This is a genomic window from Oceanicola sp. 502str15, from assembly GCF_024105635.1.
In the GTDB taxonomy this organism is placed as follows: Bacteria; Pseudomonadota; Alphaproteobacteria; order Rhodobacterales; family Rhodobacteraceae; genus Vannielia.
This window is the reverse complement of record NZ_WYDQ01000001.1, coordinates 3,740,105-3,795,721: the sequence shown is the minus strand read 5'-3', so window position 1 is coordinate 3,795,721 and position 55,617 is coordinate 3,740,105. Positions and strand designations below refer to the sequence as shown.

The window sequence follows — 55,617 nt, the reverse complement described above, 5'->3', positions numbered from 1 at the left end:
TCGGCTTGTCGCCGTCAATCTGCTGCCCGGCGGCGTCGAACCGCGCCAGCCGCGCCGGATCGAGCCGCCCGAAGCTGGTGCCGGTGGGTGAAACCAACAGCCCGCCATCCTCGGTGCGGGCCGAGATATTTCCGGTCGAGCCATGCGTCAGCCCCCGGTCGAACAGCGACTTCGCCAGCAGGCAAATCTGGTCGCGCAGCGCGGTCTCGGTCATGGCAGCATTCCCAACGCATCGGCGAAGAAGGTCTCGGCGCCGAAATTGCCCGACTTCAGCGCAAGGGCTATCTCCTGCCCGCCGCTGACGCAGCCACACCATGGCACGCCCGGGGCAATCTCGCGGCCCACGTCGAGCCGGGTAACGCCCAGCGCCTTGGTCACCGCGCCCGAGGTTTCGCCCCCGGCCACCACGATCCGCCGCGCGCCCTGCTCCCGCGCCTGCACCGCCAATGCAGCCAGCGCCTCTTCCACCACGGCTCCGGCCCGGGCTGTGCCCAGCTCGCCCTGCGCCCGGCGCACCTCATCGGGCTCCGCCGTGGCATAAAGGATCGGCGCGGCGCCCATGTCCTGCCCGGCAAGCCACTCTGCCGCCGCGCCATTTCCCTCTTTCGCCAGACCGAGCGGATCGAGCTTGAAGGCCGGACCGCCATAGGCCGCCACCTGCGCCCGCGTCATCGCCGAGCAGCTGCCCGAGAGCACAATGGCCCCCGGCCCCACCTGCGGCACCCGCGCCTCGCGGGCGCTGTCATCCAGCAGGCCCGCCTCGCGGTAGAGCGCCGGGAGCGGCATGGCCAGCGCCGAGCCGCCCGTCATCAGCGCCATGTCGCGGCCCGCGCTTGCGATGACCTGCAAATCGGCGTCCGCCACCGCATCGACCACCACATGGGGCGGCGCCTTGGCCAATGCTTCCGCCAGAGCGGCAGCGCCCCGCGCCACGGTGAGCCTGTCGACCAACCCGACCTCGCGCGTGACCTGCGGGGCAAGCAGGCGCATGAGGTTGGAATCCCGCATCGGGGTGAGCGGGTGATCCTTCATCGGGCTTTCCGCCAAGGGCTGTTGTCCGACGAAGAGGTTGCCCATGAAGACCGAGCGCCCGTTTTCCGGGAAGGCCGGGCAGTACACCGTCTGCTCCGCCCCGAGCGCCACCATCAGCGCCTCTGCCACCGGGCCGATGTTGCCCTGCGGCGTGGAGTCGAACGTGCTGCAATACTTCCAGAAAAACCGCTCCGCCCCGGTGCCCTTCAGCCAGTCCAATGCCGATAGCGCCTCGCGCACGGCGTCGGCCACCGGCTCCGTGCGGATCTTCAGGGCGATCACCTCGAAGGGCGCATCGCTCTCCCCGCTCTCCGGCACCCCGATGCGCAGCGACACCTTCGCCCCGCTGCGCGCCAGAAGCCCGGCCAGATCGGTCGCGCCCGTGAAATCGTCGGCAATCGCCCCGAATATCGCCATGTCAGTCCTCGTGAATTCCGTCTGCCGTGAAGGCCCCGCCCTGATACACCACATGGGGCGCATCAATCGCAGGCATCTCCTCGGCCTGTTCCACCGCAGCGCGGTAATCTTCGGCGCAATCCTGCGGCTCCCAACCAAGGAAGCCGACCTCGCGGTTGTCCCACCAGCCGGTCGCATTCTTGGAGGCGCCATAGATGATCGGGCAGCCGATCTTGGGCGCGCGGAACACGGCCTCGATCAGCCGGACGAAATCGTCGTAGCTCATCCAGCTTGCCAGCATTCGCCGGTTCTTCGGCTCGGGGAAGCAGGAGCCGATCCGCACGCTGGCGGTCTCGATCCCGAACTTGTTGAAATACATGCTCGCCATCGCCTCGCCAAAGACCTTGCTCACCCCGTAGAGCCCATCGGGCTTGGTGAGCGAGTTGGCATCGAGCCGCGTGGTCTGCTTGTGAAAGCCGACCGCGTGGTTGGAGCTGGCAAAGATCACCCGGTTGCAACCGGTCTTCCGGCAGGCTTCGTAGAGGTTGAAGATGCCGTCGATATTGGCGTTGCGGATCACCTCCCAGGTGTCTTCGATCGAGCGCCCGCCAAGGTGCACTATCCCGTCGCAATCCTTCACCAGCTCTTCCACCGCCGCCTTGTCGCCAAGGTCGCAAACCACGACCTCCTCGTTCTCCCCGGCCGGCGGCATCTCGACCACGTCGGACAGCCTCAGGGTCTTGGCCATATGCTTCAGTCGCTCGCGGCACACGGTGCCAAGGCCGCCAGCGGCGCCGGTAATCAGCAGTCGGTTCATCATGTCAGTCTCTCCCTGTCGGTTTTATGGGCATGGCGGGCAAGGAAGGCCAGAGCGGCCGCCCGCATTTGCGGTGTTTCTCCATGGCCCGCTTCGGGCTGGAGGAAAGCGGTGAGGTTCTTGCGGGGCAGTTTGGCCAGCGCGGCCTCGCGGGCCGGCTCGGGGGTGAGCGCATCCTGTCCGCCGTGCGCCACGAACATCGGGCGCGGGGCGATGGTCGCTGCCACATCGCCCTGATCGCCCTCGCGCAGCAGACCGGGCACGGTGAGGTAGGGCCCATGGCGGTCATGGGTGCCGCTTTCGATCAGGGGGGCAATGTCCGCGAGCATGGTGATGTTCACATGCCCTGCCACGCGCGGCTCCAGCGCGGCGAGCCACATGGCCAGCGCCGCGCCCATCGAAACGCCCCACGTGTAAATGCGCGTCTGGTCTATCCGCGGGTCAGCGGCCAGGTGCTCGAACGCGCCGCGCTGGTCGGCTAGCATCGCAGCAAAGAGCGAACCTCCGCGCCAGGCCGCCGCCTTGGCCAGGGCGCTCTCGGCCCCCTCCGCCTGCCGCGCACCAAAGCCCGGCATGTCGATGCAATAGGCGGCAAACCCCGCCGCCATAAAGGCCGCGCCGGGGGCACCGCTAGTCCACCTTGCGCCGGCGTTGATTTCTGCCTTGCCCAGCGCATAGTCGCCGCCATGGGCATGGCAATAGAGCACCGCGGGAAACGGGCCATCCCCCTCCGGGCAAAGCAGAACCCCATCACCGCGAGGCTCCGCCTCCGCCCAGTCCACCAGCGCCGCTAAGCTCATCAGGTATAGCCGTAAGAGCCATCTGGCCGCACCGGCAGCTTGCGCTCCCAGTGAATGTATCGGTCGGTCGCCAGGAATTCCTCGTCAATCTCCACGCCCCAGCCGGGCCGGTCGGGCCGAAGCTCCAGATGGCCGTCTACCGGCATGTAGGGATCTTTCACATAGGCGGCCGCATCCGAGGCCTCCACCATGTCGCGGGTCAGAAAGGCCGAGGTGCCGGGCAGGCGATACTCGAGGATCTTGAAATTGGGCGTGGCCGCCGAAAAATGCAGGTTCACCGCCGTTGCAAGCGGCCCCATCGGGTTGTGCGGCGCCACGTTGACGTAATGCGGCTCCGCAATCGCCGCGATCTTGCGCATCTCCAGCAAGCCCCCCACCGCACAGATATCGGGCTGAATGATGTCAGCGCCCTTCACCGCGAGCAGGCGGTTGAACTCGAACCGCGAATAAAGGCTCTCCCCGGTCGCCAGCGGCACCTTGAGCTGCGACTTCAGCGCGCCCCAGGCCTCGATATTCTCCATCCGCATCGGCTCTTCGTAAAACAGCGGACGGAAGGCGGCGAGCGCATTGCCCATGTCCGCCGCCTGGTAAGGCTCGAACAGGCGGGCGTGGGCATCAAAGGCAAACTCGGCATCCGGGCACAGCTCGCGCAGCTCGGCCACCCAATCCTCGGTGGCTGCAACAACCCGGTGCCACGGCTCGGCATGAATGTCGCATCGGTAGGGCGAGAGCTTGAAGGCCGAAAACCCCCATGCTTCGGAATGTTCCGCCACATGGTCCCGCACGGCCTCGGCTTCGGGCGCCGAATAGACGCCCTGATAGACTCGCACCCTGTCTCGCACATGTCCGCCGAGCAGCTTGTAGACCGGCACCCCGAGGGCCTTGGCCGAAATGTCCCAGAGCGCATGGTCGATTCCGGAGATCGCGGCAAGGCCGAGGGCACCGGGCGGAAAGCGCGACTGTTGCAGGAGCTTCAGGATCAGCCGTTCGATCCGGGTTGGGTCTTCGCCCTCGATCTGGAGGTAGAGATAGTCCAGCAGTGGCGGCAGGGCACGATCCGGCCCGTGGTTGTAGCACTCGCCCCAGCCGGTGATACCCTCATCGGTATCGACCGCCACGATCACCCGCGGGCGGTTGCCATCGCGGCTCATGAAACTGCGAAGCCCGGTGATCTTCATCCCGCGAACCTCGCCTGCTCAACCCCGGTCACGCCGAGGCCGGTGACGGCAAATAGGCTGCCATCCAGCGCATCTTCCGCGTCGGAGCCGATCGAGGTGACATAGAGGATGTCGAGGTTGCGCCCGCCGAACATCGGCTTGGTCGGGCGCTCCACCGGCATGTCCACGATCCGGTCCACCTTGCCCTCAGGCGTGATCCGCACCAGTTGCCAGCCGCTGATTCCGGCCATCCAGTAGCACCCGTCGGCATCCACCGTGCCCCCGTCCGGGCGGCCCGCGACCTCGCGGGTGTCAAAGAAAACCCTGCGGTTGGAGGGGGTTCCCGTATCGGTGTCGTAGTCGCAGGCCCAGATCGTGCGCACCAGCGGGTTGCTGTCGGAGTAATACATCGTTGTGCCGTCTGGGCTGAAGGCAAGGCCGTTGGTGGTATAGACCTTGTCGAAGAAGGGCGTCACGGAACCGTCGGTTCCGTAGCGATAGAATTGCCCCAACTCCTCGGGCGGCCCGCCATCATCCTTCATCGTGCCCGCCCAGAACCGGCCCTGCATGTCTGTGCCGCCGTCGTTGAAGCGGTTGCCGGGGCGATGGGTTTCCGGGTCCGTGAGAAAGGTCTTTGTTAAGGTTTCCGTGTCATAAAGATAGAAGCCGGATTTGGCCGCCACGATCAACCCGCCCGCCTCGCGCCGGGCAAGGCAACCCACGGGTTCGCCAAAGTCGAACACTTTGTCGGAGCCATCTTCGCCCGTGCGGCGAATCTTGCCGCCGGTGATGTCTGCCCACCAGAGCGCCTGATCGGCCACATCCCAAACCGGCCCCTCGCCAAGCCGCGCCCGCTCGGGCGTGGCCACCTCAACCTTTACAGCCATGTCTCACTCCCCTTTGAAAACCCGGCGCCTCGACGCCTCGATATGTTCGGCCATTGCCTCCCGGGCCGCCTCGGCATCCCCGGCCGCGATCCCGTCGAAAATCCGCCGGTGCTCGCCGACCATGGAAATCTTGCCCTCACGGTATCCGGTGGTGCCCAGGCTGCGGACGAACTTGCCGATGAAAAACATGTGCGAGCGGAGCATATGGAGCGTGTCCACGATGAAGCGGTTGTCCGACAATTCGGCGATTCTGACATGGAACCGCGCATCCATCTCGATAGTCGAGGTTCTTTCGCGCACGCTTTTCTCCATGTCTTCCAGCATCGCCTCCAGCGCCGCCACCTCTTCAGGCCCGGCCTTCAGCGCGGCCAGACCGGCACCCTGCACCTCAAGGATCTTTCGAAACTCGATGTAGGCGGCAATGTCGTTGATGCTTTGCAGCGGCGCATAGCCCGCCTCCCCGCTTTGCCCGCCACCGCTGACAAAGGACCCGGCCCCTTGGCGCGACACGATCAGCCCGTCTTCGCGCAGGTGGGCAAGGGCAGAACGTATGACGGGACGAGACACGCCATGCTCCGCAGAAAGGTCTTTTTCGGCGGGCAGTTTCTGACCCAGCGTGTAATGGCCGCCGCGAATCTGTTCGAGCAGGCGCTCGTAAACCTCGCTCTCCAGCCGCCTTGAACGGGCGGCCTCTCCGCGGACGCTGCCGTCTTTCGCCATGTCATTCATGCACATATCTCCCGACACCGCTCTAGCACGCCGCAACAAATTACAACATTGCAAAATTTGTTTGACAACCTGGCCGCGCAAATGGTGTCGTGGTGCCGCTGAGACTCGGAAGAGCGAAAGCACAGGGAGGAAGATTCATGACACGAAATTGGCGATTCTCGTCAGTGGCCGCGCTTGCCGTCGGCGTATTTTTGCATCCGTTCACCGCCATGGCCGGAGAGGCTCCGGCCCTTGCCGAAGCCGTGGCTGCAGGCAACCTGCCGCCGCTGGAAGAGCGGCTGCCGGCCCAGCCCGAGGTTGTTACCGGCCTCGAGAACATCGGGGCATACGGTGGAAAGTTGCGCCGGATGCTCGGCGGGTCAAACGACCACAACTCGATTCTGCGGATCATCAGCCCCCAAGGCTTGACCCGCTGGAAGCCCGATTTCTCCGGCGTCGTGCCCAACGTGGCCGAAAGCTGGACCACCAATGAAGACGGCTCCGAGTTCACCTTCAAACTCCGCGAGGGCATGAAATGGTCGGACGGCGAGCCGTTCACCGCTGACGATATTCTGTTCTTCGTCAACGACTTGTTGAACAACCAGGAATTCTACCCCAATGCGCCGGCCCGCTTCGTGGTGGCCGGGGAGCCGATGCAGGCCGAGAAGGTGGATGACTACACCGTCATCCTCAAGTTCGCGGCGCCCTATGGCACCTTCCTGACCGAGCTGGCCACGCCGCTCGCACAGGAGCCGGTGCTTTGGGCCAAGCACTACTGCCAGCAGTTCCACCCCGCCTACAATGACAACGTGCAGGCCATGGTGGACGAGACCGAGGCGGTCGAAGACTGGCCCGCGCTCTACCGCCTGAAGTGCGGCGAGGTGGAAGCCCCCAACCGCTGGTCCAACCCCGAGCGGCCCACGCTGGACCCTTGGGTGGTGACCGGAGAGGGCTATTCTGCCGGCTCCACGCAGGTGGTGATGGAGCGCAATCCCTACTTCTGGCAGGTCGATGAGGAGGGCAATCAGCTGCCCTATATCGACCAGCTCGAAATGGGCGTAGCGCAGGATAACGAGGCGCTCGTGCTTGAGGCGATTGCCGGCAACATCGACTTTCAGCGCCGGAAAATCTCGAACCCGGCCAACAAGCCGGTGTTTGCGGAGAACGCCGAGAAAGGCGGCTTCGAGATCCTCGACATGATCAACTCGAACTCGAATTCGATGGCGATCCACTTCAATCACACGCACAAGAACCCGCAGATGCGCGAGTTCATTCGCAACCATGATGTGCGCGTGGCCCTGAGCCTCGGGATCGACCGCGACGAGATCATCGATATCGTCTACCAGGGCCAGGGCGAGCCCTACCAGATCGGGCCAAGGCCGACCCATGTGCTCTACAACGAGCAACTCGGCAAGCAGTTCACCGACTATGACCCTGACAAGGCGAATGAATTGCTGGATGCGGCCGGTTATGCCGAGAAGGACGACGAGGGGTTTCGCCTGTTCCCCGATGGCAGCCGGATCGTGTTCAACGCGCAGTATACTGGCGTGGAGCAGCCCGACTGGGGCGACAGCCTTGAGATCATCAAGGAGCAATGGGAAGAGATCGGCATCGAGCTGAACTCCACCTCTGTCGAGCGGTCGATCTACTACTCGCGCGGCGAGGCCAACGAGCATGACTTCATGGTCTGGGGCGCGCCCGGCGGGCTGGACCCGACACTTTCGCCGCGGGACGTTCTGGCCGTGCATCCGCAGGCCAGCTGGTTCGCAATCCCGTGGACTCGTTGGTATCTTTCCGGCGGATCGGAAGGCGAGGAGCCGACCGAGAGCATGAAGAAACGGCTCGCGCTCTATGATGCCTTCAAGCAGGAGGCCGATCAGGAGAAGGCGCTGGATATCTTCCGGCAGATCCACCAGGAGGCCGCCGACGAGATGGAGATCATCGGCATCGCCCTCGCGCCGAACCTCGTGGGCGTGGTGAACAAGAAGCTGATGAACGCGCCGCGCAGCCTGCCCTCGTCGTGGATGTATCCCGATCCGGGCCCGACCCTGCCGCAAACCTGGTATTGGCCGGAAAGCTGAAACTCCGGGCGGGCCTTTCGGGCCCGCCCACCCAACGCCCTCCGGCGCAACCAAAACCCTGACAGGCAATCCCAATGATCTGGCGTTACATCCTGAAACGCATCCTCTGGATGGTGCCGTTTCTCTTCGGTGTCTCCATCGTCGCCTTCCTGCTCATCCAGGCACCGCCGGGCGACTATCTGACGACCTATATCGCCAAGCTGGGCGAGAGCAACGAGGTGATGGACCAGGCCTCCGTGCAGAACCTGCGCGAACGCTTCGGGCTCGATCAGCCGCTATATGTGCAATATTTCAAATGGGTTAGCCGCCTCATGGTGGGCGACTTCGGGATGAGCTTCGAGTGGCGGCAGCCGGTGTCTGACCTGGTCTGGGGCCGCATGGGGCTGACGCTTTGCCTGTCGATGGCGACGCTGCTCTTTACCTGGGCCGTGGCCTTTCCGATCGGGGTTTATTCCGCCGTTCACAAGTATTCCTTTGGCGATTACCTCGCCACCACCATCGGCTTCATTGGCCTTGCAACCCCCAACTTTCTGCTCGCGCTGATCCTGATGTATATTGGTGTGGTCCATTTTGGCGCCGATGTGGGCGGCCTGTTTTCGAACGAATACAAGAACGCGCCCTGGAGCATGGCCAAGGTCTGGGATCTCGCCAAACACCTCTGGCTGCCCGTTGTCGTGCTTGGCACCTCGGCCACGGCATCGCTCATCCGTATCATGCGGGCCAATCTGCTCGACGAGCTGAACAAGCCCTATGTCGACACAGCCCGCGCCAAGGGGCTCTCGGAGTTTTGGCTCATCATGAAATACCCGGTCCGCGTGGCGCTGAACCCATTCGTCTCGACGATCGGCTGGGTGCTGCCCAACCTCGTATCGGGCGCGGTCGTGACCGCCATCGTGCTGAGCCTGCCCACCGCCGGGCCGCTGATGCTTCAGGCGCTGCTGGCGCAAGACATGTATCTCGCCGGGGCCTTCGTGCTGATGCTCTCCTCTCTCACCGTGATCGGGATGCTGCTTTCAGACATCCTGCTCGTCTTGCTCGATCCACGGGTGAAGTATGACTGAAACCACTCAACAGAACCTTAACAGCGAGGCCCCCGAGGAGGTGCTGGCGGTCGACCCGGCCCATGACCCCGATGAGGTGGGGATTGCTTCGCAGTGGCAGCTGACGTGGTGGGCCTTCAAGAAGCACCGGCTGGCGATGATCGGGCTTTGGGTGATCGGCTTCATGTATCTGGTGTCGCTCTTCGCCGGTTTCGTTGCGCCGAACGATCCGACCGACAGCAACCGCCGCGCCGTCTATCACCCGCCGCAGATGATCCATTTCATCGACAGCACCGAGGATGGCTGGCGCATTCGCCCCTACGTGTACGAGATGGACCGGGAGCGCGACCCCGAGACGCTGGCCGTGACCTACACGCCCTCGGGCGAAAAGATCTACCTGCGGCTCTTCGGGCGCGGGCAGGACTACAAGTTTTGGGGCCTCTGGGAGACCGATGTGCACTTGATGGCCACGGTGAACCCGCGCGAAAACTTCTTTATCTTCGGGGCCGACCGGCTGGGGCGCGACATGTTTTCCCGCGTGGTTTACGGCACCCGGATTTCGATGAGCATCGGGCTTGTCGGCGTGGCGATTGCGCTGGTGCTGGGGATCACGCTGGGCGGGATTTCGGGCTATTACGGCGGGCGGATCGACACGGTGATCCAGCGGCTGATCGAGTTTGTGCTGAGCCTGCCGACCATTCCGATCTGGCTGGCGCTGGCGGCCGCGCTGCCGCCCTCCTGGCCGATCTATCAGCAGTATTTCGTAATCACGCTGATTGTCAGCCTCGTCGGGTGGACAGAACTTGGCCGCGTGGTGCGCGGGCGGTTCCTTGCGATGAAGCATGATGATTTTGTCATCGCCGCAAGGCTCGACGGGGCCAGCGAGCGGCGGATCATCTTTCGGCACATGCTGCCCTCGCTGACCAGCCACATCATCGCCTCGCTGACGCTGGCGATCCCGCTGATGATCCTGGCCGAAACCGGCCTGAGCTTTCTTGGCCTCGGCCTTCAGCCCCCCGCGATCAGCTGGGGCGTGCTGCTGAAAGAGGCGCAGAACATCCGCTCGATCTCACAGGCCCCATGGCTGTTCATCCCCGGCGGTTTCGTCGTGGTGGCGGTGCTGGCCTTCAACTTTCTAGGAGACGGCATGCGTGATGCCGCAGACCCTTATGGCCAGTGAAGCAAGCCGCCGCCCGATCCTCGCGGTCGAAAACCTCAATGTCGGGTTCAACACCCGCAAGGGCATGTTCGACGTGCTCCATGGCGTGAGCTTCGAGCTGCACCGGGGCAAGACCACGGCGATCGTGGGCGAGAGCGGCTCGGGCAAGTCGGTGACCGCGCGGGCGATCCTGAACATGGTGCCACGCCCCGGTGTGATCAACGGCGGGCGGGTGCTGTTCCGCCCGTCGCGGGGCGAGGAGATAGAAACCACGGCGCTGGACCCGAGGGGCAAGGCGATCCGTGATATTCGGGGCGGCAAGATCGGGATGATCTTTCAGGAGCCGATGAGCAGCCTCAGCCCGGTGCATACCATCGGCAACCAGATCATCGAGGCGATCCGCCTGCACCGGACCTGCACCAAGCAGGAGGCCCGCGAGATTGCGCGGGGGATGCTGGAGCAGGTGGAGATCCCGAAGCCGGAGAAGGCGCTGGACCAATATGCCTTCGAGTTTTCCGGCGGAATGCGGCAGCGGGCGATGATTGCCATGGCGCTGTCGTGCCGCCCTGATGTGCTGATTGCCGATGAGCCGACCACGGCGCTGGATGTGACCACGCAGGCCGAGATCCTCGACCTGATGCGCAAGCTTCAGGTGGAGCTGAACATGGCGATCATGTTCATCACCCATGACATGGGCGTGGTGGCCGAGCTGGCCGACGAGGTGGTGGTGATGGAGAAGGGCCATGTGGTGGAAACCGGCGAGACCGGGCCGCTCTTTGCCGAGCAGCAGCACCCCTACACCCGCCGCCTGCTGGGCGCGGTGAAGCGGCTGGAAGAGCCTGCGGCGGCCAAGGTGCGGCCTGCGGCGGATGCAAAGGAGATTTTGCGGGTCAGCGACCTGCGGCTGAAGTTCGAGAAGCGCGAGGGCTTCTTGCAGCGGGTGACGGACGTGACCAAGGCGGTCGACGGGGTGAGCTTTTCGCTGAAGGAAGGCGAGGCGCTGGGGATCGTGGGCGAGAGCGGCTCGGGCAAGACGACCGTGGGGCGCTGCATTGCGCGGGTCTATGACCCGGAGGGCGTGGTGGATTATCGCGGCTCCGATCTGGTGAAGGCCGGGCGCGCGGAGATGCAGAGCTATCGCCAGCAGATACGGATGATCTTTCAGGACCCGTTCGCCTCGCTGAACCCGCGGATGACGGTGAAGCAGCTGATCGCGGAGCCGCTGGTGGTGAACGGAGTGGCCTCGGGGAGCGAGCTGGAGGACCGGGTGGCTAAGTTGCTGACGGAGGTTGGCCTGGAGCCGGGGATGATGGAGCGTTATCCCCACGCCTTCTCGGGCGGGCAGCGGCAGCGGATCGTGGTGGCGCGGGCCATTGCGCTGGAGCCGAAGCTGGTGATCGCCGATGAGCCGACCTCGGCGCTGGATGTGTCGATCCGCACGCAGGTGCTTGATCTGCTGCTGCGGCTTCAGGCCGAGATGGGGTTGAGCTTCATCTTCATCAGCCACGACATGGCAGTGATCCGCTATTTCTGCGACCGGGTGGCGGTGATGTATCGCGGCAAGATCGTCGAGATCGGCGAGACCGAAGAGATCATCACCAACCCGCAGCATCCTTATACCAAGGCGCTTCTCAGCTCGGTGCCCATCGCCGACCCGGCCCTGCGCGGCACGCGGCAGCGGCATCGCTACATGGGAGAGGGCGCGTGAGATACGCGGAAGGCATAGAGCAGGTGATTGCGCTCGGAGACTTTCCGACGCCCGAGGAGGCTGCCGCCTATTGGAACGAGGGGGTGGCAAAGGCGCCGTTCGAAGACCTCAGCTACACCGGCGGTGCTGGCCAGCCGCAGGCTGCAAGGCTCTATCGGGGCGGCGGGGATGCGGGCACGCTGCTTTACATCCACGGCGGCGGATGGGCGGGTGGGTCGATTGCGCTGCATGAGCCTTCGGCGGCCGGGATGGCGCTGGAAAGCGGCTGGGACGTGCTGAGCATCAGCTATCGCCTTGCCCCTGCCCACCCCTACCCCGCAGGGCTGGAAGATTGCCGCGCCGCGCTGGCCTGGCTTGCTGCAAAGGGCGGGCGGATCGCCATTGGCGGGGCCTCCGCCGGGGCCAACCTTGCCCTCGCAACCGCACTTTCCACCACCCACGAGCTGGCCGGCATGGTGCTGTTCTACGGCGTCTTTGGCGATGATTTCGACACCGAGAGTTACTGCGCCCATGCCGAGGGCCCCGGCCTCACCCGTGCCCGGATGCGCGACCTCTTTGCCATGTATGACCCCGACGCGTTGCGCGACGAGTTGATCGCGCCCCTCAAGGCCGACCTGCGCGGCCTGCCTCCCGCGCTGCTGGTCGCCGCCGAAGTCGACGTGTTGCTCAGTGAAAATAGTGCCATGGCGCAGGCGCTCAGCGGCGCGGGGGTGCCAACCACATGGCATGTCGAGCCGGGGGTGACCCATGGCTTCATCAACCGCGGCAGGCTCGTGCCCGCCGCCAACGCCTGCATCAGCAAGGCCGCAAACTTTCTCAAGGAGACCCTCACATGAAGATCGAGCGCGTCGAGGCGATCACCTTCAGCCATCGCACCTACACCCAGCGCGACAGCGACGGGCACAACCACCCCGGCCCCGAGGGCACCGGCAGCTCGACGCTGCTGCAGATCATCTGCGAAGACGGCACCGTGGGGCAGGCCATTTGCCGCCCGACGGATGTGCGCCCCGATGTGCTGGAGCGCTACGTGCGGCCCAACCTGATTGGCGAGAGCCCGCTGCTGATCGAGCGGGCGTGGTATGCGATTTACAAGTGGCAGCGCCTGTCAGGCGGACAGTTGACCGACCGGACGCTCACCGCCGTCGACCTCGCGCTCTGGGATCTGATGGGCAAAGTCACGGGCCAGCCGGTGTGGAAGCTGCTGGGCGGCTACCGGCCCAAGATCCTCGCCTATGGCTCGACCATGTGCGGCGATGACATGGAGGGCGGTCTTGCTACGCCGGAGGATTACGCCCGCTTTGCCGAATGGATGCTGGGGCGCGGCTACAAGGCGATCAAGCTGCATGGCTGGATGGTGCCGATGCCCGGCGCGCCGGATGTGCGGCTCGACTACAAGGCCTGCGCCGCCGTGCGCGAGGTGGTGGGCGAGGGCTTTCCGCTGATGCTGGACCCGCACCACTTTTACCCGCGCTCCGATGTGCTCTGGCTCGCCAACAAGCTGGCAGAGCTGGATTTTGTCTGGATGGAGGAGCCGATGGAGGAGGCCTCGATGAGCTCCTACAAATGGCTCACCGCCGGCACCCGGCTCAACATCCTCGGCCCCGAGACCATGACCGGCAAGCACTGGACCCGCGCCGAATGGGTCAAGCATGACGCCTGCGACATGGTGCGCACCGGGGTGTGGGATGTGGGCGGGATCAGCCCGGCGATGAAATGCGCCCATATGGCCGAGAGCTTTCACATGGCCTGCGAGGTGCATGGCACCGGGGCGGGCAACCTTGCGGTGGCGCTGGCCTCGCACAACTGCACCTATTACGAGCGCGGGCTGCTGCACCCCTTCACCGATTACGACGCGCCCGCCGACTATCAGAACCGGATCGATGACGAGATGGACGCCGACGGCTACGTGCATGGCCGCGAGGAGCCGGGGCTGGGGCAGGATATCAACATGGACTACATCGACGCGAACCGGGTGAACCATGACTGACCTGCGGATCGCGGATGTCCGCATTACCCCCATCGCCTTTTCCGACCCGCCGCTGCTGAACAACGCCGGATGCCACCAGCCCTTTGCGCTGCGCTCGGTGATCGAGGTGGAAACGGAAGATGGCGTGGTGGGGCTGGGCGAGAGCTATGGCGCGGCGGCGGTGGTGGAGGGCATCGCGGCGGTGGGCGCGGCGATGGTGGGGCGGAAGGTGACCGACCTCAACGCGCTCTGGGCCGCCGGAAAGGCGCATGCCGGGGGCAGTTCGCAGGGCTATACCGGCGCGGAGCGGCTGGTGCCCCGCGTGGTGGCGGCGATCGAGGTGGCCATGTGGGACGCGCTCGGCAAGGCAACCGGGCAGCGGGTGGTTGACCTGCTGGGCGGGCAGGTGCGCGAGCGGGTGCCGTTTTCGGCCTATCTGTTCTACAAGTTCGGCGCTCATGCCGATGGGACCGGGGACGCCTGGGGCGAGGCGCTCACGCCCGAGGGGCTGGTGGAGCAGGCCCGCAAGATGGTGGGCGAAAACGGCTTCAAGGCGATCAAGCTGAAGGCCGGTGTGCTGGAGCCGGAGGAGGAGATTGCCGGGCTGGAGGCGCTGCGTGCGGCCTTTCCCGAGGCGCCGCTGCGGATTGACCCGAACGGCGGCTGGACGGTGGAGACCACGCTGAAGCTGCTGCCCCGGCTCACCGGGCTGGTGGAATACCTCGAAGATCCGACCGCCGGGCTGAGCGAAAATGCACAGGTGCAGGCGGCGACGGATATTCCGTTGGCGACCAACATGTATGTGGTTGAAAACGCGCATTTGCCGCCGAACATGGCGCGGGATGCGTTCCGCGTGATCCTTTCGGATCATCACTATTGGGGTGGTCTCGCGGCCTGTCGGCAGCTCGCGCATATCTGCGACCTCTGGGGGCTCGGCCTGGGGATGCACTCCAACAGCCACCTCGGGATTTCACTGGCCGCGATGACCCATCTGGCCGCCGCCACGCCGAACCTGACCTACGATTGCGACACCCATCAGCCATGGCAGGTGGATGAGGTGATCGAGGGGGGCAAGCTGGCCTTTGAGGGCGGCTCGCTCACGGTGCCCGAGGGGCCGGGGCTGGGGGTGACGCTGGATCGGGAGGCGCTGAAACGGCTGCATGGCAACTACCTCGCCTGCGGCTTCACGGTGCGCGACGACGCCAGCGAAATGAAGAAGCATTGGCCGGACTGGACCTTTGGCCGGCCCAAGTTCTGACAGCTATTCAGGGAAGTAGGTGGGATGCGCGGCACGCAACCTGTCGAGGCGGGTGATGGTTTGGCTGAGGTGCTGTCGGACGGCGGCCACGGCCCCTTCGGCATCGCCGCCATCGAGCTTTGCGATGATCTCGCGGTGCTCGCGGATGATGCGCGTGACCTTCTCCTCATCCCACATGTCGAGCCGCCGCAGCCGGTTGAGATGGCCCGAGCGCGAGCGGATCAGCAGGTGCAGCCCGCCATAGCCCGCCGCCGAGAGCAGGGCCTGGTGGAAGGCATCGTCGATGTCCTGGAAGGCGCCGATGTCATCGCCATTGGCGACGACCATTTCCTGCATGGAAACCAGTGTCTTGAGGCGGGTCAGGGTGTTTTCGCCGACGCCTTCGGTGGCCAGTTTGCGGACCACCTCGATCTCGACGGAACGGCGCAGGAAATGGGCCTCTTCGATCTCGTCGGGATTGATCCGGGTGACGAGGGTTTTGCTTTGGGGGAAGATATCGACCAGCCCCTCGGTCTCGAGCTTCTGCAGCGCGTCGCGCAGCGGGGTCTGGCTGACGCCGTATTCGCGGGCCAGCTCGTTGCGGGTGAGCACCGTGTCGGGCGGAAGCTGGAGCGAGATGATGCGGCGGCGCAGGGAATCGAGTGTGCGGGCGGCGGCGGTTTGCGGCGCGCCGCGCCCATCGGGGCCGATTCCGAGTCGGGCGATGACATCGGAGAATGTGCTCTGGTCGTTCATGTTAGCGGTCACACCCCAGCAATCGCGGCATTTTGCCAAGCTCCACGGCCCATTGCAAGACCGGAGACACTAATATATCAGTTTCCCCGACACGCGGACAAGCACGGGAGATTGCGCCATGTCATTCACTGAGGAGATCCGTGAGCGCCTGATGGGCGTCTCCGTCGCCACCCTTGCGACCGCGCTCTACAAGCGCGGGCTGCGCAACCAGGTGCTGCAGGATGTACGCCCGGTGGCTGCGAAGGGGCGCAATATGGTGGGGCCGGCGTTTACGCTTCGGTATATTCCAGCGCGGGAGGATCGGAACACGCTGGCGGTTTTCCGTGACCCGAACCACCCGCAGCGCCAGGCCATCGAGCAGTGCCCGGAAGGCCATGTGATGGTGATGGACAGCCGCAAGGACCCGCGGGCTGCATCATCGGGGGATATTCTTATCACCCGCTTAATGGTGCGTGGCGGCGCGGGCGTTGTGACCGATGGCGGCTTTCGCGATGCGGGCACCATCGGGGCGCTCGACATCCCGGCCTACCACACCCGCCCCTCCTCCCCGACCAACCTGACGCTGCACGAAGCCATCGAGATCAACGGGCCGATCGGCTGCGGCGATGTCGCCGTCTTTCCCGGCGACGTGATGGTGGGCGACGACGACAGCGTGATCGTCATCCCCGCGGAGATCGCGGAGGAGGTGAGCGCCGAGGCGGTGGAAATGACCGCCTATGAAGATTTCGTGGTGGAGCAGGTGAAGGGCGGTGCAAGCATCATCGGCCTCTACCCGGCCACCAAGGAAGAGAACCTGGCCAAGTTCGAGACTTGGCGCAAAGAGAACAATCGCTGAGGACACGACATGCTCGACAACAAAGACCTTCAGGCCCGCATCAAGACCGGCCTTCTCTCCTTTCCGGTCACGCCCTTTGGCGCCGATGGTGGCTTTGCGCCCGATCCGTTCCGCAAGCATCTGGAGTGGCTGAGCGACTACGAGGTCGCCGGGCTGATCGTGGCGGGCGGCACGGGCGAGATGTTTTCGCTTACGCCACAAGAGATTGTGGACGTGGTGAAGGTGGCCAAGGAGGCCCAGCCGGGCCAGCCGATCATTGCCGGGTGCGGCTATGGCACGCGGATGGCCTGCGAACTGGCGCAGGGGATCGAGGCGGCCGGGGGCGATGGCATTCTGCTGCTGCCGCACTACCTGATCGGCGCGCCGGCGGAGGGGATCGAGGCCCATATCCGTGCGGTCTGCAAGGCCACCAAGATGGCGGTGATCGTTTACAACCGGGGCCAGGCGCGGGTGACGGAAGAGATGATTGCCCGGCTGGCGGACGACTGCCCCAACATGATCGGCTTCAAGGACGGCACCGGCGATATCGACACCGTGCGCCGCATCACCGTGCGGATGGGCGACCGGCTGAGCTACATCGGCGGGATGCCCACCCACGAGCTTTTCGCACAGGCCTACCGGGGCGCGGGGATGCCGACCTACTCCTCGGCGGTGTTCAACTTCGTGCCCGAAACGGCGCTGGAATTCCACGCGGCCTTCACCGCGGGCGACGATGCCAAATGCGAGCAGATGCTGCGGGAGTTCTACTATCCCTTCGCCAAGATCCGCGACCGCAAGACCGGCTATGCAGTGAGCGCGATCAAGGCGGGCGTGCGGCTCAGGGGCTTTGAGGCCGGGCCGGTGCGCAGCCCGCTCACCGACCTGACGGAGGAGGAAATGGGGCTGATGGAAGAGCTGATCTCGGGCCGGAAATAGGCACCGTCCCGCCGGGTTAACGGGCCCGGCGGGCCGAATAACCGCATGTCACATCCCGTGCACAACCCGTGCACACCCCGTGCATACATTTTTTGACACACTTGCGAAGGGCCGCTTCGTTGCCACAAGGCACGGCGGCCCTTCCCTTTGGTAACCTCTGGCCCCCGACCGGCCGGCTCGACGCGCCAGAAGGGTTGCCGCAATTAGCCCACTAATATATCAGTAAGCGAGTCGCGCATGGTGGAGGCCATAGACGCGGCCCCGTAACGGTCAACTTGGGAGGAGACCACATGACACTCGACAGACTGGCGAAATCCGTCAGCGGACTGGCAATTGCCGCCGTGGTGAGCGCAATCGCCACCGGCGCGATGGCGGCGGAAAAGACGCTGAAGATCCAGACCAGCTCGAACGCATCCCATGCGTCGCTGGCCTATCTCAACGAGGAATGGGTGCCGAAGCTCGAACAGATGACCGGCGGTTCGCTGGGCATCGAGTTTTTGCCGGTGGACGCGGTTGTGCCGCGCCGCGAGACCCCCGAGGCGATCGGCGTCGGCATCCTTGATGGCGACCTGACCTCGATCAACTACTTCGCCGGCATCGACCCGGCTTTCGCGCTGATGGGCGACCTGATTGCGGGCTATGACAGCGCCGACCAGATCCAGGCCTATTGCGCGCAGGGCGGCGGCAAGGAGATGCTCCAGAAGCTGATGGACGCCCACTACCCCGGCGTGCACGTGGTTGGCTGCGGCGCCTATGCCCGCGAGGCCTTTGTGTCCAAGGTGCCGATCCGTGGCGTCGACGACTTCAAGGGCGTGAAGGTGCGCTCGCCCGAGGGCCTTGCGGCCGACGTGTTCAAGCGCCTCGGCGCGGCCCCCGTGTCGATGTCCGGCTCGGAGACCTACGGCGCGCTGGAGAAGGGCGTGATCGACGCGGCCGACAACTCGGCCTACGCCAACAACGACGCCAACGGGATGCACAAGGTCGCCAAGTACCCGATCTTCCCCGGCATCCACTCCACCCCGATCCTTCAGTTCACCGTGAGCCAGCAGGCCTGGGACGAGATGAGCGAAGCCGAGCGCGTGGCGATCGAAACCTGGTATGTGGCCGCCTACAACGGTCTGCGGGTCTACTTTGACCGGCTCGACCGCCAGCTTGTGGCCCGCGACAAGGCCGCCGGTGAGCTTGAGGTCATCGACTGGCCCCAGGAAGAGCGCGACAAGATGCGGGTCGTGGCACAGGAAGCCTGGGCCGACTTCGCCAAGCAGTCGGAGCTGGCGCAGGAAGTCTACGACAGCCACGTGGCCTTCATGAAAGAAGCCGGGCTGCTCTGAGGCAGACAGACCACTTGGTTGCGCCCGCCGGGAGGAGGCGGGCGCAGCTACAGCATTGATTTTACAGACATCAGGCAGGCGGGGAGCGAGGCATGTCGCAGGAGTATGAGGAGCGGCTCGAGCACGCGAACCTCGAAGTTTCGGGCAAGGCACCGGACGAGGATGAACAGCCTGATGTGGCGATGGCCGATTACGGCCCGGTCGACACCTTCAGCCACATGATGGGCATTGGCGTTTCGACCTTTTACATCGTCGCCGCGCTTGCCACGCTTTACGAGGTCTTCAGCCGCTACCTGCTGAACGCCCCGACCCTTTGGGCCTTTGAAACGGTGATGGTGCTCTGCGCCTCGGCCTGGATGCTTTCGGCCGGTTACATCACCCTGAAGCGCCGCCATATTGCCATTACGGTCGTGCATTCGCTCGGCTCGCCCACCACCCGCTGGTGGCTCGATCTCTTCGCCATGCTGGTGGGGGTCGTTGCGCTTTATATGCTGCTGACGGACTCTTCCGTGCGGGCCTATGACTCGGTTGCCCGGATCGAAAAGTCGGGCTCTGCCTTCAACTCGCCGCTGCCGATGATGATGAAGGGCCTGATGACCATCGGCGCCTTCATGTACCTGTCGCAGCTCATGGTGAACCTGCACCGCCACCTGTCGTCCGGTTGGGCGAAGATGCTGGTGAAGGTGGTTGCGGTTTTCTTCGTGGTCTACTTTGTCGCCGCCTTCATGGCCCATGCCATTGGCTGGCACCCGGCGGAGGTGGTGAGCGACTTCTTCGCTTCGATCGGCCAGGCGATGGACCCGTCCAAGGCGCTGAACATGCGCGCGATGGATCTGGGCACGGTCTCGGTCATCATGGTGGTGATGCTGATCGCGCTGATGATGACCGGCATGCCGCTGGGCATCGTCACGCTGATCGTGTCGGTCATCATGGCGGTGGGTTTCTTTGGTCCGCGCGGGTTGTTTCTGGTCAGCTCCAACGCGGTTGGATTGCTGGAGCATTACAGCCTCGTGGCCATTCCGTTCTTCGTGCTGATGGCCTCGATCCTCGAGCGGGCCGGGATTGCCGAAGACCTGTTTGACGCGATGAGCATCTTTGCCGGCAACCTGCGCGGCGGTGTGGCCGTGCAGACGACCGTGGTGGCGGTGATCCTTGCCGCCATGTCGGGCGTGATGGGGGGCGAGATCGTGATGCTCGGCCTTGTCGCCCTGCCACAGATGTTTCGGCTCGGCTACGACCGGAAGCTGGCCATCGGCCTGATCTGTGCGGCCGGGGCCCTGGCCACGCTGATCCCGCCCTCGATCATCATGATCGTCTACGGGCTGTCGGCGGAGGTCGGCATTGGCGACCTGTTCATGGCCGGCGCAATCCCCGGCATCATGCTGGCGGTGTTCTACGCCAGCTACGTGCTGATCCGGGTGAACCTGAACCACTCCCTCGCCCCGACCGCCTCGGAAGTGGCGGCGATCACCGGGCGGGAGCAGAAGCTGACCCGCGAGCGGATGATCGCGGTGGTGCTCTGCATCATCCTGATCGCGGCGGTGATGGGCTCGATCTATGGCGGCGTGGCCTCGGTGACCGAGGCCGCCGCGGTGGGCTGCATCGGGGCGCTCTTCGTGGCTGCCGTGCGCTTCAAGTTCAAGTGGGACGTGCTGAGCGCGGCCATGCTGGGCACGATGGCCACGGTGGGCACGATCATCTGGCTGGTGCTCGGGGCGGTGAGCTTTGTGGGCATCTTCAACCTGGTGGGCGGGGGCGAATTCATGCGCTCGCTGTTCCTCGACCTTGGCCTCTCGGCCATGGGGACGGTGCTGGTGATGATGCTGATCCTGATGGTGCTCGGCACCTTCATGGAGTGGATCGCCATCGTGCTCATCACCGTGCCGGTCTTCGCGCCGGTGGTGATGACCCTTGCACCCGAGCTGGGGCTGACCGAAGATCAGGCCAAGATCTGGTTCGGCATCCTCTTCGTGATGAACATCCAGATCTACTTCCTGTCGCCGCCCTTCGGCCCGGCCTGTTTCTGGCTGAAGTCGGTGGCCCCCAAGGACGTGACATTGCAGGAGATTTTCATCTCGGTGCTGCCCTTCATCGCGCTGCAGATCACCGGACTTCTGCTGGTGATGTTCTTCCCGCAGATCGCCCTGTGGCTGCCCGAACTGCTGAACTGAGGAGAGACCCAAATGATCGGACGCGACTCCCATGACGACATCAACGGCTATGGAATCTGGCCCTGGGTCGGTGGCATAGCCCTGGCGGTTATCATCATCGTGCTGATGTTCACCTTCGCTCAACCCATCTCCTGAGGCCCGCCATGAAGAAGCCTGAAGACCTGCGTTCCGCCCGATGGTTCGCCCCCGATGACCTGCGCTCGATGGGCCACCGCTCGCGTGCGCGGCAGATGGGGCTGGATGGCAACGACTGGGAGGGAAAGCCGGTCATCGCCGTCATCAACACCTGGTCGGACCTGAGCCCCTGTCACCACCACCTGCGCGACCGTGCGGAGTTCGTGAAGAAGGGGGTTTACCAGGCGGGCGGGATGCCTGTGGAGATGCCGGTGCAGAGCTTCTCCGAGCAGTTTCTGAAGCCGACCTCGATGCTCTATCGCAACTTCGGTGCGATGGAGGTGGAGGAGGTGCTGCGCTCGCACCCGATCGACGGGGCGGTGCTGCTGGGCGGCTGCGACAAGTCCACCCCGGCGCTGGTGATGGGCGCGATCTCGATGGGGTTGCCGTTCATCTTCATGCCCGCGGGCGCGATGCTGCGCGGCAACTACGCGGGCAAGCAGCTCGGCTCGGGCACCGACGTGTGGAAGTACTGGGACGAGCGGCGCGCGGGCACCATCGGCAAGGAAGAGTGGGACGGCGTGGAGGGCGGGATTGCCCGCAGCTACGGCACCTGCATGACGATGGGCACGGCCTCGACGATGATGTCGATTGCGGAAGGCTTCGGGCTTTGTCTGCCCGGCGCGTCGAGCATTCCGGCGCCCGATGCGGGGCACAAGCGGATGGCGGCGGCGAGCGGGCGGCGGGCGGTGGAGATGGTCTGGGAGGACCTGACGCCGGAGAAGATCATCACATGGGAAGCGACGCGCAACGCGGTGCGGGTGGCGATGGCGACGGGGTGCTCGACCAATGCGGTCATCCACCTGCTGGCGATGGCGCGGCGCGCCGGGATCGACCTGACGCTGGACGAGTTTGACGCGATCGGCCACGAGGTGCCGGTGTTGGCGAACCTGCGGCCCTCGGGCGACAAGTACCTGATGGAAGATTTCTTCTATGCGGGCGGATTGCCTGCGCTGATGAACGAGCTGGGCGACAAGCTGGAGCTGGGCGCGATGACGGTGACCGGCAAGAGCATTGGCGAGAACATCGCGGGCGCGAAGAACTTCAATGACGATGTGATCCGGCCCTTGAGCAATCCGGTCTATCACGAGGGGAGCCTCGCGGTGCTGAAGGGCAACCTTGCGCCCGATGGCGCGGTGATCAAGCCCGCTGCCTGCAACCCGGATTTCTACCAGCATCGCGGACCGGCGCTGGTGGCCGACAGCTACGCCGAGTTGAAGAAGATCATCAACGATGAAGACTACCCGATGACCGCCGACACCGTTCTGGTGCTTCGCAACGCCGGGCCGCAGGGCGGGCCGGGGATGCCGGAGTGGGGGATGCTGCCGATGCCGAAGGCGCTGCTGAAGCAGGGCATCCGCGACATGGTGCGGATGAGTGACGCGCGGATGAGCGGCACCAGCTATGGCGCCTGCGTGCTGCACATCGCGCCGGAAGCCTATGTGGGCGGACCGCTGGCACTGCTAAAGACGGGCGACATGGTGGTGCTGGATATTCCGGGCCGGAAGCTGGAAATGGAAGTGTCCGACGAGGAGCTGGCCGCGCGGAAGGCGGCATGGCAGCCCCCTGCCCCGCGCTACGAGCGCGGCTATGGCGCGATGTTCTCCCAGCATATCGAGCAGGCCGACAAGGGCTGCGATTTCGACTACCTGCGCACCGATTTCGGTGCCCCCGTTCCCGAGCCGGAGATCAACTAGATGGCACTCGACCTGAGCGAGCGGCGCATTGCCGCGCGGCCTCCTTTGGCGGGGCACAAGCCGCGGTTTCAATGCGACAGCATCGAGAGCCTGACCCTGCGCCACGTGGTCGTGCCGATGGACAAGCCGATCAGCGATGCCAAGGTGCTGACCGGGCGGCAAAGCCCGCTGGCGGCGCTGGACTTGCTGATGGTGGAAGTGGTGAGCGCCGAGGGGCACAAGGGCCTCGGGTTTTCCTACACGCTGCGCGCCGGGGGCGCGGGGATGTATGCGCTGGGCTGCGAGCTGGCGCCTTTCGTGATCGGGCAAGACCCGAACGATATTTCGCGGATCTGGGAGCGGCTGGCGTGGCAGGGGATTTCGCTGGGGCGCGGCGGGATGAGCTATCAGGCGATCTGCGCGTTTGACGTGGCGCTTTGGGACATGAAGGCGCGGCGGGCGGGGCTGCCGCTCGCCAAGCTGTTCGGGGCGCATCGGGATTCGGTGCGGATCTACAATTCGTCGGGGCAGTATTTGCAGGCGTCGATTGACGAGATGAAGGCGGCGGCGGAGGCCTCGATTGCGCGCGGGATCGGCGGGATCAAGATGAAGGTCGGCCAGCCGGACGGGCAGGAAGACCTGAAGCGGATCGACGCGATGCGGGCGCATTTGCCCGAAGAGATCGCCCTGATGATCGACGCCAACCAGCAGTGGGACCGCGCCTATGCCTTGCAGTTCGGCCGGGTGGTGGATGGCATGGGACTGGCCTTCATCGAGGAGCCGCTGGACGCATGGGATTTTGACGGCCACGCCGAATTGGCACGGGCGCTGGCGACCCCGGTGGCGACCGGCGAGATGCTGACCTCGCCGCAGGAGCACTTTGACTTGATCGGCAAGGGCGGCTGCGATGTTTCACAGGTGGATGTGTGCCGGATTGGCGGGTTCACCCCGATGCTGAAGGTCATGACCATGGCTGAGGCGGCGCGGATCGAACTGGCGCCGCATATGGTGATGGAGCTGCATATTCACGCCGCTGCCGCTTTTGGCAGCGAGGGTTGGGTGGAGCATTTTGAATGGTGGGAGCCGCTTTTTGACGAGCGGCTGGAGATTTCGGGCGGCAAGATGCATGTGCCCGACCGTCCCGGGCTGGGCTTTACCCTGAGCGATCAGGCGCGGGGCTGGACGCAGGCGGAGCAGAACTTTGGAGGTGCGGCATGAGCCGTGTGAGAGAGGCGCTGGCCGGGATTTCCGGCATTCTGGTGACGCCCTATGACGAGGCGGGCGAGATTGCCCCGGAAAAGCTGGTGCCGATCATCGACCGGGCGGTTGGCGCGGGTGTCGATATTCTAGTGGTGAACGGGAATACCGGCGAGTTCTATTCGCTGGAAGAGGCCGAGGCGGCGCGGATGTGCTCTTCGGTGGTGGAAATGGTCGATGGGCGCGCGCCGGTGTTTGCCGGGATCGGGCGGAGCATCCGCGAGGCGGAGCGGGCGGCGAAGCATGCCGCGAAGGCCGGGGCGGATGCGCTGATGATCCACCAGACTCCTGATCCGTTCGTGTCGCCCCGTGGTTATGCCGATTATGTGCGGCGCGTGGTGGATGCGGGCGACGGGCTGCCGGTGATGCTCTACCTGCGCAACGACGGGATGGGGCCGAAGGCGATTGCAGATATCTGTTCGATTCCGGGCGTTGCAGGCGTGAAGTGGGCGACGACCAATGCGCTGAACCTGTCGCGCGCCATCGAGGAGAGCCCGGAGGATGTGATCTGGGTTGCGGGGCTGGCCGAGGTCTGGGCGCCGCCGATGTATGCGATGGGCGCGCGGGGGTTCACGAGCGGTTTGATCAACGTCTGGCCGGAGCGGTCGGTGGCGATCCGTGATGCGCTGGCGGCGGGGGACTACCCCGAGGCCGGGCGGCTGATCGAGGGGATGCGGGTGTTCGAAGACATTCGCGCCGAGGAGATGGGCGGCACCAACGTGACCGGCGTGAAGGCCGCGCTGGCGGCGCAGGGAATGGATTGCGGGGCGTGCAGGCCGCCGGGGGCGAGCGGGCTGACCGAGCGACAGGCGGCGGATTTGCGGGGCTTCATGAAAGAGGCGGGGTTGCTGTGAGCGACGTGATGGAAAAATCGCCGGTGATCCGGCTGGACGAGGCCGACAACGTGGTTGTGGCACGGGTCGAGATTGCTGCCGGGACCACGGTGGCGAGCGAGGGCGTGGTGACGCTGCACGACGTGCCGCTGGGCCACAAGATTGCGACGCGGGCGATCCGCAAGGGCGAGCCGGTGCTGAAATACGCGACGATCATCGGCTTTGCGGGCGAGGATATTGCGCCGGGGACGTGGCTGCATTCGCACAACGTGCTCGTGGATGACTTTCAGAAAGACTACCGCTTTTCAAAGGATTACGTGGAGACGCCGGTGCTGCCCGAAGAGGAGCGCGCGCGGTTCATGGGGATCCGGCGGAAGGACGGGCGGATTGGCACGCGCAACTACATCGGGATTTTCATCACGGTGAACTGCTCGGCCACGGTGGCGCGGAAGATTTCTGCCTATTTCGACGAGGAGCGGCTGGAGAAGTGGCCGAACGTCGATGGCGTGGTGGCCTTTGTTCACCAGCAGGGCTGCGGCATGGAGATGACCGGCGAGCCGATGGACCTGCTGCGACGGACGCTGGCGGGGTATATCCGGCATCCGAATACGGCGGGGGCGCTAGTGTGTTCGCTCGGGTGCGAGCGGAACAATCTGGGGGAGTTCTTCGAGAAGGAGTCGCTGGAGAGCGGCAAGATGCTGCGGGCGATCACCATGCAGCATGTGGGCGGCACGGCGGCGGCTGTCGAGGAAGGCAAGCGGGTGATCCGGGAGATGCTGGACGAGGCGAATGCGATCGAGCGGGAGCCGTGCAGCGCGGAGCATCTGATGGTGGGGCTTCAGTGCGGCGGGTCGGACGGGTTTTCGGGGCTGAGTGCCAATCCGGCGCTCGGCAAGGCGGTGGATATTCTGGTGAAGCACGGGGGCACGGCGATCCTGTCCGAGACGCCGGAGCTTTACGGGGTGGAGCATACGCTGACGGCGCGGGCGAAGACGCCGGAGGTGGGGCAGAAGTTCATCGAGCGGATCAACTGGTGGCTGAAGTACAACGAGGGCCGCGATGTGCAGATGAACGGGCGGGTTTCGCCGGGCAACAATGCCGGTGGTTTGGCCAATGTGATCGAGAAGTCGCTGGGTGGCTCGAAGAAGGGCGGCTCGACGGGGATCAATGCGGTGTATGAATATGCGCATCCGGTGCTGGAGAAGGGGCTCGTGATCATGGATACGCCGGGCTACGACCCGGTGAGCGCGACCGGGCAGATTGCGGGTGGGGCGAATTTGGTGTGCTTCACCACCGGGCGGGGGAGCTGTTTTGGCTCGATGCCTGCGCCGACGATCAAGCTGGCGACGAATACGCCGATGTATGGCCGGATGACGGGCGATATGGATGTGAACTGCGGCACGGTGATCGACGGCGACAAGTCGCTGGACGAGGTGGGGCAGGAGATTTTCGAGAAGATGCTGGCGGTGGCGAGCGGAGAGAAGTCGAAGTCCGAGGCGCTGGGGGTGGGCGAGGAGGAGTTTGCGCCCTGGCCGATTGGGGTGACGGGCTGAGCGCCATTCTCCGGTATGACCGGAAGTTCTGTTGAGGGATGAGATCCTCGGGTCGAGCCCGAGGATGACGTGCTGCGGGGGCGCTGGCGCGGGCCGCCGGGGTGGCGGGACAAGTCCCGCCCTACAGGATCACTTTGGGTTCGGGGAGGCCGGCGACGCCGGCGGGGGCCATGTAGGTGACGCCCTGCTTGCCGTCTTTCTTCATGCCGCCACAGGCCGTGGTGACGTAGAGCGTGGTAAGGCCCTCGCCGCCGAAGGCGGGGCAGCTCGACTTGTCGCCGCCCACCGGGATTGCCCGGTCGAAGCTGCCGTCGGGCAGGTAGCGGGCGACGCGGGCAGACCCCCATTGGGCGTTCCAGAGGGCACCTTCGCTGTCGACCACGGAGCCGTCGGGGTAGAGGCCTTCGGCGGTGAGATCCACGAAGACCTCCGGCTCGCCTGCGGGCCAGCCCTCGGCGTCGAGCGGGGTCTTCATGATGCGCTGGGTCACGGTATCGGCCCAATAGGCCAGCCGCCCGCCGGGGGCGAAGCAGATGGAATTGCTGACGGTGATGCCGCTGTAGAGCTGGCGCAGCTCGCCCTTGCAGTAGCGGTAGATCGCCCCTGCCCCGGCCTCTTCCTTCTTGCCCATGGTGCCGATCCAGAAGCCGCCCATCGGGTCGGCGCGGCCATCGTTGGAGCGGGTTACGGCGTTGTCGGCCTCGAGCGGCAGCACCGACTCGCGCACGCCGGTGGCGAGGTCGAAGGTGAAAAGCTCGGTTTCGGAGGCCATGAAGAGCACCTCTTCCGACATCCAGCCAGCGGCGGAGACATGCTCGGTGAAGGTCCATTCGTGCGGGCCATCCTCGCCCCGGGTCAGCAGACGGTTGCCGAGGATGTCGAACCAGAAAAGCTGTGCGCGCAGCGGGTGCCAGAGCGGGCCTTCGCCGAGGCGGCAGGCGCGGGCATCGTAGACCGCGCTCATGGCATCACCGCGTCGTAGGCGGCCACGATGCCAGCGGCCTTTTCGGCCACCTGCGCGGGGGTGTCGCCGGGCTTGTAGAGCGCCGAGCCGATGCCGAAGCCCGAGATGCCTGCCGCCGCCCAGTCACCGAAATTGTCGGGGCCTGCGCCGCCGACGGCGAGAACCTCGGTGCCTGCGGGGAGCACGGCCAACATGGCCTTGAGGCCCGCCGGGCCGACCAGCGAGCCGGGAAAGAGCTTGAGGCCGGTGGCCCCGTGGCGCAGCGCGGTGAAGGCCTCTGAGGGGGTCATGCAGCCGGGGTAACTGAGCATCCCGGCGGCGATGGTGGTGTCGATCACGCGAGGGTTGGTATCGGGTGAGACGACGAGCCGGGCGCCGGTGGCGGAAACTTCGACCACCTGCTTGGGGGTCAGCACGGTGCCTGCGCCGATCACGGCCTTGGGGAAGGCCTTGGCCATGGCGGCGATGCTCTTGAGCGGGTCGGGCGAGTTGAGCGGCACCTCGATGCGGGTGATCCCGGCAGCGATCAGGGCCTCGGTGACGGGCAGGGCCTCGGCGGGTTTGAGGCCGCGGAGGATGGCGATGAGATTGCGGGTCATGGGAGGCTCCGGGTGGTGGGGCGGGCGGTGGGTTGCACCCACCCTACAGCATGCGGGCAGCGGTCAGCCCGGCGAGGGCGAGGTTTTCACCATCATGGGTTTCAGGGGCGACGCCCTGCGCGGCGAGGGCCTTGGCGTAGGGCTCGGTGAGGAGCGGGCCGCCGATGAGGGCGACGCGCTGGCCGAGCCAGTAGGGGCGCGCGGCGGCGAGTTCGAGCCCGATCAGCGTGCCGGAGAGGCGCGCTCGGGCGGTGGCGGGCGGCAGGCCGGTGAGCAGCGAGGCGGCGCGCAGCGAGAACAGCGAGGAGGCGAGGCGCTCGGGGCGCGACATGGCGTCGGTTGCCGCCTCGGCAAAGGCGCTTTCGTCCCAGCCTTCGCCGTGGAGCGAGTGGCGCAGGACCGATTGCGAGGAGAGCAGCGAGAAGAGTTCGCCGGTCATGAAGGTGCGGAAGCTGACGATTTCGCCCGCCGAGACATGGACCCATTTGGAGTGGGTGCCGGGCAGGCAGAGGATGCCGTCGAACTCCGGGTGGCCTGCGAGGAAGCCCGCGACCTGGGTTTCTTCGCCGCGCATCACGTCGGCGGGCTCGGATTGGGAGACGCCGGGCAGGATGCGCACGCTGAGGCGCGGGTCGTTGGTGGGGGCCGTGACCGGCGCGAGGCCGGAGGGCTTGCAGGGGGCGGCGGCATAGGGGGCCTCGACCCAGCCCTGCTTGGCGCCGGCCATGCCGCAGATGAGCACCTCGGTCGGGGCGTGGCCGAGGTATTTATCCGCCAGCGCCAGCAGCGCGGGCTCGTAGCCCTCGGGCGTGAGGCTGCCCATGCCCTGCGAAGAGGTTTCGCGGCCGATCACCTCCCCCTCGGAGCCGATGGCCCAGAGGCGGAGGTTGGAGGTGCCCCAGTCGGCCGCGATCCAGCTTGCGTTCATGCGCCTGTCAGGCTCCGGCGAGATCTTCGGGGAGGATCGCGTCGGGCATGTTCTGGTAGCACACGGGCCGCAGGAAGCGGCGGATCGAGAGGGTGCCGACAGAGGTGGCGCCGAAGTTGGTGGAGGCCGGGTAGGGGCCGCCGTGGACCATCGTGTCGGCCACTTCGACGCCGGTGGGGAAGCCGTTGACCAGCAGGCGGCCTGCCTTGCGCTCGAGGATCGGGAGCAGGGCCTTGGCGCGCTCGGTGTCGCCTTCGTCCATGTGGATGGTGGCGGTGAGCTGGCCTTCGAAGCCCTTTGCCAGGGTCTCCATCTCGTCCTTGCCGGAGACGCGGACGACCAGCCCGAGGGGGCCGAAGACCTCTTCGCCGAGCGCGTGGTCTTGCAGGTAGGCCGCGGCGTCGGTCTCGTAGAGGTTGGGGGAGGCGTTGCGGCCTTCGTCCTCGTTGGTCAGCAGGGGCTGCACGGCGTTGCGGCCATCGAAGCGGGCCTTGCCGTCCTTGTAGGCCTTGGCGATGCCGTCGGTGAGCATGGTCTGGGGTGCGGCCTTGGAGAGCGCCTCCTTGGCGGCGGAGACGAAGGCGTCACCAGCCTCGCCCTTCTCGACCACGGCGATACCGGGGTTGGTGCAGAACTGGCCTGCGCCCATGGTGAGCGAACCGGCCCAGCCTTCGCCCATGGCGGCGCCACGGGCCTTGGCGGCCTCGGGGAGCACGAACATCGGGTTTACGCTGCCGAGTTCCCCGAAGAAGGGGATCGGCTCGGGGCGGGCGGCGCAGAGGTCGAAGAGCGCGCGGCCCCCGCCGAGGGAACCGGTGAAACCGACGGCCTTGATCAGCGGGTGCTCGACGAGGGTGGTGCCGACGTCGCGCTTGCCGCCCTGGATCAGGGAGAAGACGCCGGGGTGGATGCCGCATTTCTTGATCGCGGCGTCGATGGCCTGGGCGACGATTTCGCCGGTGCCGGGGTGGGCGGAGTGGCCCTTGACGACCACCGGGCAGCCTGCGGCCAGCGCGGCGGCGGTGTCGCCGCCAGCGGTGGAGAAGGCGAGCGGGAAGTTGGAGGCACCGAAGACGGCGACGGGCCCGATCGGGCGCTGGACCATCTTGAGGTCGGGGCGCGGCGCGGGGGCGCGGTCGGGCAGCGCCGCGTCGTGGCGCACGTCGAGGTAGTGGCCGTCGCGGATGTGCGACGCGAAGAGGCGAAGCTGGCCGGTGGTGCGGCCGCGCTCGCCCTGCAAGCGGCCCTCGGGCAGGCCAGACTCCGAGGTGCCGATCTCGGTGATCTCGTCACCGCGGGCCTCGATCTCGTCGGCGATGGTTTCAAGGAACTTGGCGCGGGTTTCGCGGGACGAATAGCCGTAGGACCAGAAGGCCTCTTCCGCCGCCTCGCAGGCCTTGTTCACCAGCTCGGGCGTGCCGACGGGATAGTCGAAGGCCTCGCCGTGGGCGGGCTCGGATTTGAAGGTGGACGGGCCGTCGAGCCACTCTCCGGCGATCAGGTGCTTGGACTTGGGTGTAAAGCTCATGGGTCTCCTCACTTGCCCCATTTCAGGGCGATCAGGTCGAGTTCTTTGGACAGTTCGATCAGGCGGGATTTTGTCCGCTGTGACATCGGTTTCAAGGGGTGGCGGACGTGGTCGGAGCCGATCACGCCGCCCTCCATCATGACGGTTTTCGCCGCGCGGAGGCCGCACTGGCGGTTTTCGTGGTTGATGAGCGGCAGGCAGCGCTTCCAGCCGGTGAGCGCGGCCTCGTGGTCGCCGTCGAGATAGTTGACGACGATAGGGCCGATCAGCTCGGGCTGGAGCGCCGAGGTCATGGTGCCGGTGCAGCCTGCGTCGAGGTCGGCCAGAAGGGTCACGGCCTCTTCACCGTCGAAGGGGCCGACGATGTGCTTTCCGCCCTGCTCGATGAGGGCCGCGAGCTTGTCGGCGGCGAAGGGGGTTTCGATCTTGAAGTAGCTGACGTGCTCGATCTCCTTGGCCATGCGCACGAGGGTGGGCACGGGAAGGGAGACGCCGGAAAGCGGGGCGTCCTGCACCATGATCGGGATGTTGATGGCGTCGGAAACCGCCTGAAAATGCTCCATGATCCCGGCCTCGGCGGGCACGAGGCCGACGCCGTGGTAGGGGGGCATCATCATCAGCATGGAGGCGCCGAGGCTTTCGGCATATTTGGCGCGGTCCACCACGATCTGCGTCGAGAAATGCGAGACGGTGACGATCACCGGAACGCGGCCTGCGACATGCTCGATGGAGACGCGGGTGAGCAGGGCGCGCTCTTCATCCGAGAGCACGAATTGCTCGGAATAGTTGGCGAGAATGCAGATGGCATCGACGCCCTGGTCGATCATGCAATCGAGGACGCGGCGCATCCCCTCTTCATCCACCGCGCCTTCGGCGGTGAAGGGCGTGGGGGCGACGGGGAGGATTCCGGTAAGTGGGCTTTGCATGTGTCGTCCTTACGTCAGATGCGGGTGACATGGAACCGGGATACCTGTCTGTAGGTCTCGCCCGGCGAAAGGGTGATTTGGGGATAATCCGGGTGGTTTGGTGCGTCGGGCCAGTGCTGCGGTTCGATCGCGACGCCCGCATGCGGACCATAGGGCGCGCCGCTGTGGCCGGGCACCTCGGAATTGAGGCCGGAGCCATCATAGACCTGTAGGCCGGGCTCGGTGGTGTCGATCTCCAGTTGCAGGTCTGCGGCGGTGAGGGTGCAGGCCGGGTGAAGCTGGGTGCCGGGGGTGCGCAGGCAGAAGTTGTGATCGAGCTTGGGGTCGTCCTGCGGCGTGGTGATGGCGCGGGGCAGGCGAAAATCGAAGCGGGTGCCGGCGACGGGGATCGGGCCGTTTTGCGGGATCTTGTGGGCGTCGACGGCAAGGTAGCTGTCGGCATCGACGTGGAGCTTGTGACCATCGAGGCTGGGGGTGCCGTCGAGGTTCCAGTAGCTGTGGTGGGCGATGTTGCAGAAGGTGGGGGCGTCGGTGGTGCCGGTGATTTCGAGTGTCAGGGCGCCTTCGGCATCGAGCGTGTAGGTGGCGTTGAGGGTGAGGTTGCCGGGGTAGCCCGCCTGCCCGTCTGCCAGCGTGATGGTGAAGATGGCGGAGGTGTCGGTGTGGGCGGCGAGGGCCCAGTTGACGTAGCCGCAGCCATCGGTGCCGCCATGAATTGCGGTGCGGCCTGCCTCGTTGGTTTCGAGCTGGACGATCTCGCCGTTCAGTGGGGCGCGGCCGCCCGCGATGCGGTTGGCGGCGCGGCCCACGACGGCACCGTAATTGCGCATACGGGTGCGGTAGGGCTCGAAGACCGGAGAGCCGAGGACGAGGCTGTGCTCGATGCCCTCGAGGCGGAAGTCTTGCAGGCTTGCGCCCCATGTCATCACGCGGGCAGTGGCGGGGCCATTGGTGAGGGTGACGATCTCGACGGTGTCACCCTCGGGGGTGGTGGCGAAGATTTCGGCTGTCATTCGTGGAAGGGCTCCGTGAGGGTGCGGTGGCCGAGGGTGAAGGCGTCTGCGACGTGGCGCATGGGGGCCAGGTCCATGTCTATCGCGCCTGCTGCGACGAGGCGAGCGAGGTTGGCGTAGAGGCGCGGGTATTCGCCTTTGAGCGCGTCGGCGTCTTCGCCCTGCTCGGCGCCGTCAATCTGGAGGCGCGCGCCGCCGTCGAGCAGCTTGAGGGTGCCTTGGGTGGTTTCGGCCTCGATCTCCCATGTCTGGTCGCCGGTCTGGCGCCAGTCGAAGGTCATTTGGACCTGGGCGGTGGGGTGGGCGAAGGCGAGGGTTGCGCCGATGGGGGCCTGGCAGTTTTCGGGGACTTCCAGGGTGGCGGCGGTCAGGTGGATCGGGTTTGGCAGGATTTCGGTGACGATGGAGAGGGCGTTGATGCCGGGGTCGAAGACGCCGAGGCCGCCGGGTTGCCAGATCCACTCTTGCCCCGGGTGCCAGCGGCGGACGTCTTCTTTCCAGGTGACGGTGAAGTTGGTGAGCTGCTTGTCGGCCAGCCATGCCTTTGCGGCGGGCACCATGGCGGCCTCGCGGCTGTGCCATGAGGCGTAGAGGGTGACGCGGTGCTGGCGGGCGAGCTGTTCGAGCGTGTGGCACTCGGAAAGGGTCGCGCCGGGGGGCTTTTCGAGCATGACGTGGCGGCCTGCCTTGATGGCCTCGGCGGCGAGCGCAAAGCGCGGGACGGGCGGGACGCAGAGGGAGACGACGCGGATTTCAGGGTGGGCGTCGAGCATGGTGGCGAGGTCGGTGTAGGCGGGTGTGCCGTCAACCGTGCCATGGCGCGAGACGGTGGCGGCCAGCTCCCAGTCGGGGGAGCTGGCGATGGAGGGCACGTGCTGGTCGACCGCGATCTTGCCGATGCCGACGAGGGCGATTTCCATGGTTGGTCTCCGGTTTTGGCGGTTGGTGGGTTTCACCCACCCTACTCAGTGTGAATCCCGGCCCACGTCGTTGCCGCGGCAGCCCTTGAGGAAGTCGAGGTCGGCCCCCGTATCCGCGCCCATCACGTGCTGCTGGTGCAGCCATGCGTATCCGGACTTTGGCTGCTCGTGGGTTGGGGACCATGCGGCGAGGCGCTCGGTGAGTTCGGCTTCGGGGATGTCGAGGTGGAGGCGGCGGTTGGCCACGTCGACCTCGATGATGTCGCCCGATTGGACCACCGCAAGCGGGCCACCTGCGGCGGCCTCGGGCGAGGTGTGCAGGATCACGGTGCCGTAGGCGGTGCCGGACATGCGGGCATCGGAGATGCGGACCATGTCGGTGATGCCCTTCTTCAGCACCTTGGGCGGCAGGCCCATGTTGCCGACCTCGGCCATGCCGGGGTAGCCCTTGGGGCCGCAATTCTTCATCACCATGATGCAGGTTTCGTCGATGTCGAGCGCGTCGTCGTTGATGCGGGCCTTGTAGTCGTCGATATCCTCGAACACCACGGCGCGGCCCTTGTGTTGCAGGAGCGCGGGGGTGGCGGCGGAGGGTTTGAGCACCGCGCCGCCGGGGGCGAGGTTGCCCTTGAGCACGACGATGCCGCCGGACTGGGTGAGGGCCTTTTCGGCGGGGAGGATCACGTCATCGTTGTGGTTCACGGCGTCCTTGACCTCGTCCCAGATGCCGGTGCCGGAGACGGTGAGTGCGTCGCGGTGGAGCACGCCGGCTTCACCGAGGCGTTTCAGCACGACGGGCAGGCCACCGGCGTAGAAGAACTCTTCCATCAGGTATTTGCCGGAGGGCATGAGGTTGACGATGGTGGGGATGTCGCGGCCGCAGCGGTCCCAATCTTCCAGCGTCAGGTCGATGCCGACGCGGCCTGCCATGGCGAGCAGGTGGATGACGGCATTGGTGGAGCCGCCGATGGCGGCGTTGGTGCGGATGGCGTTTTCGAAGGCCTGTTTGGTCATCACGTCGGAGGGCTTCAGGTCGTCCTTCACCATCTGGACGATGCGGCGGCCGGAGAGTTGGGCCATGACGCGGCGGCGGGAGTCGACCGCCGGGATGGCGGCGTTTCCGGAGAGGGCCATGCCGAGGGCTTCGGCCATGCTGGCCATCGACGAGGCGGTGCCCATGGTGTTGCAGGTGCCGGTGGAGCGGGACATGCTCTGCTCGGCCTCCAGGAATTCCTCCTGGGTCATCTTCCCGGCCTTCACGTCCTCGGAGAACTTCCAGAGGTGGGTGCCGGAGCCGACGCGCTCGCCCTGGAAGTAGCCGTTGAGCATGGGGCCGCCGGTGACGACGATGGCGGGCAGGTCCACCGAGGCGGCGCCCATCATGAGGGAGGGGGTTGTCTTGTCGCAGCCGACCATCAGCACGCAGCCGTCGATGGGCTGGCCTCGGATGGTTTCCTCAACTGCCAGCGCCGCGAGATTGCGGAACATCATGGCGGTGGGGCGGTAGGTGTTTTCGGAGGCGGAGAACACGGGCACCTCGACGGGGAAGCCGCCGGCCTCCCAGATGCCGGCCTTTACCTTTTCGACCAGTTCCTTGACGTGGCTGCCGTTGCAGGGCGTCAGCTCGGACCAGGTGTTGAGGATGCCAATGACCGGGCGGCCATCGAAGAGGTCATGCGGGTAGCCCTGATTTTTCAGCCAGCCGCGATGGTAGATCGTGTCGCGGGAATTGCCGCCATACCACTCTTGCGAGCGGAGTTTGCGGGGCCAGTCTGCGGGTTGGAAAGCCATGTGTCAGCCCTGCTTTGATTTGTTGTAGACGTCGAAGAGCACGGCCGCGAGCAGCACGAGGCCCTTGATGACCTGCTGATAGTCGATGCCGATGCCCATGATCGACATGCCGTTGTTGAGCACGCCCATCAGGAAGGCGCCAACCACGGCGCCGACGATCTTGCCGACCCCGCCCGACATGGAGGCGCCGCCGATGAAGACGGCTGCGATGACGTCGAGCTCCAGCGCGAAACCGGCCTTGGGCGTTGCCGTGTTGAGACGGGCGGCAAAGACCAGCCCGGCGACGGCGGCGAGAACGCCCATGTTGGTGAAGGCGAGGAAGGTGAGCCGCTCGGTCTTGATGCCCGAGAGCTTGGCGGCCTTCTCGTTGCCGCCCAGGGCATAGACCCGGCGGCCAATCGTCGTTTGCTCGGTGATAAAGGCGTAGATGATCGTGAGCACGCCCATGGTGATGAGCACGTTGGGCAGGCCGCGGAAGGTGGCGAGCTTGTAGCAGATGAAGATCAGCGCCGCGGAGACGATCAGGTTGCGGGCGACGAAGAAGCTGCGGGGCTCGTCCTCGATGCCGTAGGCCTTGTTGCGGGCGCGTTTGCGCATGCCGAGCCAGGTGATGATGGCGGCCGCGACGAGGCCGGTCAGCAAGGCGAGGACATTGACCTTGCGGGCATCGAACAGCCCGGCCAGCGCCTCACCGAGACCGGCGGGGAAGAGATCGGGGATGAAGCCGTTGGCGATGATCTGGAACTCGCGGGGAAAGGGGCCGACGGACTGGCCTTCGAGCAGCCAGAGCGAGGCGCCGCGGAACACCAGCATCCCGGCGAGGGTTACGATGAAACTCGGGATCTTCCAGTAGGCGACCCAATAGCCCTGCGCCGCGCCGATGGCCCCGCCCGCCACGAGGCAGACAAGGATGGTGGCGTAGAGGTTCCAGCCCCAGTTGACGATCATCACCGCCGCCAGCGCGCCGACGAAGCCCATGACCGAGCCAACCGAGAGGTCGATGTTGCCGGAGACGATGACGATGAGCATGCCCAGCGCCATGATGATGATATAACTGTTCTGCAACAGCAGGTTGGTGATGTTCACCGCGCGCAGTAGCGTGCCCTCGGTGACGATCTGGAAGAACACCATGATCGCGATGAGCGCCAGCAGCAGCCCGTATTCGCGCAGGTTGCTCTTGAGGTAGGAGCCGATGCCCTGGGAGGCGGGTTCGTTGTTTTCAGCTAGTGCCATGGGTCTTCCTCAATCGGTCACGATGAGCGACATGATGCGCTCCTGGCTGGCCTCTTCGGCGGTGAGTTCACCGACAAGGGCCCCTTCGTTCATAACGTAGATGCGGTCGCACATGCCCAGCAGCTCGGGCATTTCGGAGGAGATCATCAGCACCCCCCTGCCCTGCTCGGACAGCTCGTTGATGATGCCGTAGATCTCGAACTTGGCGCCCACGTCGATGCCGCGCGTGGGCTCGTCGAGGATAAGCACCTCGGGCTCTGCGAAGAGCCACTTGGAGAGCGCCACCTTCTGCTGGTTGCCGCCCGAGAGGTTCATGACCTTCTGGAACACGGAGGGCGTGCGGATGTTCATGGCGGCGCGATACTTTTCGGCCACGCGGGTTTCTTCGGCCTCGTTCAGCACGCCGGCCGAGGCGACGGCAGGGAGGTTGGCCAGCGTGATGTTGCGCTGGATGTCTTCCTCGAGGATGAGGCCGAGGGATTTGCGGTCTTCGGTCACATAGGCCAGCCCGGTCTGGATGGCGCGGGGGACGGTGGAGGTATCGACCGGCTTGCCGCTGATCTCGACCTGCCCCGATATGTTCTGGCCGTAGCTGCGCCCGAAGATCGACATGGCGAGTTCGGTGCGCCCGGAGCCCATGAGGCCGGCGATGCCCACCACCTCACCGGCGCGGACGGTGAAGTTGGCGTTGCGGATGACCTGCCGCTCGGAATGCTCGGGGTGCCAGACGTTCCAGCCCTTTACCTCCATCAGCATGTCACCGGCGCGGCGGGTGCGGGCGGGGTAGCGCGAGGCCATGTCTCGACCGACCATGTCGCGCACGATGCGGTCTTCGGTGATGTCCTCGGCGGCGGCATCCATGGTGGAGACGGTGGTGCCGTCGCGGATGACGGTGACGCTGTCAGCCACGCGGCGCACTTCGTTCAGCTTGTGGCTGATGATGATCTGGCTGACGCCCTGGGCCTTCAGCTCGAGCATGAGGTCGAGCAGGGCCTGACTGTCGGATTCCGAAAGTGCGGCGGTCGGCTCGTCGAGGATGAGGAGCTTGACCTCCTTGGAGAGCGCCTTGGCGATTTCGACGAGCTGCTGCTTGCCCACGCCGATCTTGTCGACGAGCGTTGTGGGCGGCTCCTTGAGGCCGACCTTGCGCAGCAGATCCTCGGTGCGGGCGTTGGTTTCGCGCCAGTCGATGACGCCGCCCTTGGCACGCTCGTTGCCCAGAAACAGGTTTTCGGCAATCGAGAGCAGCGGCACCAGGGCAAGCTCCTGGTGGATGATGATGATGCCACGGGCCTCGCTGTCGGAGATGTTGCGAAACTCCGCGACGCTGCCTTCGTAGTGGATTTCGCCCGTGTAGCTGCCCACGGGATAGACCCCGGAAAGCACCTTCATGAGCGTGGATTTTCCTGCGCCGTTTTCACCGACCAGCGCGTGGATTTCGCCCTCCTTTACCGTCAGGTTGACGGTATCAAGAGCCTTCACGCCGGGAAATTCCTTGGTGATCGCGCGCATTTCGAGCAGTGCAGTCATGCCCGCAGCCTCCGCAGTTGGCGGGGCCCGCGCCTGCTAGCGCGAGCCCCGGGAGAACCCGTGAAGGGATTACTCGACCTGGTCCTTGGTGTAGTAGCCGGAGCCGATCAGGATCTCTTCCCAGTTCGACGCGTCGACGGAGACGGGCTCGAGCAGGTAGGAGGGCACCACCTTGACGCCGTTGTCATAGGTCTCGGTGTCGTTGATCTCGGGCTCGCTGCCGCCGAGCACCGCATTGACCATGCCCACGGTGACGCGGGCCAGTTCACGGGTGTCCTTGAAGACGGTGGAATACTGCTCGCCGGCGAGGATGGACTTGACCGAGGGCACCTCGGCGTCTTGCCCCGAAACGATCGGCATTTTCATGTCGCCCGAGCCGTAGCCGACGCCCTTGAGCGAGGACAGGATGCCGATGGAGAGCCCGTCGTAGGGCGACAGGACGCCGTGGACTTCCTTGTCGGTGTAATGGGCGGAGAGGAGGTTATCCATCCGGGCCTGGGCCACGGCGCCGTCCCAACGCAGGGTGCCGACGGTATCCATGCCCATCTGGCCGGACTGGACCACCACGGTGCCGTCGTCGATCAGCGGCTGAAGCACCGACATGGCGCCGTTGTAGAAGAAGTAGGCGTTGTTGTCGTCGGGCGAGCCGCCGAAGAGTTCGACGTTGTAGGGGCCGTCACCGAAGCGCTCCTTGAGGCCGTCGACGAGGCTGGAGGCCTGCTGAACGCCGACCTTGAAGTTGTCGAAGGTGGCGTAATAGTCGACGTTCTCGCTGTCGCGGATCAGGCGGTCGTAGGCGATGACCTTGATGCCGGAGGCGGCGGCGTTTTCCAGCGCGTTGCTGAGGGTGGTGCCGTCGATTGCGGCGATGACCAGCACGTCGACGCCCTTGGTGATCATGTTCTCGATCTGGGCGAGCTGGTTGGGGATGTCATCCTCTGCGTATTGCAGATCGGTTTCGTAGCCGGCGGCTTCGAACTGCTCGACCATGGAATTGCCGTCCGAGATCCAGCGGGCCGAGGATTTGGTGGGCATGGCGATGCCGACAGTGCCTTCGGCATAGGCGCCGGCAGCGAGCGACACCACGGCGACCGCCGAGGCGAGAAGGGTCTTGAGTTTCATTTGTATCCTCCAAATGCGTGCGCTGCGGCGAGCCCTCCCGGCCCGGCTTGCGCACTTCTCCCTGTTGCGGGGCCTTGAGGCATCCGCTGGGCATGGGGTAGCGCGGCGTTTACATGACTGTAAAATGCGAATACTGCCGATCTGCATACCAGTTTTGTTATGGAGATGCGGTGTGGAACTGGCCGGGCGGTTGAAACCGAGGCAGCTCAGGCTGATCCAGCGGATCGGGGAGACCCGGCAGTTGCAGAGCGCGGCCCATATGCTGGCAATGAGCCAGCCTGCCGCCTCGCGGGTGCTGGCCGAGATCGAGGCCGAGGTCGGCGCGCCGCTGTTCACCCGCCACCCCAAGGGCATGGAGCCGACGCTGCTGGGCGAGACCTTTCTGCGCCATGCGAGGGTGATCCTGAACGAACTCGACAGCCTCGAGAGCGAAGTGGCCGGGTTGCGCGCGGGGGAGACGGGCGAGGTGCGGGTGGGCTCGGTGACGGGGCCGACGGTGGGGGTGCTGGTGCCCGCCATCCGGGCGGTGCGGGAGGCGGCGCCGGGTGTGCAGGCCACCATCGAGGTGGGGCCTTCGGGGCAGCTTGTGCGGGGGCTGGAGGAAGGGCGGTTCGACTTTGTGATCTGCCGCCTGCCGCCGGAATACGACAGCCGCCAGTTTGCCATCTACCCGGCCCGCAACGAGGTGGTGAGCCTCGTGGTGCGCGCCGGTCACCCGGCGCTTGGCAGCCCGCAGCGGCTCTCGGACCTGCGGGAGTATGAATGGGTGATCCAGGACCTCGGCACGCCGATCCGGGTGGCGCTGGACGGGGCCTTTCACGCGGCCGGGCTGGCGGCGCCGGAGCAGATCACCAACTCGTCGTCGCTGCTGGTGGTGCTGTCGATCCTGAGCGGCACCGACACCATTGCGCCGCAGAGCCAGGAGGTGGCCGACGTGCTGACCCGCAACCGGATTGGCGACAGCTTTGCCACGCTGGAGCTGGCCGACCCGCTGGCGGTGGCGCCCTATTTCGTGATCCACAACCGCAGCCAGCAGATGCACCGGGCGGCGGAACGGGTGATGCAGGAGGTTTTCCGGCGGCTCTAGCGCAGGGGGCCGGTCAGCCCGGCAGGCCGAGAGCGGCACGGGCCTCGGGGGGCATGTCGCGGGCGGCGGCGTCCATTGCCGCGAAGTAGCGTGTGCGCAGCGTGTCGGCGCCGAGTTCGCGCCATTCCCGCCCGGCAAAGTGGGCCTCCTCGCGGATCAGGTCTTCGACCAGCGGGTCGATCACCGCGCCGCCGCCGCCGGGGTAGCGGAACCAGCCGACGCCGACCTTTCGGCCCAGCCGCCCCTCGGCCACCATGCGGTCGGCGACGAGGAAGGGCTCGGTGCGGGCGGCGGCGATCACATCAAGGCCGATCTGGTCTTGCATGGCGCAGGGGCCCTGTACCATGCCCCCGGCTTCGAGCGCCTCGTCAAGCTCCCACGGGTTGGAGCCTTCGAGCAGCAGGGCCTCGACCTCGGCATGGCTGTGGGCCAGAAGCCGGGCGGTGGCGTCGTAAACGATGGGGCTGGTCATTCGCCGGTGAGAAACCCGCGCTCGCGCACCAGCGCCTCGAGTGCGTCGAGCGTGGCCTCAAACGACTGGCCGGAGGTGTCGAGCTGGGCCTCGGCGCGCTCGTAGAGCGCCTCGCGGCTCCGCAGGATGCTCTTGAGCTGCTCCATGGCCTCGGGGTTTCCGGCCATCGGGCGGGTATCGCCCTGCGCCCGGACGCGGCCCATGTGCTCTTCAGGCGACGCCTTGAGCCAGACGGTGTGGAACTGGGCCAGCAGGCTCTTGTAGGTGTCGGGCTCGGCCACGATGCCGCCCGCGACGGCGAGGATGAGGGACTCGTGGGTGGCGGTGATGCGGCTGACGGCCTGGGCCTCGAGCTTGCGGTAGCCCTCCTGCCCGTAGAGCGCCATCACCTCGTTTACCGGCATGCCCGACTGCTCCTCGATCTCGCGGTTCAGCTCGATGAAGGGCAGCCCGAGACGGGCGCCAAGCTCGGCCCCGAGGGTGGATTTGCCTGCCCCGCGCAGGCCGATGAGGCAGATGCGCTGGCCGCGCAGGCGCGCGGGCGGCTCGGGAGAGAGCAGATCAAGCACGCGGGCGCGGGTTTCGGCCGGGGAGGCGGAAAAGAGGTCGGCCACACGCATGGCCTCGGAGGTCCAGGGGTCATCCTCGCCCACCAGCCATTCGATCCGGTGATCGAGCGCCACCGCCACGCGTTTCAGCAGGCCGATGGAGATGTTGCCCTCGCCCGCCTCAAGCTGGGCAAGGTAGCGCGGCGAGACGCCCGACAGCTCGGAGACCACCCGGCGCGGCAGCCCGCGCAGCTCGCGGGCCTTGCGCACGCGCTCGCCCACGCGGGAGATGAGCCGCTCGACCGCGGCCTCCATCTCGTCGACCCCGAGCGCCGCCGTGGCCTCGCCGCGGAAATTGGTGATCTCGCTCATTGCCCTCTGCCGCATTTTGCATCGTGTGAATTATAATGCACAAGATGAACGATCCGCCGTCCGGCTTCAACGAAATTCGCCGCTCAGGCGCGGCGGAGCGCCTGATGGGCGAAGGCGAGCTTGCCGCGCACCGGGTCGGAGAGGACGAAGGGGTAGAGATCGGGCAGGTCGAGCGCCCGGTTCACGTGGTTCACCCGCATGGCGAAATCGGCGGCACGTTCGATCAGCGCGAGGGCATCGGGCTCGCCGTAGGCATCACCGCCGGGGGCCAGCGCCACCGCGTAGCCGCTGTCGACGAGGTCGGTCAGGTGCAGGAGGTGGGCCACGGTTTCGGCCCAGTCCTCATGCGGGTGGGCGGTGGCGTAGCTGGTGATATGGGTGCCGCCTGCGGGCTTGGGGTTGTCATAGTGCGCCTTCAGCGCCTCGCCGTAATCGGCCCGCTCGTCGCCGAAGAGGGTGCGGAAGGCATCCGGGAAGGACGGGTCGTCCTGCGACAGGCGCAGGAAGAGGTAGTGGGCGAGTTCGTGGCGCAGGTGGCCCGACATGGTGCGATAGTCTTCGTCCAGACGCTCGCGGCGGGCTTCCTGCACCGCGCGGCTGGATTCGGCGACATCCAGCGTGATCAGCCCGTCGGCATGGCCCATGGTGATCTTTTCCGGGCCGTGGCGGGTGCGGTCTGCCACCAGCTCGAAGCGGGGGGCGGGGCCAGTGTCGGACGGGCCGAACCAGCCCCAGCGGTGCAGGCCGGCGAGCACCCAGCGCTTGGCGGCTTCGGTGCGGGCTAGGCGGCTTTCGGCGCCCTCGACCTCGGGGTCGGGGATCACCTCGGTCATGGCGCAGGAACGGCAGAGCGGCCCGTCTTCGGAGCCCGCCGTCCAGTTGCAGCCGATGGCGGTGCGGCGCGCGCAATCGACGCCCGTCACCATCGCCTGCGCGTCGGGGTCGAAATGCAGCGCGTGGCCGTTGGGGCAGTGGTGGTTGTTGAACCAGACCTGCTCGGAGCAGGCGGGACAATGGAATATTTGCATGCGGTCTCCTTGCGGCGGAGTAACCCGTGAGATGCATCGGGGTTCCGTGGACCGGCATGGCGCGTTTGGCGCGGCGGGACAAGTCCCGCCCTACGGGATGCGGGCCTCGACGAGGGCGCGGATGTCTTCGGGGGGCGGTTTCTTGGTGAAGCTGGGGCTGTCGATGAAGACGCAGGTGAAATCGCCCTCGAAGCAGAGCGTGCCGGCCTGCCGCCCCTCCACCCGGAAGCTGACGGAGGTGGTGCCGAGCCGGGTGGGCCAGCAGGCGCAGTCGAGCATGTGGCGGGGCGTCACCGGGGCGCGGAAATCCATGCTCATCGACACGAAGGGGGTGCCGGTGCCGCGATCAAGCTCCATGTGATACCAGCCCGCCTGCTCGCCCAGCGCATCAGCCCACCAGCCGTTGATCGCCTCGAGCGCAAACCATGGGAGACGGGCGGTGTAGGCGATGCGGGCCGGGTCGCAATCGCCCCAGCCGACCTGGATGTGGTGGGTGTAGGGGGCGGGTGCTGCGGGATCGGTCAATCGCGGCCTGCTTCCATGAATTTCTGCGCCAGAAGGGCGGGGTTGGTGAAGCAGACCTCGTGGGAGCCGGGCATCCAGACGTAGCGGAAGAGGCCGAGTTTTTCCGACAGGCGCGGGTGCCATGGCAGGGAGGCGGGCATGGCGGCATCTTCCTGGCAGTGGATGTAGCTCTTGCCGACCTGCCATTCGGCCGGGTTGGAGGTGAGGGATATGCGGTCCTGAAAGGTCTTGTAGGGGTGCGGGTTGAGCCGGTCGTAGGCCGATTGGGCCAGCGCGGCGTCGCCGTCGTTGATGAAAACCTCGCGCCAGACCGGGAAGGGCAGCAGCACCGAGCCGTCTTCGGCCTGGATGGCATCGAACATCTCTGTGTAATGCGGCGGGACCAGATCGTTGAGGCTTTCGCCGTCGTTGGGCACGAAGGCCGACCAGTAGACGAGGCGGCGCACGGTGCCCTCGGGCAGGCGGTCGAAGGCGCCGGTGATGACCATGCCGCCGTAGGAATGGCCGACGAGCACGATGTCGGTGAGGCCGTTCTCGGTGATATAGGCGGTGAGCGAGGCGATGGCGTCATCGAGGCCGACAGATTTGTCGGCCCCCGGCGCATTGCCAGCCAGGGTGGGCAGGTGGACCGTATGGCCGGCGGCGCGGATCGGCGCGGCGACCTCCTCGAAGAGCGGCCCCTCGTGCCATGCGCCGTGGACGATTACATAAGTGGCCATGCTGCCCTCCTCTCAGTAGGTCTCGACGTGATACCGCCCTTCGCTGCGCATCGCGTCGCGCGTGCTGTCCCAGGGCAGGCCGATACTTTCTGCGATGTTGGCCAGCGCCTTGTCGACGCCCTCTTCCATGCCGCGCAAGCCGCAGACGTAGATATGGGTTTTCGGGTCGGCCAGCAGGCCGGCCACCTCGTCTTCGTGCTGGCGCATCTTGTCCTGCACGTATTCCTTTTGCGCCTCGGGCTGGCGCGAAAAGGCGAAGTGTTTTTTCAGCAGGCTGTCGGGCACCTTCTTGAGCGGGCCGAAGTAGGGCAGCGAGTCGGGGGTGCGGGCGCCGAAGAAGAGCACCATGTCGCCCGCCGCGCCTGCCGACATGCGCTGGCGGCGCATGGTGAAGGCGCGGAAGGGGGCCGAGCCGGTGCCGGTGCAGATCATCAGCAGCCGGGCCGAGGGATCGTCGGGCATGAGGAAGGTTGCGCCGAAGGGGCCGGTGACCTGAACCTCGGCGCCCTTCTCCAGATCGCAGACGTAGTTGGAGCCGACGCCATGGGCCTCGCGCTTCACGGTGAGCGAGACGTTGGCATAGCCGGGGCGCTCGCCGTCGCGGGGGCTTGAGACGGAGTAGAGGCGCGGCAGGTGGGGCTTGCCCTCGGCGTCGGTGCCCGGCGGGATGATCCCGATGGACTGGCCTTCGAGCACCGGAAAGGGCGCGCCGCCCATGTCGAGGATGATGTGGCGCACGTCTGAATCGGCGCCCTCGGCGGTGAGGCGGTAGTTGCCCTGCACGCGGGCCGTGACCGGCTTGCCGATGGTATGGAGGTTGATGGAGGGTTTGGAGGCGGAGGCGGGGGCGACCGACTTGCCCCCTGCCCCGGCATGGGCCTCGGCCAGCAGCGCGGCCATGGCCTCATCGAGCGCCTCGGTGCTGCCCTCGCCGCCGGTTTCGATCTCCTGTTGCTCGGGCAGCTCCTCCCATTCGAACTGCTCTTCGAGGCTGTAGGGCTGCTCGACCACGCGCCACTCGTCGATGGAGCCGGTAGGGCAGACGGGGATGCAATCCATGCAGAAGTTGCACTTGTCGGCATCGACCACGACGTTGAGGTCGTCATGGGTGATGGCCTGCACCGGACAGGTCATCTCGCAGGTGTAGCAGCGGATGCAGATTTCGGGGTCGATCAGGTGTTGCTTGAGGGGCTTGTTCATGCCGCCCTGCCCTTCGGCTTCAGCACCATCTCGGGCACCGCCAGCAGATCCAGAACTTCGCGGCAGGCGCCTTTGCAGCCGGTGCAGCCGAGGCATTTGCCGGTGGTCAGCGCGCGCGGACGGGCGGGGGCCTGGGTTTGGGTCATCATGGCGGTTTCCTCCCTGTTCGGTTGGGGCGGGCGGCACCGGGGCGCCGCCCGGGCTGGCATTACGCCATGTGCAGTTTCACATATTCGAAGTCGCCGGGCTTGTTGTCGATCCCGACCTTGGGCGCGGCGATCCAGCTGGCGTATTTTCCGGGCTCGTAGCAGGGCTTCATCAGCGACTGGATGAAGTCGCCATCGGCCTTGGTGGGGAGCCACTCGTCTTTCTGGGCTTCGTAGGCCTCCGTCGACATCGGGGTGCCCTCCGTGTCAAAGTGGGCCGCCGAGAAGACGCCGATCTGGCGGTGGAAGCTTTCGTGGGGGAGCTTCAGCTCGAACTCGATGCCCATCTTCTCGATGGCCTTGTTCCAGCGGGTCACGCCGCCCGAAGCATCGCGCACGTAGTCGTCGCGCAGGCGCATGTTGATCGCCGTGAGCGCGGGCACTTCCTCCTGCACCACCTTTCCGTCAACGAGGTTCCAGACCTTGTAGGTGTCGCCGCGGAGCTGGTGATCGTCGTCGATGCGGTGCTCCATGTAGCGGCCCTTAATGCCTGCGTTAAATGCGTTGGCGGCGTTGGTCGAAACCTCTTGCCCGAAGAGGTCGAGGCTGAGGGTGTAGTGCAGGTTCAGCTTTTTCTGGATCGTCGGCAGGTCGATCACGCCGAGGTCGCGGATCTTGTTGATGTCGTAGGGGTCGGTGATGCCGGCGGCCTTCATCGCCTCGCAGGTGGCCTGGATCACGCGGCCCACCCCGGTTTCGCCCACGAACATGTGGTGCGCCTCTTCGGTGAGCATGAAGCGGCAGGTGCGGGAGAGCGGGTCGAAGCCGGATTGGGCGAGCGACTCGAGCTGCATCTTGCCGTCGCGGTCGGTGAAGTAGGTGAACATGAAGAAGGAGAGCCAGTCGGGCGTTTCCTCGTTGAAGGCGCCGAGCATCCGGGGGGCCTCGTCGGAACCCGACGAGCGGCGGAGCAGGTCATCGGCCTCTTCGCGGCCGTCTTTGCCGAAGTATTTGAACAGCAGGTAGACCATGGCCCAGAGGTGGCGGCCCTCTTCGACGTTGACCTGGAAGAGGTTGCGCAGGTCGTAGAGGGAGGGCGCGGTGAGGCCGAGGAAGCGCTGCTGCTCGACGCTGCCCGGCTCGGTGTCGCCCTGGATCACGATGAGGCGCTTGAGCATGTTGCGGTATTCGCCCGGCACTTCCTGCCACGCGGGCTGGCCGGCGTGCTCGCCGCAGGGGATGGTGCGGCCGTCGCCCTGCGGGGCCAGCAGCACGCCCCAGCGGTATTCGGGCATTTTCACGTAGTCGAACTTGGCCCAGCCCTTCGGGTCCACCGAGACGGCGGTCCGCAGGTAGACGAGGCTTTCCTGAAAGTTCTGCGGGATCAGGTCGTTCCACCAGTTAATGTAGCCGGGGTGCCACTTTTCCAGCGCCTTCAGCACGCGCTTGTCTTCGGAGAGGCCGACGTTGTTGGGGATTTGCGTGTCGTAGCTGACGTTGATGAGATCGAGCATTTTTTCCTCCTTGGTGGTGGGTTGGCACCCACCCTACGAGTTGGGTGTAGGGTGGGTGAAACCCACCATGCGGGTCAGACCCGCTGCATGTTGTAATCGCCGCGGATGCCGGTGCCGTAGCGTTGCAGGGCACCTTCGGGGCCGACGGCATTGGGGCGCTGGAAGATCCAGTTCTGCCATGCGGTGAGGCGGCCGAAGATGCGGGTTTCCATGGTTTCGGGCCCGGCGAAGCGCAGGTTGGCCTCCATGCCGGTCATCGCATCGGGGGAGAAGCTGGCGCGCTCTTCCATGAAGATGCGGATCTCGTCCTCCCAGTCGATGTCATCGAGGATGTAGGTGACGAGGCCAAGCTCGTCGGCCTCTTCGGCCTCGATGGGCTCACCGATGTGCTCGCGCAGGCTTTCCACCGTTTCGGGGGTGCCGAGGAAGCGGGTTTGCAGGCGGGTGATGTCGTTGCCCATGGGGTATTGGCCGAAGTTGCTTTCGGCGAGGGTGATGGCGGCGGTGGGGCGATTGTCGCCCTCGAACTCGTCTTCCATCATGTAGGTGCGGTCGCAGGCCCAGAGGATTTCGGCCAGCACGCCGGCAAAGCAGGAGCCGTGCTCGACGAGGGCGACGAGGGAGCGGGAGGTGACGTCGATGCGCTTGAGGATGCGCTTCCAGAAGCCGAGGATTTCGGAGGCCAGCCAGTTGTCCTTGTTGGCAAGCAGCACGGCTTCGTGGGCGAGCAGGGCCTCGGCATCGCCTTGGGTGCGGAACGTCCAGGTGCCGGCCTCCATCTCGTTGAGGCGCAGGTGCAGGATGGCGTCATCCAGCTCGCGGGCCAGCTTGAGAAGGTAGGACTGGTCGCCCTGGGCGATGAGGTCGGCCGCATCGGTGGGGGCCGGGCCTTCGGGGCCTTTGAGGGTGATGGTGGCGGAGCGCGCGGCGCGGTCGAGTTCGACCTCGACGTGGGTGTAGGTCACGGCGCTATCGGTGATGTTGCGCTCGATGGGGCCGAGGGTGATGCCCTTTTCGGCGCGGGCGGGCATGGCGGCGGCGAATTCGGCGGCGCGGGTGGTGACGGTGTCGTCGAACTTGGAGTTGGGAACGACCTCGTCGACGAGGCGCCAGTCTTTCGCCCGCTTGCCGCGCACGCCCTCTTCCATGGCGCAGAACACATCGGCCAGATCGCGGCGGACCTTGCGCTTGTCGGTCACGCGGGTGAGGCCGCCGGTGCCGGGGAGAACGGCGAGAAGCGGGACTTCGGGGAGGGCGACGGAGGAGCTGGAGTCGTCCGTCAGCATGATGTGGTTGCAGGCGAGGGCCAGCTCGTAGCCGCCCCCGGCGCAGGCGCCCTTTACCGCGGCGATCCACTTTTGGCCGGAGTCCGCCTCTGCGGCCTCGAAGGTGTTGCGGGTCTCGTTGGTGAACTTGCAGAAGTTAACCTTGTGGGCGTGGGACGCGCCGCCGAGCATGCGGATGTTGGCCCCGGCGCAGAACACGCGGTCCTTGCCGGACTGCATGATGACGACTTTCACCTCGGGGTGCTCGAAGCGCATGCGCTGCACCACATCGGAAAGCTCGATGTCGACGCCGAGGTCGTAGCTGTTGAGCTTGAGCTGGTAGCCGTCGAACAACCCGCCATCTTCATCGACATCCATGGTGACGCGCGCCACCTCGCCCTCGTAGGCCACTTTCCAGTGGCGGTACTTCGAGGGATCGGTGCGGAAATCTATCAGCTTGTCACTCATGGCGCGTTTCCTCCTGTTTCCGCTTTTTACCGGCTGGCAGGGCCGGAGTAAACGGATATTTTGCATAATACTTCATATTACGGGGCGGATTGGCCGGATTTCAGCCTGTACTTTGCACTATATTGCACTATTTCGCGCGATTTCCACCGCACCCCGAATCGACTCCAGCCGGAGGGAGAACCACCCGGCGGGGCGGTGCGGGGTGGTGAAGGGGGCAGCTTCCTCGATCAGGCGGGCGGCGATGCCGCAGAGGCGCAGGGCGGCCTCGGGGCGCTGCATCCGCTGCTTGAGGCCGGCGTTGGCGAGCTGGATCAGGGCCTGGATGCCGGTACGGTCGGGGCCATCGGGCAGCACCAGCCACACCGGCTCGAGCACCTCGTGGGCCTCCCAGAAATAGCCCGCGTCGATCCAGTCGAGCCCGGTGCGCAGCGCCTGAGACTGCATCGGCTCGGGATCGACGGTGTCGCGCAGGGCATCGAACGCGCCCTCGGGGTGGCGCGGGGTCTGGCCGGGGACGTAGGCGTATTCGGGCGTGGCGCTCACGCGGGCACGACCTCTTCGCGCTCCAGCCGGATCAGCCGGGCGGAAAACTCGGCCACGGCATCGAGCACGGCCTGGGGCTGGTCGAGATGGGGGCTGTGGCGGCAGTCGGGGAGGATGGCCACGTCGACGGGCGCGTAGCTGCGGGTTTCGACCTCTTCGACCTGCGCGAGGGTGCCATATTGGTCATCGGCCCCCTGGATCACGAGGCAGGGCACGCGCAGGTAGTCGACGACCTCGCCCACGTGCCAATCGCGGAAGCCGGGAGCGAGCCAGGCGTCGTTCCAGCCGCGGAAGGTGGCTTCCGGGTCGGTGTGATACTTGGCCATGCGGGGCTTGAGATCGGACTCGAAGCTGTCGCGGGCGGCGGCGATGGCAGCCAGACCGGCGGGCTCTGTGAAGAAATGCGGGGCCATGAGGACGAGGCCGCGAATGCGGTGGTCGGCATGGCGGCCTGCGTATTCGGCGGCGATGGTGGCACCGTCGGAGTGGCCCATGAGGATGAATTGATCGGCGCCGACCTCGGCGAGCACTTGCGGCAGCACCTCGGTGGCTTCGCGGGTCATATAGTCGAGCGGGCGGGGCAGATCGGCGGGGTCGGACTGGCCGTAGCCCGCGCGGGAGAAGGCGAAGACGCGCAGGCCAGTGGCGGCAGCGAGACGCTCGGGGATGTCGCGCCAGAGGGCGAGGCAGCCGAGGCCCTCGTGCAGCAGGACGATCACCGGGGCGGACGCCTCGCCGCCCCAGCTCTGCCATTCGAGCGACTTGCCTGCGGCGGTGAGACGGCCCTTGCCGGGAAAGGGGATCATGCGGGTTCTCCTTCGCGCAGTTTGAACCGCTGGATCTTGCCGGTGGCGGTTTTGGGCAACTCGTCGACCACCTCGACCCAGCGCGGGTATTTCCACATGCCGATCTTCTCCTTCACCAGATCCTTCAGCTCGGCGGCGACGGCGGGATCGGCCCCCTCCTTGAGCACGATGAAGGCGGCGGGTTTATCCAGCCCCTTCTCGTCGGCGCGGGCCACCACAGCGGCCTCGAGCACCGCCGGATGCTCGACCAGCGCCTGCTCGACCTCGAAGGGCGAGACCCAGATGCCGGAGACCTTGAACATGTCGTCGGTGCGCCCGCAGTAGATGTAGCGGCCCTCGGGGGTGCGCTCATACTTGTCGCCGGTGCGGGTCCAATGGCCCTGGAAGGTGTCCTGGCTCTTGGCGCGGCGGCACCAGTAGCCCTCGGCGGCGGAGGGGCCGCGCACGAGGAGTTCGCCCACCTCGCCATCGGCCACGGCCTCGTCATGCTCGTCGACCAGCCGCACCTCGTAGCCCGGCACCGCCGTGCCCGAGGTGCCATAGACGCAGTCGCCCGGGCGGTTGGAGAGGAAGATGTGGAGCATCTCGGTGGAGCCGACGCCATCTACGATCTGCGCCTTCCAGAGCGACTCCCAGCGCTCGCCGATCTCGCGCGGCAGGGCCTCGCCTGCGGAGGTGCAGAGGCGGATGGCATGGGCGGGCGCGCCGCCGGCCTTCTGTTGGGCGGCGACCAGCGCGGCAAAGAGCGTGGGCACGCCGCAGAAGATGGTGGGTTTTTCGTCGGCCATGATGGCAAAGCAGGCGTCGGGCGTGGGGCGGCCGCCGTAGATCACCGTGGTGGCCCCGACCGACATGGGGAAGGACATGGCGTTGCCCAGCCCATAGGCGAAGAACATCTTGGCGGCGGAATACACCGTGTCGTCCTCGCGGATGCCCAGCACGTCGCGCCCGAAGGTGTCGGCGGTGGCCTTCAGCGAGCCGTGCACATGGCGCACTCCCTTGGGGGTGCCGGTGGAGCCGGAGGAGTAGAGCCAGAAGGCGAGTTCGTCGTCATGGGCCACGACCGGCTCCATGGACGGCGCGCCTGCGGTGAAGGCCTGGTAGGACTCGGTGCCCTCGGGGGCTTCGCCCACGACCACGATGGCGCGCAGGAAGGGGTTGCCCTCGGTGGCGGGGGCCACGGTGGGCCACATCTCTTGCGAGACCACCAGGATGGAGGCGCGGCTGTCGGCGAGGATCGCTTCGTAGACCGGCGCGGCGAGCAGGGTGTTGAGCGGCACCGGGATCGCGCCCGCCTTGAGCGCGCCCCAGAAGACCACCGGAAACTCGATCTGGTCGCGCAGGATCATCGCCACCCGCTCCTCGCGGCGGACCCCGTGGCGGGTGAGCGCCCCGGCGAATTTGGCCGTTTCCTCAGACAGTTGTCCGTAAGTCAGGCTGCGCCTCTCGCCATCGGCCTCGCGGAAGGCGGGCTTGTCGGCCCGGCCCTCTGCTACGTGGCGATCGACAAAATAAAGGGCTGCGTTGCTGTTCATTGGCGTCGTCCTCCCTGACGCGACTCCGCAGAATCGCGCCTCCTCCCTGTATGTGCGTTATAGTGCACATTGCGCCGAGCCGATCAAGCGTCGTCGCGCAACTTTGCATTTTTGTGCATATTGTAGGCGGAGGTTGGCCGGGGGAGACTGGGGGTATGGATGGAGCCGAGATCACCCCGGAAGTGCTGCCGCTCGGGCAGGATGGCGTGCTGGTGCGCTTTGCCCGCGCAGTCAGCCCGCAGGCGAGCGCGGCGGTGGCCCGCTTTGCGGCGGAGGCGGAGGGGCTGGCCGAGGAGGTGGCCCCGGCGCTGGCCTCGGTGCTGCTGCGCTTCGACCCCGGCAGGCGCACGCGGGCCGAGGTTGTGGCCGGGGCGGAGGCGCTGCTGGCGGCGCAGGACTGGGGCGGGCTGTACGACCCGCCGCCGCGCAGGCTGTGGCGGGTGCCGGTGGCGCTGGAGGGGGAGCCGCTGGCGGAGGCCGCTGAGCTGGCCGGGTTGACGGAGGCGGAGGCGCGCGCCGAGCTGCTGGCGGCGGAGCTGCGGGTGCGGGCGATCGGCTTTGCGCCGGGGATGCCCTACCTCGGCTACCTGCCGGAACATTGGAACATACCGCGCCAGCGCGACCTCACCCCGAAGGTGCCCGCCGGGGCGCTGGTGGTGGCGGTGCGCCAGCTTGTGCTGTTTCCGACCGATACCGTGACCGGCTGGCGGATGGTCGGGCGCTGCGCCTTTCGCCCCTTCCGGCGCGAGGCGGAGGCGCCCTTTGTGCTCTCCCCCGGCGATGCACTGCGCTTCGAGGCGGTGACGGCGGGCGAGGTGGAGGCGCTGGAGGGGGAGCCGCTGGGCGGGGCAATCTGCGAGGGCGCGGCATGAGCGTGCTGCGGGTGCTCGACATCGCCCCGGGTGTGACTGTGCAGGACATGGGCCGGCCGGGATGGATTGCCAAGGGCCTTGCGCGCGGTGGCGCGGCCGACCGGCTGGCGCTGCTGGAGGCCGCCGCGCTGCTGGGGCAGCACCACCCGCTGGCGGCGCTGGAAATGGCCGGCGCGGGCGGGCGGTTTGCGGTGGATGCGCCAACCCGCATCTGCCTCACCGGCGCACGGATGAAGGCCGAGATCGAGGGCCGCCCGCTGGGCCATTGCGAAACCGCGCTGCTCGCCCCCGGCGAGGTGCTGCGGGTCGGCGGCGCGCAGGCCGGGGCCTATGGCTACCTTGCCTTCGCGGGGGGCGTTCTGGGCGAGGAATGGCTGGGCGCGCGGGCGGCGCACCTGCTGGCCGGGGTCGGGCGTTTTGTGGCGGCGGGCGACGACATCGCGCTGGGCCCGGATGATGCGCCCGAGGCCGCGGCGCTTGTTCTGGAGCCGGAGCCACGGCTGGGCGGCGGGGCGCTGCGGGTGATGCCGGGGCCGCAGAGCGGGCTGTTTGCGCCCGAGGTGCGGGCGCGGTTCTTCGGCACCGAGTTCAGCCGGGCACCGCAGGCCAACCGGCAGGGGGTGCGGCTGGATTTCGAGGGCCCGGCCTTCGAGAGCGAGACCAGCGGCCTCGCCTCGGATTTCATCACTGGCGGCGACATCCAGATGACGGGTGACGGACGCCCCTACGTGCTGCTGGCCGAGAGCCAGACCGTGGGTGGCTACCCGCGGATCGGCACGGTGATTGCCGCCGACCTGCCCCGGCTGGCGCAGGCGCAGGCGGGCGAGGCGCTGCGCTTTCAGGAGGTGAGCCTTGCCGAGGCGGATGCTGCGTGGGAGAGCGAGGCGGCGGTGCAGGCGCGGCTGCGCAAGGCCCTGCGCCCGCGCCTGCGCGACCCCCGCGACATTCCCGACCTGCTGAGCTACCAATTGGTGAGCGGCGTGACAGGCGGCAACGAGTTGGAGGACGAATGACCCGGACGATCGACCTGAACGCCGACATGGGCGAAAGTTTCGGCCCCTGGGTCATGGGGCAGGATGCAGAGATCCTGAAGGTGGTGACATCGGCCAACGTGGCCTGCGGCTTTCATGCCGGGGATGCCGATACGATGGCCGCCACCATGGGCGAGGCGCTGCGCCGGGGCGTCGGCATCGGGGCGCATCCGGGGTTTGCGGACTTGCAGGGCTTTGGGCGGCGGCGGATTTCGCTTTCGTCGCAGGAGCTTGGCAATCTGGTGACCTATCAGCTCGGGGCAGCGATGGCGGTTGCGGCCCGCGCCGGGGGCACGGTGCGCCACCTCAAGCTGCACGGGGCGCTGGCCAACATGGCGGCGGAAGACGAGGCCATGGCGCGGGCCTGCTACGAGGCGGCGCTGGCGGTGAAGCCAGACCTCGTGCTGATGACCATTGCCCAGACCGCCCAGCAACGCGCCGCCGAGGCGCTGGGGGCGCAGATCGCCTGCGAGATCTTTGCCGACCGGGGCTACGAGGAAGATGCCACTTTGGTCGACCGCAAGAAGCCCGGCGCCATGATCCACGACCCTGACGAAGCCGCTGCGCGGGTGCTGCGGATGGTGGAGGCGCAGGCGATCATCGCCACAAGCGGCAAGCAGATCCCGACCCGGATCGACAGCATCTGCCTGCACGGCGACGGCCCCGAGGCGCTGGCGATTGCCCGCGCCGTGCGGGCGCGGCTGGAGGGTGCCGGATGGGCGCTTGCGCCGCTCTGATTTCTGGCTAGCCTGACACCCGAGGAGACCAGATATGAGCGCCATTTTCGTCCAGATCCGCTGCACCCCGGGCACCACCTACGAGGTGGCCAAGGCCCTTGTGCTGGAGGAAATCCACTCGGAGCTCTACTCGACCTCCGGCGAATGGGACTTGCTGATGAAGCTCTACCCGCCCGAGGACGTGGATATCGGCCAGTTCATCTCGGAGAACGTATCGAAGGTGAAGGGCGTGGAGCGGACGCTGACGACGCTGACCTTCAAGGCGTTCTGAAGAGGGCTTGACTGATTTTGGTTGCGGGCCGTCATCCTCGGGCTTGACCCGAGGATCCCCTGACGGTCGAGAGATCCTCGGGTCAAGCCCGAGGATGACTGCGCCCCGAGGATGACCGCGCCCTACAGCCCCAGGTATCGCTCCCGTGCCGCGCCGTCGGCCTCCAGCTCGGCCGAACTGCCCTGCCAGACGGTTTCGCCGCGCTGGATCACCACGTGCCGATCGGCCAGCCGCATCAGGTCGCGCAGGTTCTTGTCGACCACGAGGATCGACAGGCCGGTGTCGCGGATCGCGCCGAGGGCCTCCCAGATCCGGGCGCGCACCAGCGGGGCGAGGCCCTCGGTGGCCTCGTCGAGGATAAGCAGGCGCGGGTTGGTCATCAGCGCCCGGCCGATCGCGAGCATCTGCTGCTCGCCGCCCGACAGCAGGTTGCCCATGGACGACGCCCGCGCCTCCAGCTCGGGGAACATCGCGTAGACCCGTGCTTCCGTCCAGGGTTCGGGCTGGTCGAGGTGGTTGGAGGCGGTGGCCACGAGGTTTTCACGCGCGGTGAGGTTGGGAAAGATCTGCCGCCCCTCCGGCACCAGCCCCAGCCCGAGATTGGCGATGCGGTGCGAGGGCATGCCGGCCAGTTCGGTGCCGTCGAGGCGGATGCGCCCGGCGGAGGGCTTTCGGATGCCCATGATCGCGCTGATGGTGGTGGTCTTGCCCATGCCGTTGCGTCCCAGCAGCGTCACCACCTGCCCGGCGCCGACCTCGAGCGAGATGTCGAACAGCGCCTGGGAGGGGCCGTAATGGGCCTGGAGGCCTTCGACCTTCAGCATCAGGCTTCCTCCCCGAGGTAGGCGGCTTCGACCTCCTTGTTGGCGCGGATCGCGGCCGGGTCGCCTGTGGCGATGATATGGCCGTAGACCAGCACCGAGATCCGGTCGGCGAGGGCAAAGACGGCGTCCATGTCGTGTTCGATCAGCACGATGGTGTGGCTTCCCTTCAGCTCGGTCAGCAGCGCCACCATGCGGGCGCTCTCGTCGGGGCCGAGGCCGGCCATGGGCTCGTCGAGCAGCATCAGCTCGGCCTCGCTGGCCAGCGCCACGGCAATTTCCATGTGCCGGTGCTCGCCGTGGGAGAGCGCACGGGTTTCCATAGCGGCCTTCTCGGCCAGGCCGACGCGGTCGAGCAAGGCCATCGCCCGGTCGCGGATCGCCGGGATGCTCGACGCCGCCCGGAAGAAGCGGAACGACGAGCCCTGACGGGCCTGCACCGCGAGGGCGATGTTTTCTAGCACGGTCATGTCGAGGATCAGCGAGGTGATCTGGAAGCTGCGGGTGATCCCGAGGCGCGCCCGCTTGTGCGGGGCCAGCGCGGTGATGTCGCGGCCCTTGAACAGCACCTGCCCGGCATCCGGTGTCTGGGTGCCGCAGAGCTGGGTGATCAG

The 55,617-nt window shown here is 66.3% G+C and carries 54 protein-coding genes (2 of these 54 only partly in view); 21 read left to right on the top strand and 33 right to left on the bottom strand.

The genetic code is table 11. The annotated features are described in order from the left end of the window. The 7 genes in view from GTH22_RS18640 to GTH22_RS18610 are tightly spaced (at most 3 nt apart) and all read right to left on the bottom strand, a layout consistent with a single transcriptional unit that may run on beyond the window. Positions 1-214, bottom strand: partial view of an aldolase gene (locus GTH22_RS18640; protein WP_252947090.1) — the beginning only. It extends 431 nt beyond the left edge of the window; the window shows 214 of its 645 coding nt (coding positions 1-214); it begins with the start codon at positions 212-214; its stop codon lies off the left edge, out of view. Beyond that, entirely contained in the window at positions 211-1,449 is a 1,239-nt protein-coding gene (otnK, locus tag GTH22_RS18635) for a 3-oxo-tetronate kinase (RefSeq protein ID WP_252947089.1), read from the bottom strand. Before otnK ends, GTH22_RS18640 begins: the two co-directional genes overlap by 4 nt. A gap of 1 nt (position 1,450) precedes the next feature. Beyond that, entirely contained in the window at positions 1,451-2,248 is a 798-nt protein-coding gene (locus GTH22_RS18630) for an NAD(P)-dependent oxidoreductase (protein WP_252947088.1), read from the bottom strand. Beyond that, positions 2,245-3,045: a S9 family peptidase gene (locus GTH22_RS18625; protein WP_252947087.1), complete on the bottom strand. Its 801-nt coding sequence runs from the start codon at positions 3,043-3,045 to the stop codon at positions 2,245-2,247. The genes GTH22_RS18630 and GTH22_RS18625 overlap by 4 nt, the downstream gene beginning before the upstream one ends. Further along, the gene (locus GTH22_RS18620) at positions 3,045-4,223 is read right to left on the bottom strand and encodes a mandelate racemase/muconate lactonizing enzyme family protein (RefSeq protein ID WP_252947086.1); all 1,179 of its coding nucleotides are present in this window, start codon (positions 4,221-4,223) and stop codon (positions 3,045-3,047) included. Before GTH22_RS18620 ends, GTH22_RS18625 begins: the two co-directional genes overlap by 1 nt. Then, entirely contained in the window at positions 4,220-5,089 is an 870-nt protein-coding gene (locus tag GTH22_RS18615) for an SMP-30/gluconolactonase/LRE family protein (protein WP_252947085.1), read from the bottom strand. The genes GTH22_RS18620 and GTH22_RS18615 overlap by 4 nt, the downstream gene beginning before the upstream one ends. A gap of 3 nt (positions 5,090-5,092) precedes the next feature. Then, the gene (locus tag GTH22_RS18610) at positions 5,093-5,899 is read right to left on the bottom strand and encodes a FadR/GntR family transcriptional regulator (RefSeq protein ID WP_252947084.1); all 807 of its coding nucleotides are present in this window, start codon (positions 5,897-5,899) and stop codon (positions 5,093-5,095) included. A gap of 56 nt (positions 5,900-5,955) precedes the next feature. On the opposite strand from GTH22_RS18610, the gene GTH22_RS18605 reads away from it, so the two are divergent. The 7 genes from GTH22_RS18605 (at position 5,956) to GTH22_RS18575 (ending at position 15,009) form a co-directional block, all read left to right on the top strand. After that, positions 5,956-7,878 carry an ABC transporter substrate-binding protein gene (locus GTH22_RS18605; protein ID WP_252947083.1) on the top strand — a complete coding sequence of 641 codons (1,923 nt, stop codon included), beginning with the start codon at positions 5,956-5,958 and terminating at the stop codon, positions 7,876-7,878. A gap of 74 nt (positions 7,879-7,952) precedes the next feature. After that, positions 7,953-8,939, top strand: coding sequence for an ABC transporter permease (locus tag GTH22_RS18600; RefSeq protein ID WP_252947082.1), 987 nt, complete (start codon positions 7,953-7,955; stop codon positions 8,937-8,939). After that, positions 8,932-10,098, top strand: a complete 1,167-nt coding sequence (locus GTH22_RS18595; RefSeq protein WP_252947081.1) for an ABC transporter permease — start codon at positions 8,932-8,934, stop codon at positions 10,096-10,098. The genes GTH22_RS18600 and GTH22_RS18595 overlap by 8 nt, the downstream gene beginning before the upstream one ends. Further along, the gene (locus tag GTH22_RS18590; protein ID WP_252947080.1) at positions 10,073-11,785 is read left to right on the top strand and encodes an ABC transporter ATP-binding protein; all 1,713 of its coding nucleotides are present in this window, start codon (positions 10,073-10,075) and stop codon (positions 11,783-11,785) included. The genes GTH22_RS18595 and GTH22_RS18590 overlap by 26 nt, the downstream gene beginning before the upstream one ends. Next, complete coding sequence (locus GTH22_RS18585; RefSeq protein WP_252947079.1) at positions 11,782-12,621, top strand: alpha/beta hydrolase fold domain-containing protein; 840 nt, start codon at positions 11,782-11,784, stop codon at positions 12,619-12,621. The genes GTH22_RS18590 and GTH22_RS18585 overlap by 4 nt, the downstream gene beginning before the upstream one ends. Then, positions 12,618-13,772 (top strand): enolase C-terminal domain-like protein, encoded by a 1,155-nt coding sequence (locus GTH22_RS18580; protein ID WP_252947078.1) that lies wholly within the window; start codon positions 12,618-12,620, stop codon positions 13,770-13,772. The genes GTH22_RS18585 and GTH22_RS18580 overlap by 4 nt, the downstream gene beginning before the upstream one ends. Next, positions 13,765-15,009, top strand: coding sequence for an enolase C-terminal domain-like protein (locus GTH22_RS18575; RefSeq protein ID WP_252947077.1), 1,245 nt, complete (start codon positions 13,765-13,767; stop codon positions 15,007-15,009). Before GTH22_RS18580 ends, GTH22_RS18575 begins: the two co-directional genes overlap by 8 nt. A 3-nt stretch (positions 15,010-15,012) precedes the next feature. On the opposite strand, the gene GTH22_RS18570 is transcribed toward GTH22_RS18575, so the two are convergent. Then, positions 15,013-15,744 (bottom strand): GntR family transcriptional regulator, encoded by a 732-nt coding sequence (locus GTH22_RS18570; RefSeq protein WP_252947076.1) that lies wholly within the window; start codon positions 15,742-15,744, stop codon positions 15,013-15,015. Positions 15,745-15,862: 118 nt separating this feature from the next. Between GTH22_RS18570 and GTH22_RS18565 the strand changes: the two genes are divergently transcribed. The 9 genes from GTH22_RS18565 (at position 15,863) to GTH22_RS18520 (ending at position 26,489) form a co-directional block, all read left to right on the top strand. After that, positions 15,863-16,579 (top strand): ribonuclease activity regulator RraA, encoded by a 717-nt coding sequence (locus GTH22_RS18565; protein ID WP_252947075.1) that lies wholly within the window; start codon positions 15,863-15,865, stop codon positions 16,577-16,579. Between the two features lie 9 nt (positions 16,580-16,588). Continuing rightward, positions 16,589-17,494, top strand: a complete 906-nt coding sequence (locus tag GTH22_RS18560) for a 5-dehydro-4-deoxyglucarate dehydratase (protein WP_252947074.1) — start codon at positions 16,589-16,591, stop codon at positions 17,492-17,494. Positions 17,495-17,784: 290 nt separating this feature from the next. Next, positions 17,785-18,825 (top strand): TRAP transporter substrate-binding protein, encoded by a 1,041-nt coding sequence (locus GTH22_RS18555; protein WP_252947073.1) that lies wholly within the window; start codon positions 17,785-17,787, stop codon positions 18,823-18,825. A gap of 92 nt (positions 18,826-18,917) precedes the next feature. After that, on the top strand, positions 18,918-20,996 hold the full coding sequence (locus tag GTH22_RS22290; RefSeq protein WP_371928370.1) for a TRAP transporter large permease subunit: 2,079 nt from the start codon (positions 18,918-18,920) through the stop codon (positions 20,994-20,996). Between the two features lie 12 nt (positions 20,997-21,008). After that, on the top strand, positions 21,009-21,131 hold the full coding sequence (locus GTH22_RS18540) for a dihydroxy-acid dehydratase (RefSeq protein ID WP_252947072.1): 123 nt from the start codon (positions 21,009-21,011) through the stop codon (positions 21,129-21,131). Positions 21,132-21,139: 8 nt separating this feature from the next. Further along, complete coding sequence (gene araD, locus GTH22_RS18535) at positions 21,140-22,867, top strand: L-arabinonate dehydratase (RefSeq protein ID WP_252947071.1); 1,728 nt, start codon at positions 21,140-21,142, stop codon at positions 22,865-22,867. Next, positions 22,868-24,064, top strand: coding sequence for a mandelate racemase/muconate lactonizing enzyme family protein (locus GTH22_RS18530; RefSeq protein ID WP_252947070.1), 1,197 nt, complete (start codon positions 22,868-22,870; stop codon positions 24,062-24,064). Beyond that, complete coding sequence (locus GTH22_RS18525) at positions 24,061-24,957, top strand: dihydrodipicolinate synthase family protein (protein ID WP_252947069.1); 897 nt, start codon at positions 24,061-24,063, stop codon at positions 24,955-24,957. Before GTH22_RS18530 ends, GTH22_RS18525 begins: the two co-directional genes overlap by 4 nt. Then, positions 24,954-26,489 carry a UxaA family hydrolase gene (locus GTH22_RS18520; RefSeq protein ID WP_371928369.1) on the top strand — a complete coding sequence of 512 codons (1,536 nt, stop codon included), beginning with the start codon at positions 24,954-24,956 and terminating at the stop codon, positions 26,487-26,489. The genes GTH22_RS18525 and GTH22_RS18520 overlap by 4 nt, the downstream gene beginning before the upstream one ends. A gap of 121 nt (positions 26,490-26,610) precedes the next feature. Here GTH22_RS18520 and GTH22_RS18515 read toward each other — a convergent pair whose 3' ends face one another. The 11 genes from GTH22_RS18515 to chvE all read right to left on the bottom strand — a co-directional run bounded on the left by GTH22_RS18515 (position 26,611) and on the right by chvE (position 39,043). Continuing rightward, positions 26,611-27,453: an SMP-30/gluconolactonase/LRE family protein gene (locus GTH22_RS18515; RefSeq protein ID WP_252947068.1), complete on the bottom strand. Its 843-nt coding sequence runs from the start codon at positions 27,451-27,453 to the stop codon at positions 26,611-26,613. Continuing rightward, a complete protein-coding gene (locus GTH22_RS18510) occupies positions 27,450-28,052 on the bottom strand; it encodes a 2-dehydro-3-deoxy-6-phosphogalactonate aldolase (protein WP_252947067.1) in 603 nt (200 codons plus the stop codon). Before GTH22_RS18510 ends, GTH22_RS18515 begins: the two co-directional genes overlap by 4 nt. Positions 28,053-28,095: 43 nt before the next feature. Beyond that, positions 28,096-28,980: a 2-dehydro-3-deoxygalactonokinase gene (locus GTH22_RS18505; RefSeq protein WP_252947066.1), complete on the bottom strand. Its 885-nt coding sequence runs from the start codon at positions 28,978-28,980 to the stop codon at positions 28,096-28,098. Positions 28,981-28,987: 7 nt separating this feature from the next. Next, on the bottom strand, positions 28,988-30,508 hold the full coding sequence (locus GTH22_RS18500; RefSeq protein ID WP_252947065.1) for an aldehyde dehydrogenase (NADP(+)): 1,521 nt from the start codon (positions 30,506-30,508) through the stop codon (positions 28,988-28,990). An 8-nt stretch (positions 30,509-30,516) separates the two neighbouring features. Next, a complete protein-coding gene (locus GTH22_RS18495; RefSeq protein WP_252947064.1) occupies positions 30,517-31,434 on the bottom strand; it encodes a dihydrodipicolinate synthase family protein in 918 nt (305 codons plus the stop codon). 14 nt (positions 31,435-31,448) lie between these two features. Then, positions 31,449-32,447: an aldose epimerase family protein gene (locus GTH22_RS18490; RefSeq protein WP_252947063.1), complete on the bottom strand. Its 999-nt coding sequence runs from the start codon at positions 32,445-32,447 to the stop codon at positions 31,449-31,451. Continuing rightward, on the bottom strand, positions 32,444-33,367 hold the full coding sequence (locus GTH22_RS18485) for a Gfo/Idh/MocA family protein (protein WP_252947062.1): 924 nt from the start codon (positions 33,365-33,367) through the stop codon (positions 32,444-32,446). Before GTH22_RS18485 ends, GTH22_RS18490 begins: the two co-directional genes overlap by 4 nt. A gap of 45 nt (positions 33,368-33,412) precedes the next feature. Further along, a complete protein-coding gene (gene araD / locus GTH22_RS18480; protein WP_252947061.1) occupies positions 33,413-35,158 on the bottom strand; it encodes an L-arabinonate dehydratase in 1,746 nt (581 codons plus the stop codon). Between the two features lie 3 nt (positions 35,159-35,161). Further along, positions 35,162-36,391 (bottom strand): multiple monosaccharide ABC transporter permease, encoded by a 1,230-nt coding sequence (mmsB, locus tag GTH22_RS18475; RefSeq protein ID WP_252947060.1) that lies wholly within the window; start codon positions 36,389-36,391, stop codon positions 35,162-35,164. Positions 36,392-36,400: 9 nt separating this feature from the next. Continuing rightward, entirely contained in the window at positions 36,401-37,921 is a 1,521-nt protein-coding gene (gene mmsA, locus GTH22_RS18470) for a multiple monosaccharide ABC transporter ATP-binding protein (protein WP_252947059.1), read from the bottom strand. A 69-nt stretch (positions 37,922-37,990) separates the two neighbouring features. Then, positions 37,991-39,043, bottom strand: a complete 1,053-nt coding sequence (chvE, locus tag GTH22_RS18465; RefSeq protein WP_252947058.1) for a multiple monosaccharide ABC transporter substrate-binding protein — start codon at positions 39,041-39,043, stop codon at positions 37,991-37,993. A 172-nt stretch (positions 39,044-39,215) separates the two neighbouring features. On the opposite strand from chvE, the gene GTH22_RS18460 reads away from it, so the two are divergent. Beyond that, complete coding sequence (locus GTH22_RS18460; protein WP_252947057.1) at positions 39,216-40,130, top strand: LysR substrate-binding domain-containing protein; 915 nt, start codon at positions 39,216-39,218, stop codon at positions 40,128-40,130. A gap of 13 nt (positions 40,131-40,143) precedes the next feature. On the opposite strand, the gene GTH22_RS18455 is transcribed toward GTH22_RS18460, so the two are convergent. The 12 genes from GTH22_RS18455 to GTH22_RS18400 form a co-directional block, all read right to left on the bottom strand. Beyond that, positions 40,144-40,602 carry a 3-hydroxyacyl-CoA dehydrogenase family protein gene (locus tag GTH22_RS18455; RefSeq protein WP_252947056.1) on the bottom strand — a complete coding sequence of 153 codons (459 nt, stop codon included), beginning with the start codon at positions 40,600-40,602 and terminating at the stop codon, positions 40,144-40,146. Then, a complete protein-coding gene (locus GTH22_RS18450; RefSeq protein WP_252947055.1) occupies positions 40,599-41,522 on the bottom strand; it encodes a helix-turn-helix transcriptional regulator in 924 nt (307 codons plus the stop codon). The genes GTH22_RS18455 and GTH22_RS18450 overlap by 4 nt, the downstream gene beginning before the upstream one ends. A gap of 83 nt (positions 41,523-41,605) precedes the next feature. Continuing rightward, positions 41,606-42,550 carry a putative zinc-binding metallopeptidase gene (locus GTH22_RS18445; RefSeq protein WP_252947054.1) on the bottom strand — a complete coding sequence of 315 codons (945 nt, stop codon included), beginning with the start codon at positions 42,548-42,550 and terminating at the stop codon, positions 41,606-41,608. 90 nt (positions 42,551-42,640) lie between these two features. Then, positions 42,641-43,075 carry a thioesterase family protein gene (locus tag GTH22_RS18440; RefSeq protein ID WP_252947053.1) on the bottom strand — a complete coding sequence of 145 codons (435 nt, stop codon included), beginning with the start codon at positions 43,073-43,075 and terminating at the stop codon, positions 42,641-42,643. Further along, complete coding sequence (locus tag GTH22_RS18435) at positions 43,072-43,794, bottom strand: alpha/beta fold hydrolase (RefSeq protein ID WP_252947052.1); 723 nt, start codon at positions 43,792-43,794, stop codon at positions 43,072-43,074. Before GTH22_RS18435 ends, GTH22_RS18440 begins: the two co-directional genes overlap by 4 nt. Positions 43,795-43,806: 12 nt before the next feature. Beyond that, on the bottom strand, positions 43,807-44,994 hold the full coding sequence (gene boxA, locus GTH22_RS18430) for a benzoyl-CoA 2,3-epoxidase subunit BoxA (RefSeq protein ID WP_252947051.1): 1,188 nt from the start codon (positions 44,992-44,994) through the stop codon (positions 43,807-43,809). Continuing rightward, a complete protein-coding gene (locus GTH22_RS18425; RefSeq protein WP_252947050.1) occupies positions 44,991-45,143 on the bottom strand; it encodes a hypothetical protein in 153 nt (50 codons plus the stop codon). The genes boxA and GTH22_RS18425 overlap by 4 nt, the downstream gene beginning before the upstream one ends. Positions 45,144-45,202: 59 nt before the next feature. Continuing rightward, on the bottom strand, positions 45,203-46,654 hold the full coding sequence (gene boxB, locus GTH22_RS18420; protein WP_252947049.1) for a benzoyl-CoA 2,3-epoxidase subunit BoxB: 1,452 nt from the start codon (positions 46,652-46,654) through the stop codon (positions 45,203-45,205). Positions 46,655-46,728: 74 nt separating this feature from the next. Beyond that, the gene (gene boxC, locus GTH22_RS18415; protein WP_252947048.1) at positions 46,729-48,387 is read right to left on the bottom strand and encodes a 2,3-epoxybenzoyl-CoA dihydrolase; all 1,659 of its coding nucleotides are present in this window, start codon (positions 48,385-48,387) and stop codon (positions 46,729-46,731) included. A gap of 117 nt (positions 48,388-48,504) precedes the next feature. Further along, entirely contained in the window at positions 48,505-48,930 is a 426-nt protein-coding gene (locus GTH22_RS18410; protein WP_252947047.1) for a DUF309 domain-containing protein, read from the bottom strand. After that, entirely contained in the window at positions 48,927-49,736 is an 810-nt protein-coding gene (locus tag GTH22_RS18405; protein ID WP_252947046.1) for an alpha/beta fold hydrolase, read from the bottom strand. Before GTH22_RS18405 ends, GTH22_RS18410 begins: the two co-directional genes overlap by 4 nt. Continuing rightward, on the bottom strand, positions 49,733-51,271 hold the full coding sequence (locus GTH22_RS18400) for a benzoate-CoA ligase family protein (protein WP_252947045.1): 1,539 nt from the start codon (positions 51,269-51,271) through the stop codon (positions 49,733-49,735). The genes GTH22_RS18405 and GTH22_RS18400 overlap by 4 nt, the downstream gene beginning before the upstream one ends. A 155-nt stretch (positions 51,272-51,426) precedes the next feature. On the opposite strand from GTH22_RS18400, the gene GTH22_RS18395 reads away from it, so the two are divergent. Genes GTH22_RS18395 through GTH22_RS18380 form a run of 4 tightly spaced genes read left to right on the top strand, consistent with a single transcriptional unit; the run spans position 51,427 to position 54,182 of the window. Further along, a complete protein-coding gene (locus GTH22_RS18395; protein WP_252947044.1) occupies positions 51,427-52,143 on the top strand; it encodes a carboxyltransferase domain-containing protein in 717 nt (238 codons plus the stop codon). Continuing rightward, complete coding sequence (locus GTH22_RS18390) at positions 52,140-53,156, top strand: biotin-dependent carboxyltransferase family protein (protein WP_252947043.1); 1,017 nt, start codon at positions 52,140-52,142, stop codon at positions 53,154-53,156. Before GTH22_RS18395 ends, GTH22_RS18390 begins: the two co-directional genes overlap by 4 nt. Further along, the gene (locus GTH22_RS18385; RefSeq protein ID WP_252947042.1) at positions 53,153-53,911 is read left to right on the top strand and encodes a LamB/YcsF family protein; all 759 of its coding nucleotides are present in this window, start codon (positions 53,153-53,155) and stop codon (positions 53,909-53,911) included. Before GTH22_RS18390 ends, GTH22_RS18385 begins: the two co-directional genes overlap by 4 nt. Positions 53,912-53,945: 34 nt before the next feature. Beyond that, on the top strand, positions 53,946-54,182 hold the full coding sequence (locus GTH22_RS18380; RefSeq protein ID WP_252947041.1) for an Lrp/AsnC ligand binding domain-containing protein: 237 nt from the start codon (positions 53,946-53,948) through the stop codon (positions 54,180-54,182). Positions 54,183-54,304: 122 nt separating this feature from the next. Here GTH22_RS18380 and GTH22_RS18375 read toward each other — a convergent pair whose 3' ends face one another. Together GTH22_RS18375 and GTH22_RS18370 are read right to left on the bottom strand one after the other, a co-directional pair. Next, positions 54,305-55,006, bottom strand: a complete 702-nt coding sequence (locus GTH22_RS18375) for an ABC transporter ATP-binding protein (protein ID WP_252947040.1) — start codon at positions 55,004-55,006, stop codon at positions 54,305-54,307. Beyond that, positions 55,006-55,617 carry the 3' portion of an ABC transporter ATP-binding protein gene (locus tag GTH22_RS18370; RefSeq protein WP_252947039.1) on the bottom strand. 132 nt of this gene lie beyond the right edge of the window, so 612 of the gene's 744 nt are visible here — the last part of the coding sequence; the start codon falls outside the window, past its right edge; it ends in the stop codon at positions 55,006-55,008. Before GTH22_RS18370 ends, GTH22_RS18375 begins: the two co-directional genes overlap by 1 nt.

Excerpts from the sequence above, each read along its gene's own strand:
- otnK (WP_252947089.1), bottom strand. The coding sequence starts at position 1,449 with ATGGCGATATTCGGGGCGATTGCCGACGATTTCACGGGCGCGACCGAT.
- GTH22_RS18630 (WP_252947088.1), bottom strand. The coding sequence starts at position 2,248 with ATGATGAACCGACTGCTGATTACCGGCGCCGCTGGCGGCCTTGGCACC.
- GTH22_RS18625 (WP_252947087.1), bottom strand. The coding sequence starts at position 3,045 with ATGAGCTTAGCGGCGCTGGTGGACTGGGCGGAGGCGGAGCCTCGCGGT.
- GTH22_RS18620 (WP_252947086.1), bottom strand. The coding sequence starts at position 4,223 with ATGAAGATCACCGGGCTTCGCAGTTTCATGAGCCGCGATGGCAACCGC.
- GTH22_RS18615 (WP_252947085.1), bottom strand. The coding sequence starts at position 5,089 with ATGGCTGTAAAGGTTGAGGTGGCCACGCCCGAGCGGGCGCGGCTTGGC.
- GTH22_RS18605 (WP_252947083.1), top strand. The coding sequence starts at position 5,956 with ATGACACGAAATTGGCGATTCTCGTCAGTGGCCGCGCTTGCCGTCGGC.
- GTH22_RS18600 (WP_252947082.1), top strand. The coding sequence starts at position 7,953 with ATGATCTGGCGTTACATCCTGAAACGCATCCTCTGGATGGTGCCGTTT.
- GTH22_RS18595 (WP_252947081.1), top strand. The coding sequence starts at position 8,932 with ATGACTGAAACCACTCAACAGAACCTTAACAGCGAGGCCCCCGAGGAG.
- GTH22_RS18590 (WP_252947080.1), top strand. The coding sequence starts at position 10,073 with ATGCCGCAGACCCTTATGGCCAGTGAAGCAAGCCGCCGCCCGATCCTC.
- GTH22_RS18580 (WP_252947078.1), top strand. The coding sequence starts at position 12,618 with ATGAAGATCGAGCGCGTCGAGGCGATCACCTTCAGCCATCGCACCTAC.
- GTH22_RS18575 (WP_252947077.1), top strand. The coding sequence starts at position 13,765 with ATGACTGACCTGCGGATCGCGGATGTCCGCATTACCCCCATCGCCTTT.
- GTH22_RS18570 (WP_252947076.1), bottom strand. The coding sequence starts at position 15,744 with ATGAACGACCAGAGCACATTCTCCGATGTCATCGCCCGACTCGGAATC.
- GTH22_RS18565 (WP_252947075.1), top strand. The coding sequence starts at position 15,863 with ATGTCATTCACTGAGGAGATCCGTGAGCGCCTGATGGGCGTCTCCGTC.
- GTH22_RS18560 (WP_252947074.1), top strand. The coding sequence starts at position 16,589 with ATGCTCGACAACAAAGACCTTCAGGCCCGCATCAAGACCGGCCTTCTC.
- GTH22_RS18555 (WP_252947073.1), top strand. The coding sequence starts at position 17,785 with ATGACACTCGACAGACTGGCGAAATCCGTCAGCGGACTGGCAATTGCC.
- GTH22_RS22290 (WP_371928370.1), top strand. The coding sequence starts at position 18,918 with ATGTCGCAGGAGTATGAGGAGCGGCTCGAGCACGCGAACCTCGAAGTT.
- GTH22_RS18540 (WP_252947072.1), top strand. The coding sequence starts at position 21,009 with ATGATCGGACGCGACTCCCATGACGACATCAACGGCTATGGAATCTGG.
- araD (WP_252947071.1), top strand. The coding sequence starts at position 21,140 with ATGAAGAAGCCTGAAGACCTGCGTTCCGCCCGATGGTTCGCCCCCGAT.
- GTH22_RS18530 (WP_252947070.1), top strand. The coding sequence starts at position 22,868 with ATGGCACTCGACCTGAGCGAGCGGCGCATTGCCGCGCGGCCTCCTTTG.
- GTH22_RS18525 (WP_252947069.1), top strand. The coding sequence starts at position 24,061 with ATGAGCCGTGTGAGAGAGGCGCTGGCCGGGATTTCCGGCATTCTGGTG.
- GTH22_RS18515 (WP_252947068.1), bottom strand. The coding sequence starts at position 27,453 with ATGAGCGCGGTCTACGATGCCCGCGCCTGCCGCCTCGGCGAAGGCCCG.
- GTH22_RS18510 (WP_252947067.1), bottom strand. The coding sequence starts at position 28,052 with ATGACCCGCAATCTCATCGCCATCCTCCGCGGCCTCAAACCCGCCGAG.
- GTH22_RS18505 (WP_252947066.1), bottom strand. The coding sequence starts at position 28,980 with ATGAACGCAAGCTGGATCGCGGCCGACTGGGGCACCTCCAACCTCCGC.
- GTH22_RS18500 (WP_252947065.1), bottom strand. The coding sequence starts at position 30,508 with ATGAGCTTTACACCCAAGTCCAAGCACCTGATCGCCGGAGAGTGGCTC.
- GTH22_RS18495 (WP_252947064.1), bottom strand. The coding sequence starts at position 31,434 with ATGCAAAGCCCACTTACCGGAATCCTCCCCGTCGCCCCCACGCCCTTC.
- GTH22_RS18490 (WP_252947063.1), bottom strand. The coding sequence starts at position 32,447 with ATGACAGCCGAAATCTTCGCCACCACCCCCGAGGGTGACACCGTCGAG.
- GTH22_RS18485 (WP_252947062.1), bottom strand. The coding sequence starts at position 33,367 with ATGGAAATCGCCCTCGTCGGCATCGGCAAGATCGCGGTCGACCAGCAC.
- araD (WP_252947061.1), bottom strand. The coding sequence starts at position 35,158 with ATGGCTTTCCAACCCGCAGACTGGCCCCGCAAACTCCGCTCGCAAGAG.
- mmsB (WP_252947060.1), bottom strand. The coding sequence starts at position 36,391 with ATGGCACTAGCTGAAAACAACGAACCCGCCTCCCAGGGCATCGGCTCC.
- mmsA (WP_252947059.1), bottom strand. The coding sequence starts at position 37,921 with ATGACTGCACTGCTCGAAATGCGCGCGATCACCAAGGAATTTCCCGGC.
- chvE (WP_252947058.1), bottom strand. The coding sequence starts at position 39,043 with ATGAAACTCAAGACCCTTCTCGCCTCGGCGGTCGCCGTGGTGTCGCTC.
- GTH22_RS18455 (WP_252947056.1), bottom strand. The coding sequence starts at position 40,602 with ATGACCAGCCCCATCGTTTACGACGCCACCGCCCGGCTTCTGGCCCAC.
- GTH22_RS18450 (WP_252947055.1), bottom strand. The coding sequence starts at position 41,522 with ATGAGCGAGATCACCAATTTCCGCGGCGAGGCCACGGCGGCGCTCGGG.
- GTH22_RS18445 (WP_252947054.1), bottom strand. The coding sequence starts at position 42,550 with ATGCAAATATTCCATTGTCCCGCCTGCTCCGAGCAGGTCTGGTTCAAC.
- GTH22_RS18435 (WP_252947052.1), bottom strand. The coding sequence starts at position 43,794 with ATGGCCACTTATGTAATCGTCCACGGCGCATGGCACGAGGGGCCGCTC.
- boxA (WP_252947051.1), bottom strand. The coding sequence starts at position 44,994 with ATGAACAAGCCCCTCAAGCAACACCTGATCGACCCCGAAATCTGCATC.
- GTH22_RS18425 (WP_252947050.1), bottom strand. The coding sequence starts at position 45,143 with ATGATGACCCAAACCCAGGCCCCCGCCCGTCCGCGCGCGCTGACCACC.
- boxB (WP_252947049.1), bottom strand. The coding sequence starts at position 46,654 with ATGCTCGATCTCATCAACGTCAGCTACGACACGCAAATCCCCAACAAC.
- boxC (WP_252947048.1), bottom strand. The coding sequence starts at position 48,387 with ATGAGTGACAAGCTGATAGATTTCCGCACCGATCCCTCGAAGTACCGC.
- GTH22_RS18405 (WP_252947046.1), bottom strand. The coding sequence starts at position 49,736 with ATGATCCCCTTTCCCGGCAAGGGCCGTCTCACCGCCGCAGGCAAGTCG.
- GTH22_RS18400 (WP_252947045.1), bottom strand. The coding sequence starts at position 51,271 with ATGAACAGCAACGCAGCCCTTTATTTTGTCGATCGCCACGTAGCAGAG.
- GTH22_RS18395 (WP_252947044.1), top strand. The coding sequence starts at position 51,427 with ATGGATGGAGCCGAGATCACCCCGGAAGTGCTGCCGCTCGGGCAGGAT.
- GTH22_RS18390 (WP_252947043.1), top strand. The coding sequence starts at position 52,140 with ATGAGCGTGCTGCGGGTGCTCGACATCGCCCCGGGTGTGACTGTGCAG.
- GTH22_RS18385 (WP_252947042.1), top strand. The coding sequence starts at position 53,153 with ATGACCCGGACGATCGACCTGAACGCCGACATGGGCGAAAGTTTCGGC.
- GTH22_RS18380 (WP_252947041.1), top strand. The coding sequence starts at position 53,946 with ATGAGCGCCATTTTCGTCCAGATCCGCTGCACCCCGGGCACCACCTAC.
- GTH22_RS18375 (WP_252947040.1), bottom strand. The coding sequence starts at position 55,006 with ATGCTGAAGGTCGAAGGCCTCCAGGCCCATTACGGCCCCTCCCAGGCG.